Genomic DNA, 56,125 nt, shown 5'->3' with positions numbered 1-56,125 from the left:
CCAAGGACGAGGTCATGAGTCAGGACCCCTCGGGCGGCACGGCCTACAAGGGCGACACTGTCACGCTCACGGTCTCCGACGGTCGCGAGCCCATCGAGGTCCCCGGCGTGGTCGGCAAGAACGTCGATGACGCGCGGGCCATCCTGGAGGCCGCCGGCTTCGTGGTCGAGGTCGAGAAGGAGCGCATCCACTTCGGGAGCAACCTGGTCTCCCGGCAGTCGCCGGGCGGTGGCGACGAGGCTCCGCCCGGATCCACCATCATCCTCAGGATCGTTTGACCGGTCCATCGGTCGTCGTACCGTCCGGACGGTACGACCTAAGATGGTCGGCGTGCCGAACCCCTCCCCCTCTGCCCCCGTCACGCACGCCCGCAACCCTCTGGGGGCGCACATCGCCGTCGGAGCCGGGCTCGCCCGAGGTGCGTGGACGACCATGCGCGCCCTCGGGGCCGACACGCTCCAGGTCTTCGCCGGGAACCCGCGTGGATGGGCGGCGTCGGCGGGCAACCCGGGCCAGGACGCCGCGTTCCGCCAGCGGTGCGAGGACGAGGACGTGCCGGCGTTCGTCCACGCGCCGTACCTGGTGAACCTCGGCAGCCCGAACCCCACGACGTACGAGAGGTCGATCGCCGCGGTCGCGCACAACCTCGGACGCACCGCCGCCATCGGGGCGCAGGGTCTGGTCGTCCACACCGGGTCCTGCGTCGACGACGGGGCGTACGACACGGGCCTCAAGCAGGTGCGCGAAGGGCTTCTCCCGCTCCTCGACGCGCTCCCGGATGACGGCCCGCGGCTGCTCCTCGAGCCCACCGCCGGACAGGGACGATCGCTCTGCGCCCGGGTCGACGACCTCGAGCCCTATCTCGACATCCTCGAACACCACCCTCGCCTCGGCATCTGCCTCGACACGTGCCACGCCTTCGCGGCCGGCGAGCCGCTCGACGAGCCAGACGGGGTCGCCACAACCCTCGAACGCCTGGTGGAGATCGCCGGGCCGGGTCGGCTGGCGCTGGTCCATGCCAACGACTCGATGGACGTGCGGGGGAGCTTCAAGGATCGGCACGAGCGGATCGGGCAGGGGCACATCGGGACGGAGGCGTTCGCGGCGCTGCTCGCGCACCCGGTGACTGCGGGCGTGCCGTTCGTGCTCGAGACACCGGGGGGCGATGCCGCGACCGCCGAGGATCTCGTCCTGCTCGCCGGGCTGCGCGACCGCTAACATCCTCCGCCCGCGGGTCACCCTCTCGCAGTCGCGGGTCACCTTCTTCCGTCCGCGGGTCACCTTCTCGCAGTCGCGAGTCACCATCTCGCGCCCGCGGATCACAGTCGAACTCCGGGAACTGACCCACGAACACCAAAGACTGACCCGCTAGCGCAAGAAACTGACCCGCGGGCGGAAGGGGGTGACCCGCGGGCGGAAGGGACCGACCCGCGGGCGGAAGGGGGTGACCCGCGAGCGCCAGGGACCGACCCGCGGTCAGTCAGCGAAGGCGCTCGACCGCGAACTCCATCGGCGGGTCGGCGATGACATCCTGCGCGGCCACCACTTCCATCTCCCGCGCCCCGGTACGGCGGGTGTGCTCGAGGATGCCGAAGATCGACGAGGCGACCGTGCCCAGCGCATCGGGCACGTCCATCTCCGACTGCAGGAGGCGGCCGAGGAACATCGACGTCGTCGCGTCGCCGGATCCGGCGACCACGTTCATCTCCAGCTTCGGCGTGGTCACCACGTACGCCCCCGTGTCGTCGACGGCCACCATCGAGATCGTCTTCTCGCTGGGGTCGAACACCTCGACCGAGGTCACGAGCACGATGCGGGGTCCACGCGCGCGCAACGCGTCGACGGCCGCCAGCAGCGCATCGAGGGAGCCGACCTCGGCGCCGGTCAGCAGCTCGAGCTCGAACTGGTTGGGCGTGGTGATGTCGGCCGCGGGGACGATCCGGTCGCGCATCAGCTCCGCGATGCCCGGTCGCACGTAGACGCCGCGTCCGCGGTCGCCGATCACCGGGTCCGCGCAGTAGACGGCACGTGGGCTGGCCGCCTTGACCTGCGCGACGGCATCGAGGATGACCTCGGCGATCTCAGGCGCCCCCTGGTAGCCGGAGAGGACCGCGTCGAGGGAGGGGAACACTCCCCGCTCGGCGACACCGGTGATGACGTCGGCGACCTGGGACGCCTCGAAGACGGTGCCACGCCAGACGCCGTAGCCGGAGTGGTTGGAGAACGCGACCGTGTTGACCGGCCATGTATCGACGCCGAGGCGCTGGAGCGGGAAGACGGCCGAGCTGTTGCCTGCGTGGCCGTACGCGACGGAGGACTGGATCGAGAGCACCTGCACGAAGCACAGCGTACGACCTGTCGAGCCGACGGGCGGTGCCGACCGACTCTCCACCGACGAGGCCGGGCGGCCTGCGGCGTACGGACGTCAGCGTGCGCGCAGCATCTCCGCGACGAGGAACGCCAGCTCGAGGGACTGGGCACGGTTGAGTCGCGGGTCGCAGAGCGTCTCGTAACGGTGCGTGAGGTCTGCCGCGACGAGCTTGCCGCCACCACCGACGCACTCGGTCACGTCGTCACCGGTGAGCTCGACGTGGACGCCGCCCGGCCAGGTCCCGAGCGCCCGGTGCACCTCGAAGAAGCCGCGCACCTCGTCGATCACGTCGTCGAACTCGCGCGTCTTGTAGCCGTTGTCCGTGGCGAAGGTGTTGCCGTGCATCGGGTCGCTGATCCACGCGACCTGGACGCCGGCGGCGTGGACCTTCTCCACGAGCACGGGCAGCAGGTCGCGGATCCGGTCGGCACCGAAGCGGGTCACGAAGGTCAGCTTGCCGGGGATGTTCTCCGGGTTGAGCTTGTGCGCGTACGCGAGGGCGTCGTCGGGCGACGTCGTCGGGCCGAGCTTGATGCCGACCGGGTTGGCGATCCTGCTGAGGAGCTCGACGTGCGCCCCGTCGAGCTGGCGGGTCCGCTCGCCGATCCACAGGAAGTGCCCGGAGACGTCGTAGAGGTGACCGGTGCGCGAGTCGACGCGGGTGAGCGCCTGCTCGTACTCCAGGAGGAGCGCCTCGTGGGACGAGTAGAAGTCGACGGTGTGGAACTCGTCGGGGTCGACCCCGATCGCGTCCATGAAGGCGAGCGCCTTGTCGATCTCGTTGCCGATCGTCTCGTACTTGGTGCCCACCGGGCTGTTGCGGACGAAGTCGGAGTTCCAGGCGTGCATCTTGCGCAGGTCGGCGTAGCCGCCCTGGGTGAAGGCGCGGGCGAGGTTCAGGGTGGCGGCCGACGCGTGGTAGACCTCGAGCAGACGCTGCGGGTCGTGGGCCCGCGCCTCGGGCGTGAACTCGAAGCCGTTGACCGCGTCGCCGCGGTAGGCCGGCAGCGTCACACCGTCGCGGGTCTCGGTGTCGCTCGAGCGCGGCTTGGCGTACTGCCCGGCGATCCTCCCGATCTTGACGACCGGCACGCTCGCGGCATAAGTGAGCACGACGGCCATCGACAGCAGGACGCGCAGCTTGTTGCGGATGTTGTCGGCGTTGACGCCGTCGAAGGTCTCGGCGCAGTCACCACCCTGCAGCACGAACGCCTCACCGCGCGCCACGGCGCCCAGCTTGTCGCGCAGCTGGTCGGCCTCGCCGGCGAACACCAGCGGCGGCATCCCCCGCAGTCGCTGCACCGCGGCGTCACGGGCCGCGGGGTCAGCGTACGTCGGCTGCTGCGCGGGGCCCATGGCGCGCAGGGCTTCGAGGCTCGGGATGCTCACGATCCCAGGGTACGACGCCCCGCGCACGGGGCTCTCCCGGTCCCGGTCGGCGGACGAGCCGTCAGCCGAGCAGCGCCGCCACCTCGGCATACCGCTCGGGCGACACGGTCTTGAGCTGCCCCACCGCGTCGGCCAGCGGAACCCGGGTGATGTCGTCACCCCGCAGGGCGACCATCGAGCCCCATGCCCCGTCGACGACCGCCTCGACGGCGTGAAGTCCGTAACGGGTCCCGAGGCTGCGGTCGTACGCCGTCGGCGTGCCGCCGCGCTGCACGTGCCCGAGCACCGCGGCCCGGGTGCTGGGGTCTTGCGCCCGCGCGAACTCGGCGGCCAGCCAGTCACCGATGCCACCGAGCTGGGTGTGTCCGAACGCATCGGTGCCGGCGTTGGCGAGCACCTCGGCACCATCCTCGGGGACCGCGCCCTCAGCGACGACGACGATGGGAGCACGTCCCCTCGCGACGACGCGGGCGCACCGCTCGAGGACATCGTCGACCACGACCGGCTGCTCCGGGATCAGGATGTCGTCGGCGCCACCGGCGAGACCGGCGCGCAGCGCGATCCAGCCCGCGTGCCGTCCCATCACCTCGAGGACGATCGGACGGTGGTGGGACTCGGCGGTGGTGCGAAGCCGGTCCACGGCCTCGGTCGCGATCACGACGGCGGTGTCATGACCGAGCGTGATGTCGGTCGCGGAGAGGTCGTTGTCGATCGTCTTGGGCACTCCGACGACGGCGACGCCCTCGTCGGCGAGGGCGTGCGCCACCCCCAGGGTGTCCTCGCCCCCGATCGCGATGAGCGCGTCGCAGCCGGCGGAGTCGAGTCCTGCGCGCACCCTCGCGATCCCGTCGTCCATGGCGACCGGGTTCGTGCGCGAGGATCCGAGCATCGTGCCGCCGCGGTCGAGCAGGTCGGCGACGTCGTCCCAGCCGAGCGGGCGGGTGTCGACCTCGATCGGCCCCCGCCAGCCGTCACGGAAGCCGACGATCTCCATCGACGACTCCGACCGGGCACGGCCGACGATCGCTCTGAGGGCCGCGTTGAGACCGGGGCAGTCTCCGCCACCGGTCAGCACTCCGACTCGCATGTGACTCCCCTTCCAGCGTCAGCGGCGGTGTGGTGGCTACTCGTCGAGCCCGCGCTCGATCGCGTAGCGGACCAGCTCGACCCGGTTGTGCAGCTGGAGCTTGCGCAAGGTGTTCTGGACGTGGTTCTGGACCGTACGGTGGCTCAGCACCAGGCGTTCGGCGATCTGCTTGTAGGTCAGACCCTTGGCGACGAGGCGCAGCACCTCGGTCTCCCGCTCGGTCAGGCGGGGCGCGTCCGGCTCGTCGGTCGGGGGTGCCTCCGACAGCCGGCGGTACTCGCCGAGCACGAGGCCCGCGAGCCCGGGCGTGAAGACCGACTCTCCACGAGCCACCGCCTGGACCGCGTCCAGCAGCGCCTCGCGTGACGCCGACTTGACGAGGTAGCCGCTCGCACCGGCCTTCACGGCGTCGAGGACGTCCTGCTGCTCGCCGGAGGCGCTCAGGACGAGGACCTTGGTGTCGAGCCCGCGCTGGGTCAGCGTCGCGGTCACCTCGACGCCGTCGGGAGCGGGGATGTTGAGGTCGAGCAGGAGGACCTCCGGCCGCGTGGCGAGCACCCGGTTGATCGCGTCGACGCCGTTGGCCGCGGTCGCGACCACGTCGAGGCCGGCCTCGGTCAGATCACGCGCGACGCCCTCCCGCCACAACGGGTGGTCGTCCACGACCATCACTCGCACCATGGGCCGCACCCTATCGTGCGCCTGTGGGCCACGACACACGCGTCAGGGGTACGGAGAGCTCCCACTCGCACCCCTGTCCGCCGGTGTCGACGAGGTCAGCGCTCCCGCCCAGGTCACGCAGACGTCCCTTGATCGACGTGGCGACACCCATCCGGCCCTCGGCCTCCGCCTCCTCCAGCCGTCCTGACGGGATCCCGGGTCCGTCGTCGCGCACGCTCACGACCACCCGGTCGCCGACGGTCTCGAGCAGGATCCACGTGGACGGCTCCGGCCCGCCGTGGAGCGTGGTGTTGGCGCGGCACGCCCGGATGGCAGCGACCAGCTCCTCGACGACCTCCGCCGGAAGCATGACCGGACGGCTCGGCGTCGCGACGCTCACCCGCGGCTCCGCCAGCGTGTCGAGGGCCCGGCCCAGGTCGATCATCTGACCGTCGGTCGTCGGCTCGTCGCGTCCCCGGGACTGGATGAGACTCCGCAGCGCCAGCTCCTGCTCCCCCGCCAGACGCCCCAGCTCGGCGGCCTCGCCTCCGATCTCGTTGCCGCGTCGCTGGACCAGCGCGAGGATCTGGAGAACGCCGTCGTGCACCGCGCGACCGAGCCGCTCGCGCTCGCTGGCCATCGCCGCCGCACGCTCGGCCTCGACCCTGCGCACCGCCGAGACCCTCAGGGCGTGGGCGCAGAAGCCGACGAGCATGGAGGCGAGGACCATCAGGAAGATGTTGCCGACGGTGGACGAGTTGACCGTCGGACGCATGGTGACGTCGACGGTCTGCACGATGGCGGTGGCGAGCAGCCCTCCCGTGACCCCCCAGCGCACCGCCCAGCACACGACGACGGTGGTCACCCAGTAGGTGGTGAGGGTGAACGTGTGCTCGGCGAGCATCTCGGGCGTGTGGACGTACTGCGTCGAACGCAGGAGCGCCAGGGTGACCACCATGTCGACGATGAAGACCCACGTCGCGCGGTGGCGGGGCTCGTACAGCCACGTGACCACGCCCGACCAGATGACCATCACGCCGATGAGCAACCACGCTGCGACAGGATGCTCGAAGTCGCGCCAACGGGCGGCGTTGACGCCGACGGCGTAGACCAGCGTCACGGCCCGCAGGACGGTGAGGACACGGTAGAACTGGTCGTCGACCTGCTGCGCGGCGCGCGTCACGCGGTCCATGCTCGCGGCCTACGACGCCTTCGGGAGCTCGCGGGGCGGAGCGTCCGAGAGCGACTCGGGCCCGGGCCTGCGAGAGCGGGATGCGTACGTGTCGACGTACTCCTGGCCCGAGAGCCGCATGATCTCGTACATGATCTCGTCGGTGACCGCCCGAAGGATGTAGCGGTCGTCGGCCATGCCCTCGTAGCGGCTGAAGTCGAGCGGCTCGCCGAACCGTACGGTCGGCCGCGTGTAGCGGCCGAAGACCTTGCCGGGGGGTGCGACGACGTTGGTGCCCCGCACTGCCACCGGGACGACGGTCACCCCGGACTCGAGCGCCAGCCGGGCGACGCCGGTGCGCCCGCGGTAGAGGCGGCCGTCGGGCGACCTGGTGCCCTCGGGATAGATCCCGCACACCTCGCCCTTGCGCAGCAGACGGAGCTGGGTGCGCAGAGCGCCCTCGGACGCACGTCCGCCGGTCCGGTCGATGGGGACCTGACCGGTGGACGAGAAGAACGTCTTCTGGAACCACCCCTTGATGCCGGGGGTGGTGAAGTATTCCGCCTTGGCGACGAAGGTGACACGCCGCGGGACGACGAGCGGCATGAACAGCCAGTCGCTGTAGGAGAGGTGGTTGCTCGCGATGATCACCGGGCCCTCAGCGGGGACGTTCTCGGCCCCGGAGGCCTCAGGCCGGAACACGAGCCGCAGCAGCGGACCGAGGAACACGAACTTGAGTAGCCAGTAGGTCACATCATCCCCTCCTTGATCAGCGAAAGCGTACAGCGCCTGACACCCTCTGCTGTACGGACGGGCGGCACTGGGCGAAGATGGGCTCATGGCCGACTCCCCTGCGCTGCACCCCCTCGCGCACCCGCTCGTCGCCGACGGAGGACCGACGGGCGTGCTGCTGCTCCACGGCTTCACCGGCTCGCCGGCGTCGATGGCTCCCTGGGGACGCCACCTTGCCGACCGGGGCTTCACCGTGCGGGTCCCCCGTCTTCCCGGCCACGGCACCACCTGGCAGGAGCTGAACCGCACCCGCTGGGACGACTGGTACGCAGAGGCCGACCGGACCCTGTCGGAGCTGCGTGGACGCTGCGAGCACGTTGCGGTCGCCGGGCTGTCGATGGGCGGCGCCCTCGCGCTTCGGCTCGCCGAGCAGCGACCCGACGACCTGGACGCCGTCGTGCTGGTCAACCCGGCCGTCACCATCGCCGACCGCCGGCTCGCCGCGCTCCCGGTGGTGCGTCACCTGGTGCCGTCGCTGGCCGGCATCGGCAACGACATCAAGAAGAGCGGCGTCGAGGAGTCCGGGTACGACCGGACCCCGCTCCACGCGCTGTGGTCGCAGACGCGGCTGTGGGCCGACGTCCGCGCCAACCTCCACAAGGTCTCGCAGCCGCTGCTGATGTTCCGGTCGGCCGAGGACCACGTCGTGGACCCGTCGTCGGGTCGCCTCATCCTCGCGGGGGTCTCCTCTGCGGTGGCGGTCGAGGTCGTCCTCACCGACAGCTACCACGTCGCCACGCTCGACAACGACGCCGAGCGCATCTGGTCGGAGTCGGCCGACTTCATCGCCCGGCACACCGCCGGCACAACGCTGGAGGGTGACCCGGCCCTGTGAGCGGCGCGACCTCCGACGACGAGGAGTTCGAGCGGATCGTCGCAGGCCTCGAACTCTCGATGCCCGACCTCGACCCGCCTGCCGAGGATCGTCCGACGTCCGATCCACATGACGCAACAGGCACCTCCGATCCCCGCGACGTCCTCGAACCCCAGGGCGTCTTCCAGCCGCGCTGGTCCGACCCGGTCCCCGACGAGGACGACGACGCGTGGGACGAGGAGGAGTTCGTCCCACCCGAGCCCGAGCCGATGCCGCGAGGTGACCTGTGGACCAGGGTGGCGTGGGGCGGCCTGGTCGGAGGGCCGTTGCTGCTCTTCGCCCTCGCCGTGATCGGCGCGCCGGTGCCGGGCATCATCCCCGGCGTCGCGGTGGTCGCCTTCGTGGTGGCTCTGGTGTTCCTGCTCGTCCGCCGAGGAGACCACGACCGGGGAGACGACCCCGACCACGGCGCGGTCCTCTGAGAGGTCAGTGCTCGACCGTGAACGCGTCGCGGAAGCGCTCGAGCGCGAGGTCGGAGTCAACCGAGGCCCACGCCTCCAGGGCGACGACCCCGTCGTACCCGGCCGCCGCGAGCTCACGGGCGACGTAGGACCACCGGATCTCGCCGGTGCCGGGCTCGCATCGTCCCGGAACGTCGGCGACCTGCACCTCACCGAGGTACGGGATCGATCGCCGTACGAGATCGACGAGGTTCCCCTCGCCGATCTGGGCGTGGTAGAGATCCAGGTTCATCCGGAGGTGCGGGCTGCCCACCTCCCGGACGAGCGCAAGGGTGTCGGTGGCGCGTGCGAACGGCGTCCCCGGGTGATCGACCTCGGTGTTGAGGTTCTCGAGGACGTAGGTCACGCCCTCCCCCTCGGCCAGCGCAGCGAGCCGCTCGAGGGTCCGCCGGGCGGCGAGCCACATGCCGCCCGTGACGTGCTCGACCGGCCGGACCGGGAGGCCACCGTCGCCCAGGCCGGTGCCATGGACGTTGAGGGTGGGGCAGCCGATCTCGTGCGCGAACCGGATCGACGCTGCCGCGGTCCGAAGGAGGGCGTCGGCTCCCTCGGGCGTGGTCAGGTCGCCGTGCAGGTAGCCGGTCATCGAGGTGAACCGTGCGCCGGTGGCGGCGAGCGTCGCGGCGTCCTTGTCGGTCCAGCCCCAGATCTCGACGGCGAAGCCGGCGTCGTGGATCCTCCTCACGCGTTCGAGGTGCGGCAGGTCGAGATGGACCATCTCGGCGCAGGCCGCCAGGGTGAACGTCACGCCAGGACTCCTGGGTCAACCTCGGCCCGGCCTCCGGAGCGGATCGAGGCGATGCATGCCTCGGCGATCGCGAGCGCGGCGCGGGCGTCCGCGCCGGTGACCTCGGGGGCCCGGCGCTCCTGGACGGCGGCGACCAGCTCGGCGAGCTCGGCGGCGTAGGCGTCACCCAGCAGCGCGACGTCGCTGCGGGCGGTGGCAGCGCGTCGCCCCGACGCATCGTGCAGCCGCATGGACGAGGCCGCCGCGTCGCCGGCGGTCACCATCCCCGCGGAGCCCAGGACCTCCGCCCGTACGTCATAGCCGTAGGCCGCAGCAAAGCTGGCCTCCGCAGTGCCGATGGCGCCGTTGTCGTAGCGGATGACCACGACCGCCGAGTCCAGCAGCCCGGACGACTTCAGCCGCGGCGCGACGAGGGCGTCGGCGGTGGCGAGGACATCGACCGCACGAGCGCCCGGATTGAGCCAGTTGAGCATGTCGAAGTCATGGATCAACGTCTGGGTGAAGATCGTCCACGGAGGCACGGCAGCAGGGTCGGGCGGTCCTTCCCCGGCGTCGCGGGTCAGCGAGCGGAGCATCCGCACCTGGCCGATGGCGCCGTCGACGACCGCGTCGTGAGCCGCGCGGAAGTCCCGGGCGAAGCGCCGGTTGAAACCGACCTGGAACACCACGCCTGCAGCCGAGGCCGCCGCCACACCGGCGTCGATCTCGGCGATCGTCATGCCCGCCGGCTTCTCGCAGAACACGTGCTTGCCCGCCTCTGCCGCCGCGACCACCAGTGCCGAGTGCGCAGTCGAAGAGGCGGTGATGACGACCGCGTCGATGTCGTCGGCGGCTGTCACCGCCTCAGCGGTGGTCTCCCCGCGGGCTCCCAGCGGTTGCGCGAGCGCCGCCGCGGCACCCGGTCGCGGGTCGGCCACGGCGACGAGATCGGCTCCGTGCACCCTCCGGACCAACGTCTCGGCGTGGGCAGCACCGATACGACCCGCGCCGATCAGCCCGATGCGCACCCCGTTCATCAGTCAGCCCGCCGGGGGTAGAGGTCAGGACGCGGGACCGGCGTGACGGCCTGCCGCACGCCGCTCGTCAACGCGGTGACGCCGGCCTCGGCGACGAGGTTCGCGAGGTAGCCGTCCCAGGCGGTCGGCCCGTCGACGCCGCCGGCTCGCGCGGCTCGGGTCCACGCTGACAGCTCGACCCGGTAGGCGTCGGCGAAGTGGACGACGAAGTCGCTCGCGACCACGATCCCTTCGACCCCGGCGATCCTGGTGCTGACGTCGGCGCCGCGCGTCAGCGCCGCGGTGCCGCTCGTGCCGACGACCTCGCACCGCACGTCGTAGCCGTAGCCGGCGTTGACGAACACCTCGACCGTCGCGAGTGCCCCTCCGGCCATCTCCAGCGTCGCCAGCTGGGGGTCGGGCAGGCCGTCCTTGACCGGCGACTCGACCCGGATGCCGACGACCTCGTCGTCGAGCAACCACGGGACGGTGTCGAGCTCGTGGATCATCGACCCGGTGACGATGCCCGGTCCGGTGGCGCTCGTGGCGCTGGAGGCGTTGCGGTGCACGTTGTGGACCACCCTCACCTCACCCAGCGCACCCGAGGACACGGTCGCCTTGAGGCGGTTGTAGCCGGGGTCGTACCGACGCATGAACCCCACCTGGACCAGCCGGCGTCCGGCCGACACCTCGGCCTCGACGACGCCGAGCGCCTCCTCGGAGGTGACCGCGAGCGGCTTCTCGCACAGCACCGGCTTGCCCGCGGCGATGCAGGCCAGGACCAGATCGGCGTGGGTCGCATCCGGGGAGGCGACCACCACGGCGTCCACCTCGTCGGAGGCGATCAGGTCCTCGGCGGACCGCGCCGCGACACCCCCGGCCGCCGCGGCGACCTGCTCGGCACGGTCGGTGTCGCGGTCGTAGACCTGGGTGACGGCAACGCCCGGGACCGTCGTGGTGAGGGTACGGACGTGGTCGGCACCCATCGCCCCCGCACCCACCACGCCGACCCGCAGCATGCCCGTCACAGCGCCACCCACCGTCGCTCGACGATCGAGGCACGCATCGCCTCGACGATCTCGGCAGCGACGACCGCATCGTCGATCGTCGCGCCACGCGGCGTGCCGGTGGCGATCGACTCGACGAGCCGGAGGGCCTCGATGACCTTCAGGTCGTCGTACCCCATCGCGATCCCCGCCCCGGGCTGGAACGCGGACGCGACGCCGTCCTCCGGTCCGACGAACACCGTCGCGTACGAGGCGTCCTGGTAGTCCTGGTCGAGGCAGACGCGCAGCTCGCCCATCCGGCGGAAGTCCCACGCCAGCGCACCACGCTCGCCGTGCACCTCGATCCCGTACGAGCACTGCTCGCCGACGGAGGTCCTCCCCGCCTCGAGCACGCCCCGCGACCCGTCGGCGAAGCGCAGCAGCGCGGAGACGTAGTCCTCGTTCTCGACCTCCTGCAGCGGTCCCTGACCACCGCGGGAGAAGTGCGACGCAGCACCGGCAGCCGCCGGACGCCGAGGGATGAAGCGACCGTCGTCGGCGACCAGCTCGCCGATCTCCCCGACCACGTGACGGGCGAGGTCGACCGCATGGCTCACAAGGTCACCGAGCACACCGCTGCCGGCCAGGTCCTGGCGGAACCGCCAGGTCAGCGCCCCGGCGGGGTGCGCGGCGTAGTCGGAGAGGAACCGGACCGTCGTGTGGGTCACCGCGCCGATCCGGCCCGAGGCCACCAGCTCCCGTGCGCGCTGGACAGCGGGCGCGTTGCGGTAGTTGAACCCGACGGTCGCCTGGACGCCCGCCTCTCGGGCTGCGGCAGCGATCTCGCGCGTCTCGACCGCGGTCCGCCCGGCCGGCTTCTCCACCCACAGGTGCTTGCCGGCCCGAGCCGCCGCGACGGCGACATCTCGGTGGACGTGGTTGGGTCCGGTCACCGAGACGACGTCCACGTCGTCGCGGGCGACCAGGTCGTGCCAGTCCTCCACGAGCACCTCGGCACCGTAAGCCCTGGCGGCCCGCCCGAGCCGGTCGTCGGGGGCAGGATCGGCTGCGGCGACCACCCGGACGCGCCGCGGTAGGTCGGCGAAGTGGTGGGCCAGGCGGCTGACGGCTCGCGCGTGGACCTCGCCCATCCAGCCGAACCCGACGATCCCGAGCCGGAGCTCGTCGGTCATGGGCGCGGGGACGTGCCGTGTCCGGGGGACGTCTCGGTCGTCGCGCCGTGCGACGTCTCGACCGCTGCCTCGACACCGGCGGCGTCTGCGCTCATCTCCTGCGCGATGGGGGAGTCGGCACCCAGGTCGCGGCTCAGCTCGTGGCTGAGCGCCTCCAGCTCGGTGCCACCGGCCATCATCGCGGTGAGCTCGTCGAGCGTCATCTCGGACTTGGGAAAGTCGCCCATGCTGCGTCCGCGGCGCAGCAGCACGAAGCGGTCACCCACGGGGTAGGCGTGGTGCGGGTTGTGCGTGATGAAGACGACGCCGAGGCCCCTCTCGCGAGCCTTGGCGATGTATTTCAGGACGACGCCGGACTGCTTCACCCCGAGCGCGGCGGTGGGCTCGTCGAGGATCAGTACGCGGGCCCCGAAGTGCACCGCGCGGGCGATCGCGACGCACTGCCGCTCTCCGCCTGACAGCGTGCCGATCGGCTGGTCGACGTCACGCAGGTCGATCCCCATGTCGCCGAGCTCGCTCTTGGTGATCCGCTTCATGGCGGGGATGTCGAGCCGCTTGAGCGGACCACGGCCCTTCGTCGGCTCCGAGCCCAGGAAGAAGTTGCGCCACACCGGCATCAGCGGCACGACCGCGAGGTCCTGGTAGACGGTGGCGATGCCGAGGTTGAGAGCCGCGCGAGGGCTGGAGAACTGCCGCGCGATGCCGTCGACGAGCAGCGTCCCCTCGCTGTGCTCGTGGGCGCCGGCGAGGATCTTGATGAACGTCGACTTGCCCGCGCCGTTGTCGCCGAGGACGCAGGTCACCTCACCGGCCTTCACCGTGGTCGAGACGTCGCTGAGCGCGATGATGTTGCCGTAGCGCTTGCCGATGTCACGGACCTCGACGATCGTCGTCCCGCGAGGCGGCGGAGCGCTGGTGCTGACGTCGTCGCTGGTGGCCTCGTCCCTGCTCGCTGTGCTCATCGCGCGTTCTCCGCCCTCTTGCGAACCCAGTTGTTGATCAGGCAGGCCCCCAGGAGCATCACGCCGAGGACTGCCTTGAGCCAGTTGCTGTCCCACCCCGAGTACGGGATGCCCTGGTTCACCATCCCGTAGATCAGCGCGCCGAGGGCGGCGCCGATCGCCGAGCCGTACCCGCCGGTCAGCAGACACCCGCCGACGACCGCGCAGATGATGTAGATGAACTCCTGGCCGATGCCGGTGTTGCTCTGGACCGTCGAGGTACGGAACAGCACGAGCATCCCGACCAGCCACCCTGCGAAGGCCGTGGTCATGAAGAGACCGATCTTGGTCCGGAAGACGGGCACGCCGACCTGTCGCGAGGCGGTCTGCGCACCGCCCACGGCAAAGATCCAGTTGCCCGCGCGGGTCCTCATCAGCACCCACGAGGCGATGATCGTGACGGCGATCCACCAGAAGACCGAGACGTGGATGGTGGCGCCGCCGACAGTGACGGTCGATCCGAAGATCTTGTGAGGCTGGTCGTAGAAGGGGACGTTGGACATCCCCTGGATTGCGACCTGGCCGATGATGAGCTTGACGAGGGCGAGGTCGATGCCCTGGAGCACGAAGAACGTGCCGAGCGTGACGATGAAGCTCGGCAGGCCCGTCTTCATCACCATGAAGCCGTTGAGCGCGCCGACCGCGAGCGCGAGGGCCAACGCGACCAGGATCGCGACCCAGATGTTGAGGCCCCAGTGCGTGGTGAGAACCCCGACCGTCAGTCCGGTGAAGCCGGTCATGACGCCGGCGGAGAGGTCGAACTCGCCGCCGATCATGAGCAGCGCGACGGCTACCGCCATGATCCCGATCGTCGAGGAGGTCTGGAGCCACGTGCTGGCCCCGGCGGGAGTGGCGAACGTCTCCGTGGTGAGGGCGAAGAAGAGGAACACCGCGAGCGCGGCGATCAGTGCGCCGATCTCCGGGCGCTTGAGGAGTCGCGCGACCGGTCCCGTCGCTGCGACCCGCTCGTCTGGTTGTGCGGTAGCCGTTGCCATCGTCGTTCTCCTGTCACGGTGGCTGAGAGGGGTGGTGGGGCCTCGTTTTCACGAGGCCCCACCAGGCGTTGTCAGCGCGTGCCGTTCTTCGCGAACTGGAGCACGTCGTCGGCATTCTCCTGCGTGACGAACGCAGGTCCCGAGTTGACCGGCTGGCCACCACCGAGGTCGTTGCCGTTGAGGTCCTTGAGGTACAGGGTGGTCACCCCGAGGTAGCCCTGGACGTACGGCTGCTGGTCGACGGCGAAGAGGATCTTGCCGTCCTGGATGTTGGTGATGACGTCCTCGGACAGGTCGAACGTCGCGACCTTCGCGCCACTGCCTGACTGCTCGACCGCTGCGACCGCGTCGATCGCGTACTGCCCACCGAGGGTCAGCATACCGTCGACGGCGGAGTCCGCCTGGAGCTTGGAGGTGATGCTCGCCTGGACGGCCGCGTCGTCGGTGCCGTCGACCTGGAGGTTCTCGACCTTGCCGCCGAGCGTCTCGTTGACGGCCTTGCACCGCTCCTCGAGACCGACGTTGCCGGCCTCCTGGATCACGCACACGACGTTCTTGAGGCCCTCGGACTTGAGCCGCTCCCCCACGGCCTTGCCGGCGATGGCCTCGCTCTGACCGATGTGGGTGATCGCGCCGAACTCCTGGAACCGGTCGACGCCGGAGTTGATCGTGACGACCGGGATACCGGCGCTGACGGCTCCCTTGATGGCCGTCTCCAGGCCGTCGGGGTTGGCCATGGAGACGACGATGCCGTCGACCTTGTCGGCGACCGCGCCGTCGATCTTCTGCGCCTGGCCGGCCGGGTCGGGATCGCTCTCGTAGCGGACGGTGACTCCGTAGTCGTCCGCGGCCTGCTCGCCCCCGGACTTCACCCGGTCCCAGAAAGCGTCGCCCGAGCTGGAGTGCGTGATGACGGCGTAGGTGAAGTCCTTCTTGTTGTCTGACGCGCCGTCGTCCTGGCCCGTACCGCTGCACGCGGTCAGCGTCAGCGCTGACGCCGCGACGACTCCGAGGAGCCTGAGTTTGTTCATGACTGGCGATCTCCTTGCTGTTCTGTGATGGTCCCGAGATGGTGGCGCTGGGCCGCCTTGTGCTGCTCGTACGTGGTTCGGGCGGCCCGGGTCGTGTCGAGGGTCGACACCTCCGAGACGGGGACGTCCCACCAGGCCGGACTGTCCGGCGCCGGGACGAGCGGATCGGTCTCGACGTGGATCACGGTCGTACGCTCCGACGCCTTCGCGCTGCGCAGCGCCGCCCTGAGGTCGTCGAGGCCCTTGGCCACGATCACGTCGGCCCCCAGCGACGCGGCGTTGGCGGCCAGGTCGACCGGAAGACGTTCGCCGTCGAGGCCGGTAGGCGTCCGATAGCGGTACCGCGTGCCGAAGCGCTGCGAGCCGAGCGACTCCGACAGCGCACCGATCGAGGCGAAGCCGTGGTTCTGTACGAGCACGACGATGATCTTGACATCCTCCGCGACCGCAGTGACCAGCTCGGTCCCCATCATGAGGTACGAGCCGTCCCCGACCATCACCACCACGTCGCGCGGATCACCGGTGTCGTCGGCCGCCAGCTTCACCCCGAGACCGCCCGCGATCTCGTATCCCATGCACGAGAAGCCGTACTCCACGTGGTAGCCCTTGCGGTCGCGCGTACGCCACAGCTTGTGGAGGTCACCCGGCATGGACCCCGCCGCGCACACCACCACGTCGCGCGGGTCGGTGCCGTCGTTGACAGCGCCGATCACGGCCGACTGCGCGAGCAACGGCTCGTTCTCGACCGCGTACGCCGCCTCGACGACGGCATCCCAAGCGCGGGCGCGCTCCGTCGCCTCGCTGGTGTGCTCCGCCGGCGCCCGCCACCCCTCCAGCGCGACCCCGAGCGCCTCCAGACCGGCGCGGGCATCGGCGACGAGCGCGAGCCCGGACTGCTTGTGAGCGTCGACGCTCGCCACGTTGAGGTTCACGAAGCGCACCTCGGGACGCGCGAACACCGTCCGGGAGGCCGTGGTGAAGTCGCTCCACCGGGTGCCGACCCCGATGACGACGTCGGCCTCGTTGGCGAGAGCGTCGGCGGCATCGCTCCCGGTCGCACCGATCGCCCCGACGGCCTGCGGGTGGTCGTACGGCAGGGACCCCTTGCCCGCCTGGGTCTCGGCGACCGGGATGCCGGTGGCCTCCGCGAAGCGGCGGAGCGCACCGTCGGCACCGGAGTAGATGACGCCGCCGCCGGCGACGAGCAGCGGTCGCCGCGCCGACCGGACGAGGGCGGCGGCCCGCTCGACGGCCGCGGCCTCCGGCACCGGCCGGGCGACATGCCACACCCGCCGGTCGAACAGCGCCTCGGGCCAGTCGTACGCCTCGGCCTGGACGTCCTGGGGCAGGCAGAGCGTGACCGCTCCGGTGTCGGCGGGGTCGGTGAGGACCCGCATCGCGGCCAGCAGCGCGGACGGGAGCTGCTCCGGGCGCTCGATGCGGTCCCAGTAGCGCGAGACCGGGCGGAGTGCGTCGTTGACCGACGCCGTCATGCTGGCCGGGTCCTCGAGCTCCTGGAGGACGGGGTTGGCGACCCGGGTCGCGAACACGTCGCCCGGGAGCAGCAGCACCGGCAGTCGGTTGATCGTGGCGAGCGCCGCACCGGTGACCATGTTCGTCGAGCCCGGCCCGACCGACGCCGTCACCGCGAACGCGGCCAGCCGGTCGCGCTGGCGGGCGTAGGCGACGCTCGCGTGGACCATCGCCTGCTCGTTGCGGCCCTGGAGGTAGCGCAACCGTCCCGGGTCGTCCGACAGCTCCCGCTCGAGCAGCGCCTCCCCGATGCCGGCGACGTTGCCGTGCCCGAAGATGCCCCAGCACCCTGCGAAGAAGGCGTTCTCGGCACCGTCGCGTTCGACGTGCTGCACCTCCAGGAAACGGACGACGGCCTGGGCGACGGTCAGTCGGGTCGTGGTCATCGGGGTCCTCCCATCGGGAGCCGGGGATCGACCGGCTGCGTCGTCCACGTGTCGCGCACCCAGGCGTGCTGGGGATCATCGCTGATGAGCCACGCCCGCTCGTGACCGGGGCCTGCCATCACGTTGAGGTAGTAGAGGTCGTAGCCGGGTGCCGCCATCGACGGGCCGTGCCAGCCGTACGGGATGAGGACCGCGTCGCCCGAGCGCACCTCGGCGAGGACGTCGATGTCCGCACCGTCGTGCCCGTACACGCGCTGGTAGCCGAAACCCGCCCCGTGCGGGCCGTCGGCGACCTCGAAGTAGTAGATCTCCTCCAGCGCACTCTCACCGTCCCCGTCCTCGTCGTGCTTGTGCGGCGGGTAGGACGACCAGTTGCCTCCTGGAGTGAGCACCTCGCACACGATCAGCCTGTCGGCCTCGAAGGTGCCCGGCAGGCAGAGGTTGTGGACCTGCCGGCTGGCGTGGCCCGCGCCGCGCAGCTCGAGGGGCACGTCGACCACCGGTTGGTGCCGGAACGCGAGAGTACGGTCGCACCGCGCCGAGGCCAGCGCGAACCGGCCGCCCTCCTCGCTCACGACCTCGAAGTCCGCCCCCCGAGGCACGTACACGAAGTCGCTCGGTCCGGTGAAGACGTCGGGCCGTCCGGCGACGACGTGCACCTGGTCCCCGCAACGGACCCGGCAGGAGCCCGACAGCGACAGCACGAGGACCTCGGTGTCGTCGGTGGCGGCGCCGTACGACTCGCCTGCGGCCAGCCGCAGCACCCGCAGCCCGCTGAACTCCCACCCCGCCACCTCCGGCGTGACCTCGAGGGCGGTCGAGCCTTCGGCAGCGCTGTGCAGCACATGACGGCTCATCGGGCGATCATCTCCACCGTCGCGTCCACGGCGGCCTCCACGTCGCCGTCGGGGGGATAGAGGAGCGAGCGACCCACGACCATCCCGCGCACCTGCGGGCTGGTCAGAGCCTTGGACCAGGCTGCGAACTGAGCCCCCTGGTCGGCCGACACCTCGCCGCCGAGGAGCACCACCGGCAGCGTGGTCGCGGCGAGGACCGACTCCATGTCGTCGACGACCGGGAGCTTCAGCCACGTCCGCGCGGAGGTCCCGCCGAGACCCGCGGCGACCGAGGCCGCGCGCACCACAGCCTCGGTCGTGAGGTCGTTGCGGACCCGGCCCCGGTCGTCTCGGTGGGAGATGAACGGCTCGACCATCGCCGCGAGCCCGTGGGCGGCGAGGTCGTCGACCGCACGTGCGCAGGCTTCCATCGTCCGCACGGTAGCGGGGTCCGTCGGGTCGATGCGCAGCAGCATCTTGCCACCCTGGAGACCTGCCCGGTCGATCGCCGCAGCCTCGTACCCGGTGAAGCGGTCGTCGATCTCGAAGCTCGTGCCGGCGAGACCGCCGCGGTTCATCGACCCGAGCACCACCTTGCCCTCGAGAGCGCCCAGGAGGAGCAGGTCGTCGACGAGGTCGGCGGTGCCGAGGAATCCGTCCACACCAGGACGGTCGAGCGCCCTCACGATCCGGTCCAGCAGGCGGGCCCGGTCCCCCATGGCCAGCGGCTCGTCTCCGGCGCGCAGTGCACCGCGGGCAGGGTGGTCGGCAGCGACGAGCAGGAGCCGCCCGGTCTGGCCGGTCAAGCCCTCCGGTCGCCTCCGGCCGCGGGCGAGCCGCGCGATCCGGTCGGGGTCGCGGACCCGCGCGTCGACGAGGTCGGCGACGGCGGCGTCGGTCACGCGCGCGATCACGCGGCTCGTCCGAGCATCGTCGTCACCTGGTCGACGTCCGGCATCGCATCGGCACACGCGAGCTGACCGGCGACGTACGCGCCGGCGGCGTTGGCGAACTCCAGCGTCCGGCGCAGGTCCCAGCCCGCCAGCAACCCGTGGCAGAGGGCGCCACCGAAGGCGTCACCGGCCCCCAGTCCGTTGACGACGTCCACGGCGACCGGCGGCACCACCACGTGCTCGCGCCGGTCCGACCCGAGCACGCCGGCCGGGCCCTGCTTGACGACGGCCAGGTCCACCCCGGCGTCGCGCAGAGCCTTCGCCGCGGACTCGGGGTCGGACTCGCCGACCGCGACCTGACACTCCTCGCGGTTGCCGACGGCCACCGTGACGTACGGCAGCGCTCGCGCCACCTGCGCGGTCGCCTCCGCGGCCGACGACCAGAACATCGACCGGTAGTCCAGGTCGAGGACGGTGACGCCGCGCCTGCCTCGTGCCTCGAGCGCGGCCAGGGTCGCTTCCCGGCTCGGCTCCTCGGCGAGACCGGTGCCGGTGACCCAGAAGACATCAGCCGCACGCACCGCGTCCAGGTCGAGCTCGTCGGCGCGGATCTGCAGGTCGGGCGCGGTGGGGAGGCGGTAGAAGTAGAGCGGGAAGTCGTCCGGCGGGAAGATCTCGCAGAACGTGACCGGGGTCTGCAGGCCCGCCACGGCCGTCACGAACCGGTCGTCGACGCCGAAGCCGTCGAGCGCGCGGTGGACGAACCGGCCGAAGGGGTCCTCGCCGGTGCGGGTGATCACCGCCGCCCGGCGCCCGAGCCGGGATGCAGCGACGGCGACGTTGGTCGGGCTTCCGCCGAGGAACTTGGCGAACGACGTCACCTCGTCGAGACCGACCCCGATCTGCTCCGGATAGACGTCGACACCGACCCGGCCCATCGTGAGCACCTCGAAGCCGGTCACGAGGCGAGCCCTTCGAGGTAGGCAAGGCTCGTGCGCACGTCCTCGAGGGGTCCGTCCCCCGTCGGGTCACCGTCGAGCATCACGTCCTGCTCGAGGACGTACCAGCCGTCGTAGCCGCGCTCCTCGAGCGTGGTGACGAGCCCGACGACGTCGACGTCGCCGCGACCGAGCGGGCGGAAGAGACCACCGCGGACGGCCTCGCTGAAGGAGACGGAGCCTTCGTGGACCTCGGTCGCGAGCCGCGCGTCGACGTCCTTGAGGTGCACGTGCCTCACCCGCTCGGCGTGCACCTTGGCCAGCGGCAGCGGGTCGACACCGGCCGCCATCAGGTGACCGGTGTCGAGGCACAGCGCCACCCGTGACCGGGCCATGACCGTCCCCACGTCCTCAGCCCTCTCGACCACCGTGCCCACGTGCGGGTGGAGCGCGAGGCTCAGACCGCGCGCCCGGACACGGTCGTCGAGAACATCGAGGTTCACGCAGAGCGTGCGCCACTGCTCGTCGGTCAGCTCCGGGCGCGCGTCGTACCCGGTCACGCCCGTGGCGGCGGCAAGGACGACGACCATCGCGCCGGCAGCGACGCAGGCGTCGGCGAAGGCGTCGAGCTCGGGCGCCGGGTCGTGACCGGCGTCGTGGAGCACCACCGGAAGGAATCCGCCGACCGCCGTCAGCCCGTGCTCACCCAGCGTCCGTGCCCTGGTCGCCGGCTCCCGTGGCAGCCAGCCCTCGGGGCCGAACTCGGTCGCCGTCAGGCCCAGCCGGCTCATCTCCTCGAGCACCCGCTCCACCGGCAGCTGGAACCCCCACCCGTCGACCTCGCTCACACCCCACGAGATCGGGGCACCCGCGATGCGGCCACGCTCCATCGTCACCCGCCTCCGTCGATGCTTCACCTGATCCGTCAGTGTGACGTGGAGCACAATCGACTGTCAACGATTTGTCCGGACATATAGACCTAGTGGCCGCACCCGCCCCTATAGTGCTCGCATGGGTGCGCGGCCGGAGATCTCGCTGGACCGCTCGAGCCCGGTCCCTCTTTACTTCCAGATGGCCGAGCAGCTCGAGGGCGCGATCGTCAGCGGCACGCTCGCACCCGGTGACAAGCTGGACAACGAGCTCGTCCTCGCCGACCGGCTCGGACTCTCGCGCCCCACGGTCCGCCAGGCGATCCAGGTGCTCGTCGACAAGGGCATGCTCGTCCGCAAGCGAGGCGTCGGGACGCAGGTGGTGCACGGCAGGGTCAGCCGTTCGGTCGAGCTCACCAGCCTGCACGACGACCTGACCGCGGCCGGGCAGGCCCCCCGTACGGAGGTGCTGAGCCTCGCTCGCCTCGAGGCGAGCGAGGAGAGTGCGCGCGCCCTCCAGCTGGAGCCGGGCAGCCCGGTCTGGTCGCTCGAGCGGGTCCGCTACATCGGCGACGAGCCACTCGCGCTCATGCAGAACCTGCTCCCCGCCTCGCTGCTCGACCTCGCCGCGGTCGACCTGGCCGACAACGGCCTGTACGCGGCACTGCGCCGCGCCGGGATCTGGATGCGGGTCGCCAAGCAACGGATCGGCGCCCGTCGCGCCGACGCGCGGGAGTCGCGGCTCCTCGGCGAGCGCAGGGGGGCGCCCCTCCTCACGATGCAGCGCACGGCGTACGACGACGCCGGGCGTGCGGTCGAGTACGGCGAGCACGCCTACCGCCCCGACCTCTATGCGTTCGAGCTCACCCTCGTCGACCGCTGAGCCGCACCAGCGAGCCCTCGGCGCGAGGTCGGCGACGCCGCCCCCGCCGTGCACGACGACGCACCGAGCGGGCCATGTCGGCCGCGCCGATCATCCCCGCGTCGTTGCCGAGGTGGGCGCGCACGATCAACGCCTCCGGGCGGAAGCCTCGACCGGTGAGCGTCCTCCGGAACGACTCGCGCGCAGGCTCGAGCAACAGCTCGTCGGCGTCGGAGACTCCCCCGCCGATCACGAACAACGCCGGGTCGAACGCAGCCGCCAGGTTGGCGATGCCGATCCCGAGCCACGCGCCGACGTCCTCCAAGCACCGCAGAGCGTCTTCGTCCCCGTCACGCGCCAGCTCCGACACCACCAGCCCGCTCACCTGGTCCGGGTCACCGTCGAGGCGCTCCAGCAGCCGCTTGCCGTAGTCGTCGCCGCGATCCATCGCCTCGCGTGCGTCCCGGATCAGCGCATTGCCGCTCGCGTACTGCTCGAGGCAGCCGTGGTTGCCGCACTCGCACGCCCGGCCGTCCGGCACGACGATCATGTGCCCGAACTCCCCCGCGATGCCGTACCGGCCGCGGTGTGGGCGCCCGTCGATCACCAGCGCCCCGCCGATGCCGGTGCCGAGGGTGAGACAGACCATGTACTCCTCGTTCTGGGCGGCACCGAACCGCCACTCCGCCCAGCCGGCGGCGTTGGCGTCGTTGTCCACCAGGACCGACAGCCCTGTACGCCGCTGCACCGCGTCCCGCAGCGGCTCGTGCCGCCACGCCAGGTGCGGGGAGAAGAGCACGGTGGACTGCGTCGCGTCGACGAAGCCCGCCGCGCCGATGCCGACGGAGGTGACGTAGTGGTGCCGTCGTAGCGTCGCCACGATGTCCGCGATCGCGTCGAGGACCGCCATCGGGCTGGTCGTCGGCGTGTCCCGGCTCAGACGTGCCAGGACGTGACCGTCGAGGTCCACCACACCGGCCTTGACCCGAGTGCCACCGATGTCGATCCCGATCGAGAGCCGCTCAGCCATCGTGCCTCGTCACCGCGCGCGAGCGAGGTCGGCGGCACCGATCATGCCGGCGTCGTTGCCCAGGCTCGCGGGCCGCAGCGTCGCCTGCGGACGATAGACCGGGGCCGAGAGCGTACGGAGGAACGACGCGTGCGCGGGCTCGAGCAACAACGCCCCTGCCTTGGCGACACCACCCCCGATTGCGACCACGCTCGGGTCGATGACCGCCGCCAACGACGCGATGCCCTCTCCGAGCCACCGGCCGACGTCGGCGATGAGCTCGATGGCCAGAGGGTCGCCCTTCTGGGCCTGCTCGGTCACCATCTGCCCCGTGATCCGCGTGACGTCACCGTCGATCAGCGCGGCCAGGGGCTGCGCCTGCGCCATCCCCGCACTGATCCGGTCGCGGGTCTCGCGCACCAGCGCGCGGCCTGAGGCGTACTGCTCCCAGCACCCGTACTGGCCGCAGCCGCACCGGATCCCGGCGGGGACCATCCGCAGGTGACCGATCTCACCGGCGACGCCGAACGCGCCCCGGTCCAGGCGTCCACCCTGGATGATCCCGCCACCGATGCCGGTGCCGACCGTGACGAGGAGCATGTCGTCGACGTCGGCCCCCGCCCCGAACCGGAACTCGCCCCACGCCGCGGCGTTGGCGTCGTTCTCGATCACCACGGGAAGGTCGATGAGGTCTTCGAGGCGGTCGGCGAGCGGTTCGTCGATCCACTTGATGTTGGGGGCGAACAGCACGGAGCGCCGCGCGGCGTCGACGAACCCGGCGGCGCCCACACCGACGGCCTCCACCTGGTGGTCTCGCTTGAGGGCGTTGACGGACCGGCCGACGGCGTCCCCGATGAGGGTGGGGTCCGTCGCCGGCGTCTCCAGCTGGTCGTGAGCGATAACGGTGCCGTCCACGTCGACGACGCCCACAGCGATCTTGGTGCCGCCGATGTCGACGCCGACCGTCAGCCCCATGGCTCGTCCTCCCCGTCCCTGTCCGCCGGCCCGTCGGCGGCCGCCCGCCCGGACGCGTGCGGCGGACGCGTCTGCGCCCACGCGTCCACCACACCACGCGCGGCGAGGGTGAGCGAGGCCAGGGCCGACGTCAGGTGGTCGGCCACCTCGGGGCGCGCGTGACGCACGACTGTCATGAGCTGGCACAGGGGGCAGGAGTCGCAGGTCTCGGGACGATGCTCGGCCGACGAGGTGTCGTCGGCTCCTCGCCGGCCCTGCGACGCCTGGTCGGCGAGCACGCGAGCGAGCTTGAGGGCCTCCTGCGCGAGGGTGCCGACATGGTCGTCGCCGGTGTGTTCGGTCATGCCTCTCCTCGTGCAGAGAACCTGGGGACGTGCGAGCGCGGTCGTCAGATCCTATCGAGACGCGCGCCTCGCCACGTCGTCCCGGTCACACCTCGGATGACTCGACGCGCTTCTTGAGGCCCTTGAGAGCTGTCTCGATGATGACCTTCTCCGCCTTGCGACGGAGCATCCCCAGCAGCGGGATGGAGACCTCGACAGCGAGACGGTAGGTGACGCGGGTCCGCCCGTCCTCGAGGGGTTCGAGGACGTAGGCCCCGTCCATGCCCGTGACCATGGACCCCGGCTCGGTGACTCGCCAGTCGACCTCACGGTCGCCGTCCCAGGTGTAGCCGAGGGTGTAGGTGTCGCGGATCGGCGTGGCGTCGAGGACGAACTGCACCTCGGTGGGGCGTGCCCGGAACTCGTCGAGCTCCACGACCCGCGCCTCTTTCACCCCCGTCGCCCACGAGGGGTACGACGCGAAGTCGGCGATGACCGCCATGATGACGCCGGGATCGGCGTCGACCACGATGTCGCTGGTCGTCTGGTCAGTCATCCAGAGCCCTCCTGGTCGTCGGTGCTGCGGCCGACCCTATCGCGCATCCCGGACGTCCTCGGTCGGGGCAGCCCCGCGCTGCGCTGTGGCGGGCGGCTCCCCGACGGGCCGTCCGACGTCGAGAGTGTCCCGGACCTGGGTCACCCATCGCTTCAAGCGCTCCCGTACGTCGCGCTCCATCCGCCGGGCGCCCTGCGTCGACATCCCCGGCGCGCTCGGGTCCGCCTGCAGGAACAGGTGCACGATCGTCCCCTCGGGCGCCTGCTCCAGCCACACCTCGGCCGTCCCGTCGAGCGTGCCGCTCACGCTCCACCGCTTGCCGCGGTCGCCCCGGTCCTCGAAGCACCGCAGCTCCAGGCCGGGCAGCACCTCGGACCAGCCGGACTCCGCGCAGAGAACCTCGCGCAACTGGCGCTGCGGCACGGGCGCGTACGTCTGGTCGATCACGTCCACCGCCGGCATCGAGGTCTCCTTCGCAGGTGCTCCGAGTGGTGAATGTAACCTGCCCCAGGGGGAGTACGTCGTGTCGGCGTACCCAGATCACTCGATCGGAGGCAGAGTGCGTACCTACGCGACCCCAGCCACGTACCAGGTCCCAGAGACGGGCAGCATCACCAACGACATCCTGGTGCGGGTTGACGAGGACCCTGACCGGGTCGCCTTCCAGCGCAGGGTCTCCGGCGCCTGGACCGACGTCACCATCGCGCAGTTCCGCGACGAGGTCGTCTCCCTCGCCAAGGGGTTCGTCGCCGCCGGAGTCGCGCCGGGAGATCGTGTCGGTCTCCTTTCCCGCACGCGCTACGAGTGGACGCAGGTCGACTACGCGCTGTGGTGGATCGGTGCCGTCTCCGTCCCCATCTACGAGTCCTCGTCGGTCGAGCAGATCTCGTGGATCCTGTCCGACTCCGCCGCGGTGGGCTGCGTCGTGGAGAACGAGGAGCACGCGGAGCGGGTCGCGGCGTCCGGCACCGATCTCACCGACCTCAAGAACGTGTGGGTCATCGACTCCGGTCTGGACACTCTCGCCGCGTCGGGTGCCGTCATCTCCGACGCCGACCTTGCCGCCCGTCGTGACGCCGTGGCTCCGTCGGACCTCGCCACGATCATCTACACCTCCGGCACGACCGGACGCCCCAAGGGCGCAGAGATCACGCACGCCAACTTCATGTTCGAGCTCGGCGACGTCATCGACGTGCTTCCTGAGCTGTTCCACGACAACTCCGTGACGCTGCTCTTCCTGCCGCTGGCGCACGTCTTCGCCCGCATCGTCGAGGTCGGCTCCATCCGGGCAGGCGCGAAGCTCTCGCACTCCCCGGACGTCAAGAACCTCCTCCCCGAGCTGGCGGAGATCAAGCCGACGTTCCTCCTGGCCGTCCCACGCGTGTTCGAGAAGATCTACAACGGCGCCAGCCAGAACGCCCACGCGTCCGGCAAGGGCAAGATCTTCGACGTCGCGACCTCGACGGCGATCGCCTACAGCCGGGCGCGCGAGAGCGGCAAGCGCATCGGCCCGGTCCTCAAGGCGAAGCACACGCTGTTCGACCGGCTGGTCTACGCCAAGCTTCGCGACGCCATGGGCGGGCACGTCGAGCACGCGATCTCCGGCGGCGCTCCGCTGGGCGAGCGGCTCGCGCACTTCTTCTCGGGCATCGGCATCCCGGTGATCGAGGGGTACGGCCTCACCGAGACCACGGCCGCGCTCGCGGCGAACCTCGCCGGCGACTCCAAGATCGGCACCGTCGGGCGCCCTCTGCCGGGCACCGAGGTCCGGGTCGCCGATGACGGCGAGCTGCTGTTCCGCGGCGGACAGGTGTTCCGGGGTTACTGGAACGCGCCGGAGGCGACGGCGGCCGCGTTCGACGAGGACGGCTGGTTCCACACCGGTGACATCGGTGAGATCGACTCCGACGGCTTCATCTCCATCACGGGCCGCAAGAAGGAGATCATCGTCACCGCCGGCGGCAAGAACGTCGTGCCCGCGGTCCTCGAGGACCGCATCCGGGCGCACGTCCTGGTGAGCCAGGCGGTGGTCGTGGGCGAAGGCAAGCCCTTCGTCGGCGCACTCATCACGCTCGACCAGGAGTCGATCGGCTCGTGGCTCGAGAACCACGGCAAGCCGGCTGATACGCCGATCGAGCAGCTCGCTGACGATCCCGACGTGCTGGCGGCCGTGCAGACCGCGGTGGACGAGGCCAACTCCCACGTGTCCCGAGCGGAGGCGATCCGCAAGTTCCGGGTCCTCGCCAAGGACTGGACCGAGGAGGGCGGCCAGATCACACCGACCCTCAAGCTCAAGCGCAACGTCGTGATGCGTGAGCACCGCGACGACGTCGAGGCCCTGTACGGCTAGGCCCCAACCCCACGCAGACAGCAGCCCCCGGCGCACACGCGCTGGGGGCTGCTGTCGTCCGTGAGGGTTCGGAGCTGCTGCCCAGGGGTGGCCGCACGTCGTACGCAGAAGAGCCACGACCCGAGACGGGTCGTGGCTCTTCGTACGGAGCGGAGGCGGTCAGCCGACGCGACGCACTCCGCTGACCGGCATGACGTCCACCGAGACGATCTCGACGCTGCGCCCGGGACGCGGGGCGTGGATCAGCTTGCCGTTGCCGATGTAGATGCCGACGTGGCTGACCGGGCTGTAGTAGAACACCAGGTCGCCCGGGCTCATCGACGACCGCGACACCGAGGAGCCCATCCCGGACTGCGCGGAGGACGAATGCGGGAGCGACACGCCGGCCGCGCCGAACGCCTTCATCGTCAGGCCCGAGCAGTCCCAGCTGCCGGGGCCCGCAGAACCGTAGGAGTAGGGCTCGCCCAGCTGCGCCATCGCGAAGTCGATCGCCTTCTTGGCCCGCCCGGACGCGTTCACCTTCGGGGCGCTGGTCGACGGACGGTCTTCGCTGCGGCTCGGACCACCGTGGTCGTTGTCGTAGACCTCTTCGCGCTCAGCAGGAGTCAGGCTCGCGACGAGAGCCTCGGCCTTGGTGACGCGATCGTCGAGCTTGGCCTTCTGCTTGGTCATCTCCTTCTGCGACTCCGAGATGATCTCGAGCTTGGAGGAGAGCTGCTCACGGCGGACCTTGAGCTCTCCGGCCTCGCGCTCGAAGGCGGCCAGCCGGTCGGCCTGGGTGCTGTTGTAGGACTGGAGCGCCGTCAGGCCCTCCAGGAACTCGTCGACATCGTCGCTCGCGAGCAGCTGGGTGGTCGGGCCCATCGGGGAGCTCGACAACCGCTCGGTGACGGTCTTGGCGAGGGCGTTGCGGACGTCCTCGACCTCAGCCTGCTGCGCCTTGACGTCGGTCCGGAGCTTCTTGATCTGCTTCTTGGCTCCGTCGACCTCGGTCCGGAGCTCGAGGAAGCGCTCGTTGGCCTGCTCGGCCTCGTGGCTGAGCTCGGCGACCTTGCGCTGGGCCTCGGACAGGCTCGGCGTCTGGGGGTCTGCTGCGCTGGGGGACGCGGTGAGCGTGGCAGCGAGGACCAACCCGGACCCGGCGGCGACTGCTGCCCTCATCGACAGCTTTCGGCCGTTCCGCACTCGGCGGCTCCTTCACGTTCTCGACGCCTACCGGGTGAGCTGACGGGTTCGGGCCAAGAACGTGCCCTACCGTCCGAGCGGACGGATTCACCCCAGGAACGTGGGTCCCCGGCTCCAGCGTCGATCGGGGGATCTCGGCCGAACTAGGCGGCGTGCCTGCGCCCTCCGGGGTAGAGAACTCCTCAGACACGCGAGCCTCACCCTATGCGCCAACGGGGTGGGGAATCAACGTGAAGCAGTGGGAAAGTCAGATCTCTCTCGCGGGCGGCGGTGGTTGGGTGAGAAAGCTCACACGTCGTCGATGGTCTCGCTGTCGGTCTGGGTCACGAGGCGGAGCGGAGACACGAGGCCGGCGGCGCTCAGCGCCTGGAGCGCGGCACCCTCGTCGGCGTCGATGCTGACGCCCTCGTCGGGGGCACCGAGCAGCGCGGTCACCACGCAGTCGCCGCATGCCTGGGGCCGGGCGAGGCAGCGACCGCAGTCGATGGTCAGAAGCTCGCCGTGACCCGTCGCCGGGCCCGGCTGCTGATGGAGCACGCGGGATTCGTCCATGCCCTGGACGCTACGCAGCCGCTCTGACACAAACCCGTCGTGCGACACGCCGTACGCCCCGACGGCCGGACATGTCAGCGGACGCACCTACCGTCGTTCCCATGACCCTCGCCCCCGAAACCGCTCCCCCGCCGACCGTCCCGGTTCCCGCGGTCGAGGGCACCGCGGTCGAGGGCACCGCGGTCCAAGGGACTCTCGACGAGCTGGGTCGAGACCTGTCGGGCATCACGTTCTGCGTCGTCGACCTCGAGACGACGGGCGGCTCGGCGGCCGCCGGCTCCATGATCACCGAGATCGGTGCGGTCAAGGTCCGCGGCGGAGAGGTCCTGGGTGAGTTCCAGACCCTCGTCGACCCCGAGGGTCCGATCCCGACGTTCATCACGGTCCTCACCGGCATCACCGACGCGATGGTCGTGGCCGCCCCGAGGATCGGCGAGGCGCTGCCGTCGTTCCTGGAGTTCGCCCGGGGCACCGTGCTCGTCGCGCACAACGCTCCCTTCGACGTCGGCTTCCTCAAGCACTTCACCCAGCACCTCGGGCTGGCCTGGCCCGGCTTCGAGACGCTCGACACCGCCCGCATCGCCCGTCGCGTCCTGCTGCGCGACGAGGTCCCCAACTGCAAGCTGAGCACGCTCGCGCGCCACTTCCACGCCGCCACCACCCCCAACCACCGCGCCCTCGCCGACGCCCGCGCGACGGTCGACGTCCTCCACGCGCTCCTCGAGCGCCTGGGCACCATGGGGGTGTCGACGATGGAGGAGCTCGCCACCTTCAGCTCCCGGGTCAGTCCCGCCCAGCGCAAGAAGAGCCGGCTCGCCGACCACCTCCCCCACCTCCCCGGCGTCTACCTCTTCCGCGACCGTCACGAGAACGTCCTGTACGTCGGGACCTCCAAGGACCTCCGTGCGCGGGTCCGCTCCTACTTCACCTCCAGCGAGACCCGCACGCGGATGGGCGAGATGGTGGCGCTGGCGACCCGCGTCGAGGGCATCACGTGTGCGACGGCCCTGGAGGCGCAGGTGCGCGAGCTGCGGTTGATCGCACACCACAAGCCGCCCTACAACCGCAGGTCCCGACACCCCGAGCGTGCGACCTGGATCAAGCTCACCCGAGAGCCGTGGCCCCGCCTCTCGTTCGTCCGCAAGACCGACGACGACGCCGACTACCTCGGTCCCTTCACGCGCCGCTCGTCCGCCGAGCGTGTCGCGGCGACGCTCTACGAGGCGTTCCGCATCCGCCAGTGCTCCGGACGGCTCCCGCGCCGTCCGTCACGCAGCGCGTGCGCCCTCGCCGAGATGGGCAGCTGCCTCGCACCCTGCGACGGCACCGCCACCCCCGAGACGTACGCGGCCGAGGTCGACCGCGTCCGGACGGCTCTCACGCTCGACCCCACCGTGGTGGTCGATGCCTCGACCGACCGCATGCGCACGCTCTCGGGGCAGGGACGCTTCGAGGACGCCGCCCATGAGCGAGACCGGCTCGTCGCGCTCGTCCGTGCCACCCACCGCAGCCAGCGGCTCGCCGCGCTGCTCTCGTGCGCCGAGGTGGTCGCAGCACGCCCCCTCGACCCGCAGTGGCGGGAGTGGGAGGTCCACGTCGTACGCCACGGACGTCTGGTCGCCTCCGGGGTGATGCCGGCCTCGACGCCGTCCGGTCCGTGGGTGGAGGCGCTCCGGTCGACCGCCGAGACGATCGTGCCCGACGAGACACCGGCTGCCACCGCGGCCGAGTCCGAGCTGGTCCTGCGCTGGCTGGAGTCCGACGGGGTCCGCCTCGTCGACCTCGACGGCGAGTGGGCCAGCCCGGTACGCGGCGCCGGTCGGCACCTGCCCATCGTCGAGGCTGCCGAGCGATCACGTGCGGCCGCTGCGCCCTTCGACGAGGCGCGAGGCGAGGGCTGGCGGACCGAGCACCGCCCACGCCGCTGACGAGTAGGCTGCAGCCCGTACGCCGACTCGTCCGCAGGAGGACCCGTGATCACCGCGATCGTGTTCATCAACGCCGAGGTCGACCGCATCCCGGAGGTCGCCGAGGAGGTCGCCGCGCTCGACGGCGTGAGCGAGGTCTACTCCGTCACCGGACACATCGACCTGATCGCGCTCGTCCGGGTGCGGCGCACCGAGGAGATCGCCGACGTGGTCGCCGACCGCGTCAACAAGGTCCCGGGAGTGCGGTCGACCGAGACGCACATCGCGTTCCGCACCTACTCCCAGCACGACCTCGAGGCAGCCTTCAGCATCGGTGGCGACTTCGAGTGATCGTGCGCCGCTGACCGCGCCCCGCGTCGGTCAGCTCTCGCGCTGCGACGCGTCGGCCCACACCGCGAGCGCCTCGCGGGCCGCCCCGGAGTCGAGCGCCTCACGGGCGCGAGCGACGTTGCGCTCCATCCGGGTCACGAGGTCGTCCTCGCCTCCCTCGTACGCCGCCAGCCCCGCGGCGGCGTTGAGCACGACCGCGTCGCGGACGGGCCCCTGCTCGCCCGCGACCACACGTCGGAAGACGTCGGCGTTGAAGGCCGGGTCGCCTCCGCGCAGCGCCTCGGGGGGAGACGGCGCGATCCCGACCTCGGTGGGGTCGAAGGTGTGCTCCGCCACGGACTTCTGACCGTCCGGACCCGACACGACCCACACCCGCGAGGTCGTCGTCGTCGTGATCTCGTCGAGGCCGTCGTCGCCACGGAAAACGAGCGCATCGAGCCCGCGCCGCGCGAAGACGCCGGCGACGACGCTCGCCATCCTCGCGTCGGCGACACCCACCGCCATCGCGGCGGGCTTCGAGGGGTTGGTGAGCGGCCCGAGGAAGTTGAAGGCGGTCGGGATGCCGAGCTCCTTCCGCGGCGCCGCGGTGAAGCGGAACGACGAGTGGAAGACGGGGGCGAAGCAGAAGGTGATCCCCACCTCACCCGCGAGCGACGCCACGCGCTGGGGTGTGAGGTCCAGCCGGACCCCGAGCTCCTCGAGGACGTCGGCCGCCCCGCTGGCGCTCGACGCAGCGCGGTTGCCGTGCTTGACCACCAACGCACCGGCACCGCGCATGGTCACCGCCGACATCGTCGAGATGTTGACGGTCTTGGCGCGGTCACCTCCGGTCCCGACGATGTCGACGGTCCGGCCCTCGACCTCGATCAGCCTCGCGTGGTCGAGCATGGTCGCCGCGAGTCCCTCGACCTCGGCGACGGTCTCACCCTTCGCCCTCAGCGCCACGGCGAAGCCGGCGATCTGCGCGGCCGTGGCGTTGCCGGAGAGGATCTCCTCCATCGCCCACGCCGTCTGCCCTGCCGTGAGGTCCTCGCCTGCCACGAGCCCGCCGAGGACCTCCGGCCAGCGGGTCGCGACCGTCATGCGGAGGCCGTGGTCGCCGCGGGGGCGATGAGGCCGAGGACGGCGTTCGCGAGCTTGAGCGGGTCGATCGGGTGGCTCGCGATGCCGTCGGCGCGCGACCAGGTCGCGAGCCAGACGTCCTGGTCCCGCGCGGTCAGCACCAGGAGCGGCGGGCACTGGAAGATCTCGTCCTTCAGCTGGCGCGCGACGCCCATGCCACCCGCCGGCGTCGCCTCGCCGTCGAGGATCGCCAGGGCGATGCCACCGGCGTCCATGTGCTGGAGCACCACCGGGAGCGTCGCGCACTCGACGTACTCGACGGGCGGCAGGTCGGGGTGGATCCGACGGCCGAGGGCGGTCGTCACCTGCGTGCGGGTGTCACCGTCGTCGGAGTAGACGAGGACGCGCAACGGGAGTTGACGTTCGGATGCGACATCAGTGCTGGGATCGGTCACAGCGCGATCGTAGCGACTCGCGAGGGCGTGAGGCAGGGGCCGGGGATGCCTCGCACAGGTCGGGGGTTAATAATGACACCCGTGGCGACGACATCTGTGATCCCAGCATCCCGCCTGCACGGGCAACCCAACCGACCCTCGCAAGTGACGGTCGGGACCGTGGTCTGGCTGTCGAGCGAGCTGATGTTCTTCGCGGCCCTCTTCGCCGCGTACTTCACCATCCGTGCGGTGAGCCCGGAGCTGTGGGCGGCGGAGACGGCCAAGCTCAACGTCCCGTTCGCCACGGTCAACACGACCATCCTCGTGCTGTCCTCGGTCACCTGCCAGTGGGGCGTCTTCGCCGCCGAGAAGGGCAAGGTCGGCCGCAGCGGACGCATCTGGCAGATCGGCCAGTGGGGTCTGCGCGAGTGGTTCGCCCTCACCTACGTGATGGGCGCCGTCTTCGTCGCCGGCCAGGCCACCGAGTACGTCGAGCTGATCCACGAGAACGTCACGCTCTCGTCGTCGGGCTACGGCTCGGTCTTCTACCTCGCCACCGGCTTCCACGGTCTGCACGTCATCGGCGGTCTCATCGCCTTCCTCCTCGTGATCGGCCGTACCTTCATGGCGCGTCGATTCACCCACGAGCAGGCGATCTCCGCAATCGTCGTGTCCTACTACTGGCACTTCGTCGACATCGTGTGGGTCGGGCTCTTCCTGACCATCTACGCCCTGCAGTAGGGCCCCCGTCCTCGACCCGTCCTCGACGGCTCCGGCGACGAATTCTCTACCAGAAGATCTGAATCAAGGTTTAATCGAAGGAGACGCCCCTGCCGGGGGCGTCCCTGGCAAGGGGAACGAGGTTCACTCCGTGCGGTTCTTGTCCACCCACCGAAGGCACCCTCTCGCGGGTTACGCGGTGCTGCTCTTCGGACTGCTCGTCGCGGGAGCGCTGTACGCCTCCCTCGCTCCGGGGAAGGCCGACGCCGACACGGCGAGTGACACCGCCAAGGTGGAGCAGGGCCGCGAGCTGTTCCTCGTCGGCTGCGCCAGCTGCCACGGCATGAACGCCGAGGGCGTCATGACCAAGAGCGGCGGCAACTTCGGCCCCTCGCTGATCGGTGTCGGCGCGGCGTCGGTCGACTTCCAGGTGTCCACCGGTCGTATGCCGCTGGCTCAGACCGCGCCCCAGGCACCCCGCAAGGATCCTGTCTACGACGAGGAGGAGACCGACGCGCTCGCCGCATACGTCGCCAGCCTCGCCCCCGGCCCTGCGGTCCCTGACGAGGAATACACCGACGTCTCCGACCTCTCTGAGGAGGAGCTGACCCGCGGCGGTGAGTTCTTCCGTACGAACTGCACCGCGTGCCACAACTCCGTCGGCGCCGGCGGCGCCCTGCCCAGCGGCCGCTACGCCCCCTCCCTGCGGGGCGTGAGCGCGAAGCACATCTACGAGGCCATGCAGACCGGCCCGCAGCAGATGCCGGTGTTCAGCGACGACGTCGTCACGCCTGAGGACAAGCGCGCCATCATCGGCTACATCAAGTCCGTCGAGTCGCAGCCCCAGGGCGGCTTCGGTGGCGGTGGCCTCGGCCCCGTCGTGGACGGCATGTTCGCCTGGATCATCGGAATCGGCGGTCTCGTCGCCGTCAGCGTCTGGCTGGCAGCGCACGGCGCCCGGGTGAAGAAGAAGAGGTCATGAGCCCCGAATCGCACGACGAGCAGCCGACTGACGACGTCGCCGTCCCGGCGCGCAACGACATCGAGCCTGCCGAGCCGATCGAGAACCCGGGGCTGCCCGAGCATCTCCCGCGTCCCACCGACGTGGATCCCAAGCTGGCCAGGCGCGCCGAGCGTCAGGTCGCCGGGATGTTCACCGCCGCCATCGTGCTCGCCCTGGCCTTCTGCGTCGCCTACTTCACGATCCCCAGGGACGCGGAGGTCTTCGGCTGGTTCTCGCTGAACCTCGCCCTCGGGCTCACCCTCGGCCTGGCGCTGTTCCTCATCGGCATCGGGGCCATCCAGTGGGCCAAGAAGCTGATGTTCGACCAGGAGATCATCGAGATGCGCCACCCGGCGCGCTCGTCGGACGAGGACCGCGAGGCGGCGCTCGTCGCCGTCGGCCAGGGCGTGTCCGAGTCGGGCTTCGGTCGCCGGCCGCTGATCCGCAACTCCCTCATCGGCGCCGTGGCCTTCCTCGGTCTGCCGGCCATCATCATGCTGCGCGACCTCGGCCCACTGCCGGGCGACAAGCTGTTCAAGACGGTCTGGCGACGCGGCATGCGGGTCGTCAACGACGTCTCGGGCATCCCGCTGCGTCCGGGTGACATCGAGGTCGGCCAGCTCGTCAACGCCCAGCCCGCGATCCTGTTCGAGACCGACAGCCACGGCCACGCGCTGTTCCACGGCACGGACCTCCTGCAGGCCAAGGCCAAGGCGTCCGTGATCGCGGTCCGGATCCGGCCCGACGACATCAAGCCGCGCAAGGGCCAGGCCAACTGGGACGTGGACGGCATCATGGTCTACTCCAAGATCTGCACGCACGTCGGCTGCCCGATCTCCCTCTGGGAGCAGCAGACCCACCACCTGCTCTGCCCGTGCCACCAGACCACCTACGACCTCGCTGACGGCGGCAAGGTCATCTTCGGCCCCGGACACCGCCCGCTCCCCCAGCTCCCGCTCGCGGTGGACCAGGACGGTTATCTGATCGCGACCAGCGACTTCCACGAGCCGGTCGGCCCGAGCTTCCCAGAGGTGGAGCAGAACCGTGACTGACACCATGAGCACTCCCACGACGCCGCTCCAGGACACCAAGTTCGGCAAGAAGTCCGCCGGACCCGTCGGGTGGCTCGACGAGCGCGTCGGCCTCGCCGGCCTCGTGCGCAAGAACATCCGCAAGGTGTTCCCGGACCACTGGTCGTTCCTGCTGGGCGAGATCGCTCTCTGGAGCTTCGTCGTCCTGCTGCTGACCGGGACGTTCCTGACCTTCTGGTTCCAGCCGAGCATGACCGAGATCGTCTACGACGGCCCGTACGAGCCGATGCGTGGCCTCGAGATGTCGCAGGCCTACGCCTCGACCCTCGACATCTCGTTCGACATCCGCGGCGGTCTGCTGGTCCGGCAGATCCACCACTGGTCTGCTGCGCTGTTCATGGCGGCGATCATCGCCCACATGCTCCGTGTGTTCTTCACCGGCGCGTACCGCAAGCCGCGTGAGCTCAACTGGATCATCGGTATCGGCCTGTTCGCGATCGGCTTGATCGAGGGCTTCGCCGGTTACTCGCTGCCGGACGACCTGCTGTCGGGCACCGGGCTGCGCTTCGTCGACGGACTGATCCGGTCGATCCCGGTCGTCGGGTCCTACCTCGAGTTCTTCGTCTTCGCCGGGGAGTTCCCGGGTGACCTGATCATCCCGCGGCTCTACATGGCGCACATCTTCTTGCTGCCGGGCCTCCTCCTCGGCCTGATCGCCGCCCACATGGTGCTTCTCGTCTACCACAAGCACACGCAGTGGCCTGGCCCCGGACGCACCGAGAAGAACGTCGTCGGGTTCCCCATGCTCCCCGTCTACGCGGCGAAGGCGGGCGGCTTCTTCTTCGTGGTCTTCGGCTTCACGACGCTGATGGCGGCGGTCATCCAGATCAACCCGATCTGGGCGTACGGCCCCTACAACCCGTCCGAGGTGACCGCGGGCTCGCAGCCCGACTGGTACATGGGCTGGGTCGAGGGCGCGGTCCGCATCATGCCCAACTGGGAGTTCACCGTCGGTCCGGAGCAGTACTCGCAGACGTTCTCGCTCAACGTCTTCATCCCGGCCGTCCTCCTGATGGGCCTGCTCTTCACGGTGCTCGCGATCTGGCCGTTCTTCGAGTCGTGGGTCACCGGCGACAAGGAGGAGCACCACCTCCTCCAGCGTCCGCGCAACGCCCCGACCCGCACCGCGTTCGGCGTCGCCGGCATGACGTTCTACGGCGTCTGCTGGATCGCCGGCGGCAACGACATCATCGCGTTGAAGTTCAACCTGGACATCTTCACGATCACGTGGATCTGTCGTATCGGGGTGTTCCTCGGGCCGGTGATCGCGTTCATCATCACGCGGCGGATCTGCATCAGCCTGCAGCGCAAGGACAACGACGCTCTGCTCCACGGCTACGAGACGGGCATCATCGTCCGCTCCGCCGAGGGGTCGTACGCCGAGGCCCACGCGCCGCTGCCGCGGGACGTCGCGTACGCGCTCACCGCGCGTCCTCGGGTTCCCGAGCTCACCGCAGCGGTCGACGAGGACGGCAACGGGGTCCGCAACCCGCAGGGTCGCAAGGCAAGGCTGCGGGCGTGGGCGAAGCGGTTCTTCTTCGCGCACGACGTGGACAAGCCGACTCAGGCCGACGTCGATGCCGCGGCACACCACTTCCACGACGAGGTGTACCCGCCGCACGACCTCCCGGACGACTTCAGCGGAGTCAGCGAGACGGGCGTGCCCAAGCAGCACTGAGGTCCAGCCTCACGAGAAGGCCCCGCTCCCCCATCCGGGGGGCGGGGCCTTCTCCTTCCCCCTACCCCGGCCGGCGGGTCACTGTCTGCCGCTCGCGGGTCACTCTCGGCCGCTGGCGGGTCACTCTCGGCCGCTCGCGGGTCACTCTCGGCCGCCGGCGGGCCACTGCCTGCCGCCCGCGGGTCATCTTCTGCCGCTCGCGGGTCACTGTCTGCCGCCCGCGGGGTCACTGCCTTCCGCCCGCGGGTCATCTTCTGCCGCCCGCGGGTCACTGCCTGCCGCCGACGGGTCACTGCCTGCGCCGACGGGTCACGAACAGTGACCCGGCGGTCCACGAACACTGACCCGCGGGCCGAAGACAGTGACCCGTGAGGCGACGACAGTGACCCGCGAGGCGAAAACAGTGACCCGCGAGGCGGAGGGGTCAGGAGAGGGCCGAGCCCTTCGCGAACTGGGCGTACGAGACGTTCCAGTCCGTCCAGCCGTTCTGCGGCTCGAGAACCTTGCGGTCGGAGCGGATGAACTTCACCGGGTCCCCGATGTGGGAGATCCCGTAGAACCACGAGGCGTTGCTCGTGCTCAAGCCGGTGCACCCGTGGCTCACGTTCGCCGAGCCTTGTGAGCCCACGGACCACGGCGCGGCGTGGATGAACTCACCGGAGTTGGTCACTCGCATCGCATACCGGACGTTCTCGATGTTGTAGTACTCCGACGAGCCTTCGGCGATGCCCGTCGTCGCGGCGTCCATCCGCTTGACGGGATACTTCTCCATGATCACCTTGGTGCCGTTGCGGGTCTGGAAGCCGGGCTTGCCGGTGGTCGCCGGGATCACCCGCGCGACCTTGCCGTTGATCCTGACCGTCGCCTTGTGCCGCGCCACGTCCACCACCGTCGTCACCGCACGCTTGGTGACCGAGAAGCTGGTGTCGCGGTCCTCCTGGCCCCACACGCCCTTGGCCGTACGGACGCCGTTGATGCCTGCGTGGACCTTGACCGTGGTGCCTGCCGGCCAGTATCTCTTCGGACGGAAGTGGACCTCGGAGTCGCTGATCCAGCTCCAGGTGCCCTCCACCTTCGGTGTAGACGTCACTGCGAGGCGCTTCTCGACCTCGGCCCGCCGCGACACCGGGAGGTCGAATCGGACGATGATCGGCATCGCCACCCCGACGGTGGCGCCGCTCCTCGGCGAGATGGAGGCGTACGCCTGCTGGTCGAGCGTCAGAGACTGGGTCCGGAAGGTACGGGTCGTCGTGTCGACGTTGCCGTCCTCGTCACGGGTGCTGACGGCGACCGTGTAGCGCTTGCCGGGCTCGAGGAGACCCTTGGCCGTCCAGGCACTCCCGTCGGCCGTCAGATCGCCGGCAACAGAGGACTTCTTGGTCGCGCGCTTGCCGAAGTAGGCCGACACCGCCGTGATCGTGCCGTTGGTCGCTCCCACGGTGATCGCGGTGTCCACCGGGACGGCGCGGGCACCCTCCTCGACGTTCATGGTCACCTCGGTCGCCGGCGTAGGCGACGGCGACGACGAGGCGTTGGAGTCGCCAGCGTTATCGGCTTCCGCGTCTTCGGCGCCTGCCCCCTCGGAGCTGCCGCCGACGGCGCTGCACCCCGCCATGAGAGCACCCGCAACGAGGACGCCGAGCCATCGGCGTCCACCGTGCAGCGCGCGCTGACCGGTTTGTCTCTTCATGATCCCCCTACGAAACAGACATACGGCCTCTCAGGGTAGCAATCGCTACCTTGAGAGGCCGTACGAAGTCTGACCGGCGCGTGGATCAGTGCGCGTAGAGCCCGCGGTAGTACTCGTAGATCCAGCCGACCAGGGCGATGACTCCGAACGGGAGCGCCATCACGACGAGCCACCAGCCGAAGATCAGGCCGAGGATGATGGCCAGCATCGCCAGGGCCGCCCACAGCGGCCACCAGCTCCACGGAGGGTAGAAGCCGTACTCGCCCGCGCCCTCAGCGATCTCACCGTCGTCGCGGTCCTCGAGGCGCGCCGGGATCTGCTTGGCGACCACACCCAGGAAGAAGGTGAGCAGGAGACCCAACAGCGCGGCCATGACCAGGGCTGTCGTCCCGGTCGGGTCGCCTGAGGCGATCCAGTAGATCGGTGACACGATCACCAGGAAGACGGAGATCGATGCGATGATCCAGGCCTCGGCCTTCACCGGCTGCCACCATCCTCACGCTTGTTGTCGGCCTGTTCGCGCATCGCCTCCTCGTGCCCCGAGAGGTTCGGGGCGTCGGCGAGCGGGCTGTCGAAGTCGTTCTCGGCATGCTCGAGCATCGACAGCTCAGGGTGATGCAGGTCGAATGCAGGGCTCTCCGACCGGATCCGCGGCAGCGACGTGAAGTTGTGCCGCGGCGGCGGGGAGGAGGTCGCCCACTCGAGCGAGCGGCCCCAGCCCCACGGGTCGTCGACGCCGACCTTGGGGTTGTGACGCGAGACCCACACGTTGTAGAAGAACGGCAGAGTCGAGATCGCGAGGACCGCCGCACCGATCGTGGACACCTGGTTGAGCATCGTGAAGCCGTCGGACGGCGAGTAGTCGGCGTATCGACGCGGCATGCCTTCGACACCGAGCCAGTGCTGCACCAGGAACGTCATGTGGAAGCCGATGAACAGCAACCAGAAGTGGATCTTGCCGAGTCGCTCGTTGAGCATGTGCCCGGTCCACTTCGGCCACCAGTAGTAGAACCCGGCGAACATCGCGAAGACGACGGTACCGAACACGACGTAGTGGAAGTGCGCGACGACGAAGTAGGTGTCGGACAGCTGGAAGTCCAGCGCCGGCGACGCCAGGATGATGCCGGTCAGGCCACCGAAGAGGAAGGTGGCGAGGAACCCGAGCGAGAACACCAGCGGCGTGTCGAAGCTGATGGATCCGCCCCATAGCGTGCCGATCCAGTTGAAGAACTTCACGCCTGTCGGTACGGCGATCAGGAACGTCATGAACGAGAAGAACGCGAGGTCGACCGACCCGGTCACGAACATGTGGTGGGCCCACACCGCGACCGACAGTGCCGCGATCGCCAGCGTCGCCGCGACCAGACCGATGTAGCCGAAGATCGGCTTGCGGCTGAAGACGGGGAGGATCTCACTGACGATGCCGAAGAACGGCAACGCGATGATGTAGACCTCCGGATGCCCGAAGAACCAGAACAAGTGTTGCCAGAGAACCGGCCCCCCTGTCGCTGGGTCGAACACGTGGGTGCCGAGCTGCCGGTCGGCGAAGAGCGCGAGCAGCGCGGCGGCGAGGATCGGGAACGCGATCAGAACCAGGAGGCTGGTGACCAGCACGTTCCAGGTGAAGATCGGCATCCGGAACATCGTCATGCCGGGGGCGCGCATCGTGAAGATGGTGGTGACGAAGTTGACCGCGCCGAGGATGGTGCCCAGGCCGGACATGTACAGGCCAAGGGTCCACATGTCTCCGCCGATGCCCGGTGAGTTGACCGAGTCGGACAGCGGCGTGTAGGCGAACCAGCCGAAGCTGGCCGCGCCGCCAGGCACGAAGAAGCCGCCGACCGCGACCGAGCTGCCGAACAGGAACAGCCAGAAGCTGAACATGTTGAGCCGCGGGAACGCGACGTCGGGCGAACCGATCTGGAGCGGCATGATCCAGTTGGCGAAGCCGACGAACAACGGCGTCGCGAACATGAGGAGCATGATCGTGCCGTGCATCGTGAAGAGCTGGTTGTAGGTCTCTTCGTCGACGACCTGCGTGCCGGGGACAGCAAGCTCGGCACGGATGAGCAGCGCGAGGATGCCGCCGATCAGGAAGAACGCGAACGACGCGACGAGGTACATCGTGCCGATCTGCTTGTGATCGGTGGTCGTCAGCATGGCGACGACGCGCTTGCCCAACGGCTTCGGCGGGGTGACCTCTTCAGGCGTCGCCCCGGCCTGGGGTTCTGCGACTGCAGTCACTCCTACTCTCCTGTCTCTAGGTTCTGCACCTCGGCGAGCCCGGCGATCCGGCTGGCTTCGGCACCGCCCTCGGGCTGACCGATCTGCCCGGCCGCCTGAAGCTGCTGCAGGTGGGCGTCGTACTCGTCACGCGAGACCACGTGAACCTTGAAGATCATGCGGGTGTGGTAGAGCCCGCAGAACTCGGCGCACCGACCGGTGAAGACACCCTCACGCGTCGGGGTGACGTCGAAGGAGTTCTCCTTGCCGGGGATGACGTCCATCTTGAAGTAGAACTCGGGGATCCAGAACGAGTGGATGACGTCCGGTGAGACGAGGTTGAACTGGACCGACTCGTCCACGGGCAGCCACAGCTCGGTGGGGTTGGAGGTGTCGCCGTAGTCGAAGACATCTTGACCGGCGGTCGCCTCCTCACCGAGGTAGTTGAACGTGAACTGCCACTTGCTGCCGACGACCGTGATCGTGTGGTCCGGCTCCTCGACCCGCTCCAGCATCTTGTTCTGGGCGGTGACGGTCTCGGCGAAGAAGATCGCCACGACGATCACCGGTGCCACCGTGTAGAGGACCTCCAGCGGGAGGTGGTAGCGGAGCTGCGAGGGCACCTCGTTGCCCGGCCGGCGACGGTAACGGACCATCACCCACAGGATCAGCCCCAGGACGAGCACGAGCACGACCGCGGAGGCGATCCAGGCGCCGACCCACAGGACGAACATGGCGTCGACACGATCACTGGCTCCGATCGGGAGCGCCAAGCGGCCCCACGCACTCGGATCGTCTGGCGAACAGCCACTGAGCAGCACGATCGCAGCAGCGACGAAGCCGAGCCCGAGCGTCTTCGACCTGACCGGTCGACGACGTTCGCCTTGTGCCCGCTTGCCGCGCGCGAAGAGTTCCTGACCCACCAGGCGCCTTTCTGGCTCGATTCGAATCACACCGTGGTGCGCGTCCTCGTCGCCGCTGACGCAACGCCTGAGGTCCGTACCACGAACATCAGCACCCTACTCCAGAGCCGTCGGACTGACCTTCAGAGGTCCCCTCGGAACCGGGGCAGACGGTCGACTACGATGCTGGCCGCCGCGTCGCCGTACTGCGTCCGCAGACGGCCCATCAGGCTGTCGCGATCAAGGCGGTACTCCTGCGTGCCGGTGGTCTCCACGACGCTCGCGGCCAGGGCGCAACCCAGCTGCGCGCACTGCTCGTGCGGGAGGTCGACGCCGAGCCCGGCGAGGAAGCCGGCCCGGAAGGCGTCACCGACTCCGGTGGGGTCGACGGGCGTGACCCCCGCGATGGCGGGGACGTCGATGACCGAGCCGTCGGCCTCGTAGACGCTGACCCCGTCTGCGCCGCGGGTCACCACGCGGGTCCCGACCCGCTGCTGGATCTCGCCGGCGCTCCACCCGGTCTTCTTCTCCGTGAGCGCGGCCTCGTACTCGTTGCTGAAGAGGTAGGCGGCACCGTCGATCAGCGACCGGATCAGGGCGCCGTCGGCGAAGGCGAGCTGCTGCGACGGGTCGGCGGCGAAGCGGTAGCCACGGGCACGGCTCTCCTCGGTGTGGCGGACCATGCCCTCGGGGTCGTCGGGACCGATGAGGACGATGTCCCAGCCGCCCACGCGGTCATGGATCGGCTTGAGCTCGATCTCTCTGGCCTCGCCCATCGCCCCGGCGTAGAACGTGGCGATCTGGGCCTGCGCGGCGTCGGTGGTGCAGACGAACCGTGCCGTGTGCTTGGTCTCGGACACGTGGACACCGGAGCAGTCCACACCGTGACGCTCCAGCCACGAGCGGTAGTCGTCGAAGTCCTCTCCCACGGCCCCGATCAGGACCGGCTCCTCGCCGAGCGCCGCGAGACCGAAGGCGATGTTGGCCCCGCACCCTCCCCGGCGTACGTCGAGGTCCTCGACGAGGAAGGACAGCGAGATCTTGTCGAGCTGGTCGACGACGAGCGAGTCGGAGAAGCGCCCCCTGAAGGTCATCAGGTGGTCGTTCGCGATGGAACCGGATACGGCGATCTTCAACGGAGCTCCTCGAATCGGGACGCGTGCGCGCCCACGATAGTCGCGAAGCCTCGCCCAGGGCGAGGCATGGTCACCGTGGGCGCGTGGTCCGGAGCGTCCGGACCGGCCCAGTGAGGTAGCCGTTGCGGGCGGTGATCCGGACCTGCGCCCTGATCGCACGGCGCGGGACGCCCAGCTTCGCGCGGTGGCCGGCGCGAGACGCCTTGCGCCACGTCGACCACGAGCCGGCAGCCGCGCGGGTGCGGTATGCCAGCGAGTAGGTGTCCGACACGACGGCCTCACGCCAGCGCACCCGCAGTGAGGCGCGTCGCCAGGAGGCCGACGCTCCGCGGACCCTGTGCGGGACCCTCCCGGTGGCGCGCACCCGGATAGGCACCGACCACGCGCCGATCATCGCGCCGCGCCGCGGTTGCACCTGGACCTCGTAGGTCCCCCCGGCGCTCAGTGCTGTCACCGATCGAGTCTGGCCGGACGCCCACGAGGTCGTCACCCAGGCGCCGAGCCGCGGCGCGACCAGGCGGTGCCGCAGTCGGTTCGACCAACCGTCGATCGTGGTGCTGTCCCACGAGAGGTGGATCCGCCGGTCAGTCCCTCGCCCGCTCACGACGAACCTCGCCGGCCACGAGACCGCCGCATCGATCGCTGGACGCCGAGAGAGGGCGCCGATCCCGACAAGCCCGTCGGCCACGCGCTGGGCGAGCCGCGTCTGCCCCGTCGGCGTCGGGTGGATGCCGTCCCAGGTGTGCACCCGAGGGTCCCAGCCCTGCGCTGTCTGGGCGACCGTCACGCGAGAGTCCGGGGTGTTCAGCCCGGACACCAGACCGGCGACGAGCGCGTTGAACGTCTCGGTCTCACGTACGCGGTCTCGGGCGCCGGTCGAGAGGTTCATGCCGGTCATGACCTGGCCGATCACCAGGTCCACCGCAGGGTCGACGGCACGCACCCGCTCGACGTAGGCCCGGATGTTCGCCGCGGCGGTCGCTGGCGTACGGATCCGCAGGTCGTTGAAGCCGATGAGCAGGACGACGACATCAGGTCGGTGTGTCGCAACCTCCTCGGTGACCCCACCGAGGAGGGAAGCCGTCGTCGCGCCCTCCATCGCGGCGTGGTCCTGGTCGAAGCCGGACACGAGATAGCTCGTCTTGTCGTACGCCAGGGTCCGGCGTGGGCCGACGAGGTCGATCGTGGATCCGACCGACCGAAGACCGCGCCAGAGCCAGTATCGGTAGGTGTAGTCACCTGCGCGGCCCTGTGTGATGGAGTCACCGGCAACCATGACGCGCGTCGGCCCAGGAGGGCGTTCGGAGGAATCCGTCGGTGCGTCGACGGCGTTTGCGGGCATGGCCGCCCCGAGCAACACACCCAGAAGAGCGACGACCGCTGACCGATTTATGAGAGATGTCCCATTTCGCACCAACTGACCGTACACCTGCGCACGACGACGGCCGCCCGAAGAAACTCGGACGGCCGTCGTGACGTCAGTGCCCCGGAGGGCCGGCTCAGAGACTCAGTGGAACGAGTCTCCGCACGCGCAGGAGCCCGTCGCGTTGGGGTTGTCGATGGTGAAGCCCTGCTTCTCGATGGTGTCGACGAAGTCGATCGTCGCGCCGTGGAGGTAGGGGACGCTCATCCGGTCGACGACCAACGAGACACCGTCGAACTCACGGGTCTCGTCGCCGTCGAGCGTGCGCTCGTCGAAGAAGAGCTGGTAGCGCAGACCCGAGCACCCGCCCGGCTGCACCGCGATCCGGAGTGCAAGATCGTTGCGCCCCTCCTGCTCGAGGAGGCTCTTCACCTTGGCGGCGGCGCCGTCGGAAAGATTGACACCGGTCAGGGTCTCGCTGGTGTCGGTGCTCTGCACGGTCATGTGTTCTCCCGAAGTCTCTGGTGCGGGTCCGCCCGGATGGAGCGCGCTGTCCACGTCGAACGCAGGGTCCCGCCGTCTCATTCCACCGTACGTCACCTCGACACTCGGATCACGCCGCAGTGCCGCAAGGCTCGTCCTACCCTACGTCGCGGGTCCGACAAGGCCACCTGACCGTTCAGCGGTCGGACCAGGTCCGCGCCACCCGCTCGGCAAGCCGACGCAGCGACTCCGCCGGCCGGCCGAGGGAGTCGACCTCCCCCACGACGTCGACCATCGCGTACGCCGCCTCGATCCCCATCGCGCGGCGTTCGCGCGCTCCCACCTCGACCCGGCCGGCGAGGACGACGCACGGCCGCAGCGCGCCGCCGGCGATCTCCGCGACCCCGTAGACGACCTTGCCCTCGCGCGACGTGACGTCGAAGGCGCCCTCTCCCGTCAGCACCAGGTCGCTCTCGCGCGCGCGGTCGGCGAGGCCCACCGCCTGCGCGACCATGCCGATGCCCGGCTCGACGGTGGCGCCGAGCAGCTGCAGGGCGAACCCGAGTCCGCCTGCCGCACCGGCGCCCGGCCGATCGGCCACGCGACGCTGCGCCGGGCCTGGACCGCACACCGCGACCACGAAAGCGTCGAGGATCCCGTCGACCCTGATGACGGCGGCGTCGTCGAGCCCTTTCTGCGGCCCGAACGTCCGCGCCGCGCCCAGGAGGCCCAGCAGCGGGTTGCGTACGTCGGTGGCGGCGACGAGCTCCACGTCTCCGAGCCGCTCGCTCGCCCCGGTGACGTCCACCTGGCCGACCCCGGTCAGACCACGGGGACCGGCGTCCAGCGGGACGTCGGCCCGTGCGCCGAGGGCCGCGAGCATCCCCGCGCCGCCGTCGGTGGTCGCGCTCCCACCGAGTCCGACCACGACGCGGGCGGCCCCGGCGTCGACGGCCGCGGTGACCAGCTGGCCCACGCCGTACGTCGACGCGTCCTCGGGGCTGCGCCGGGGGTCGGCCTCGAGACCGCACGCGGTCGCCGACTCCACGTAGGCGGTCGACCGGCCGTCGAGGCCGTCCACGAGGAGCAGCGGCGCCTCCACGAGCGCCCCGAGCGGCCCGCGTACTCCGGAGACGAGGAGGCGCTCACCGCCGAGGGAGGCGTGGAGGACGTCGACGAACCCGGGGCCTCCGTCCGACATCGGCACGAGCGTCATCACGTCGTCGGGCGCGGTACGGAGCCAGCCCTCGGCGATGGCCTCCGCGGCTTCCGGTGCAGTCAGCGTGCCCGCGAACGCATCGGGGGCGACCAGCACACGCACCGGTCAGGCCAGCGCCTTCTCGGCCGCCGCGAGCAGCACGCACGTCGCGAGGCCCTCCATGGCCAGGCGCAGGTCGTCGAGCGACGGGTACGTCGGCGCGATCCGGATGTTGCGGTCGCGCGGGTCGCGCCCGTACGGGAACGAGGCACCGGCCGGCGTCAGGGCGATCCCGGCGCCCTTGGCGAGCTCGACCACCCGGGCGGCGGTGCCGTCGACGACGTCGAGACTCACGAAGTAGCCGCCGCGCGGATGCGTCCAGGTGGCGACGTCGTACGGAGCGAGCCGGGACGAGAGCACCTCCTCGACGACCGCGAACTTGGGCGAGATGAGGTCGCGGTGCCGGCGCATCAGGGAGCGGACCCCGTCGGCGTCGCGGAGGAACCGCACGTGGCGCAGCTGGTTGACCTTGTCGGGCCCGATCGACGCGAACTTGAGGTGGCTCTTGAACCAGGCGACGTTCCTCGGCGAGCTGCCGAAGAACGAGACTCCCGACCCGGCGAAGGTGATCTTGGAGGTGGAGGCGAAGACGAGGACCCGCTCGGGGTGTCCACCGGCAGCCGCCAGCGCGAGCGCGTCGGCCGACTTCAGCTCGTCGTCGCTCAGGTGGTGCACGGCGTAGGCGTTGTCCCAGAAGATCCGGAAGTCGGGGGCCGCGGCCGGCATCGCCGTGAGGCGCGCGGCGACCTCCGGCGAGGTCACCCCGCCCGTCGGGTTGGCGTAGGTCGGGACGAGCCACATGCCCTTGATGGTCGGGTCGTCGGCCACCAGCGACGCGATCGCGTCCGCGTCAGGGCCCTCGTCGGTCATGTCGACCGGCACCATCTCGATCCCGAGGGACTCCAGCAGTGCGTAGTGGCGGTCGTACCCGGGCACCGGGCACAGGAAGCGGACGGTCTCCTCGGCCCCCCACGGCCGTGGAGAGTCGGTAAATCCGTGCAGCATGGCCCAGGCGACGGTCTGGTACATCAGGGTCAGGCTCGAGCTGCCCTGCGCGAGCAGCTGCGGGACGGGGATCCCGAGGAGCTCGGCGAAGATCTCGCGAAGCTCCGGGAGGCCCTCCAGACCACCGTAGTTGCGGGTGTCGGTGCCGTCGGCGGCCCGGAAGTCGTCCTTGCCGGGCAGGTCGAGGAGCCCGTTGGAGAGGTCGAGCTGCTCGCTGGACGGTTTGCCCCGTGTCAGGTCGAGCGTGAGCCCGCGCGCACGCAGGTCCTCGTAGGCGGCGCGCTGCTCGGACAGCAGCGAGCCGAGCGCGTCACGATCCAGGGTGTCGATGCTCATGGGGATCCTCGCGAGACGGGGTTCGACGGTGCGTCGCGGCAGGCGGACGCTCCGGGGTGGAATCTATCGAGTGCCGCCGCCGAGCCCGGGAGCGCCCCAGATCGCGAGCCAGCGGCCCAGGTCCTTCTCGATCGGGAGGTCGTCGGTGACGATGCCCCGCACCTGGAGCTCGAGGGTGTTGTCACGGCGCGGCTCGGCGGCCGGGGCGAACGGGTAGAAGGTCCCGCGCTTGTAGAGGTAGACGAGCCCGAGCGCCCTGTCGTCGGCAGTGACGAAGTCGACCACCGAGCAGAGCAGCTGCGGTCCGAACCCGTTGTCGACGAGGGTGCTGTTGACGGCGTGGAGGTCGGTCACCAGCCCGCCGACGTCCTCGGGGTCGTGCTGGACGACGAGCCACGTGAAGCCGTACTGGTCCATCGTGCGCTCGACCTTCGGCCCTCCGTCGGCGTCGAGGAGCTCCTGCACGTCGGCCTGCATCGTGGTGAACGCGGCACCCTCGGTCTGCCGGTAGCACACCGACCCGATGCCGGTCGGCTTGATCGACGCGGCGGCGTCGAGCGTGATCGCTGCCGAGGGCAGCGCGAACAGAGCATCGAGGTCGGCCTGCGCCGGCTTCGATCGGCCCATCAGGGCATCCCAGAGTCCCATCGCCGGCTCAGAGGGGTCGGCCGAGATCGGCGGAGATGTGGGCGAGCTGCTCGAGGCGCTTCTCCACCGGCGGGTGGGAGCTCATCAGGCCGGCGAGCGAGTCGCGAGAGAACGCCGGGGTGGCGAAGAAGAACGCGCTCATGTTCTCGACCTGGCGAAGGTCCTTGCTGGGGATACGTCCCATGTCTCCGGTGATCTTGGTGAGTGCGGAGGCCAGGGCCGAGGGCTTGCCGGTGAGGTACGCACCCGACCGGTCGGCACTCAGCTCGCGGTAGCGCGACAGCGCCCGGGTCAGCAGGAAGCTGATGAAGTAGGCGATCAGGCTCGCGAGCCACACGACCAGGAACATCAGGGCCGCGTTGTTGTTGCGGTCGCGACCGCCACCCATGAACGGGAACCACCGGATGAGGAAGCCGGCGAGCAGGCCGAGCGACGAGGCCACCGTCATGACCGACACGTCACGGTTCGCGACGTGGGCGAGCTCGTGGCTGAGCACACCCTCCAGCTCCTCGCCGTCGAGCCGACGCAGGATGCCGGTCGTGACGCAGACCGCGGAGTGGCTCGGCGAACGCCCGGTGGCGAAGGCGTTGGGGAGGTCGGTGTCGGCGACGGCGACGGCCGGCTTGGGCATGTCCGCCAGTGCGCAGAGGCGATCGATCATGCCGTGCAGCTCGGGCGCCTGCTCCGGCGTGACCACTCGGGCGCCCATCGACGCCAGCGCGAGCTTGTCGGAGAAGTACCACTGAGCCCAGGCCAGCGCGACGACCACGACCGCGGCCAATGCCGCGTTGGGCATGACCGTGATCAGGACGGCGCCGAACGCCAGGTAGAGCACCACCAGCCCCAGGCTGACCGCGCCCATCCGGCGGGTCAGACCCGCGTCGCTGCGAAATCGGGTCTTCGACATGTTTCCTCTCTCGGCATGACTCATGCCCCCTGTCGATCTCAACGCCGACAGGGGCTCGGTCGTTCCCGCCTCGATCGGCGGGAACGACCGTCGTACGCGTGGGGGTCAGCCGGGGATGAAGCCGTCGGTGCCGAGCAGCTCCTCGACCTCGCCGAGCGAGGCGTCGGAGGGGGGCAGCACGAGGTCGGACTGGACGAGCTCCTCGGCCGGCACCTCCTTGCCGATCTCGCGGACGAGGTCGAGCAGACGGTTGAGGGCGTCGCCGAACGCTTCCTCGTCGTGGGCCGCCACCGCGCTCTCCACGACGTCGTCGAGGGAGTTGAGCTGATCGAGGGCGTCGTCGGCGACGTCGAACTGGCCCTCGGACATGATCCGGACGATCACGCCTGCCCCTCCTGCTTCTTCTCCTCGGCCCCTGCCTGCGGGGCGTCGCCGCTGCCGAGGGCCGGCTTGTCCGCCCCGGTCCCCAGCTGCCGCTTCATCGCCTCGAGCTCGGAGTCGACGCTGGAGGTCGACGCCAACGCGTCGAGCTCGCGGGTGATGTCGTCGTTGGGCCCCGCGGTGACGTCCTCGAGCGCACCCGACGCGAGGAGCTCGTCCACCGCTCCCGCACGGGCCTGCATCTGCGCGGTCTTGTCCTCGGCGCGCTGGACGGCCATGCCCACGTCGCCCATCTCCTCGGAGATGCCGGAGAAGGCCTCGTTGATCCGTGTCTGCGCCTCGGCGGCGGTGTAGGTCGCCTTGATCGTCTCCTTGCGGGTCCGGAAGGACTCGACCTTGGCCTGGAGGCGCTTCGACGCGAGCGTGAGCTTCTCCTCCTCCGCCTGGAGCGAGGCGTGCTGCGTGCCGAGGTCGGCGATCTGCTGGTCCAGGCCGGACCGGCGGGTCAGCGCCTCGCGCGCCAGGTCCTCACGGTTGGCGGCGAGCGCCTTCTTGGCCTGGTCCTGGAGCTTGGTCGACTGCTGCTGGAGCTGGTTCATCTGCAGCTCGACCCGCTTGCGGCTGGTCGCGACGTCGGCCACTCCACGACGGACCTTCTGAAGCAGCTCGAGCTGCTTCTGGTAGCTGTAGTCCAGCGTCTCGCGCGGGTCTTCTGCCCGGTCGAGCGCTGAGTTGGCCTTGCTGCGGAAGATCGTGCTCATCCGCTTCATGATGCCCATCGTGGAGTCTGTCCCCTTCACAAGTCCGCTGTTCCACCCAACCTTACGGGCACCGACGGCTTCGCGGGAGCGGCTCGGCGCCAGGTAGGCTCGTATCATCGCCGACGCCGCACCGCCCCCGCCGTCCAGCAGGCCCGCGGCACCGACCCCGAAGACCGAGGCACCCGTGTTCCGACGCAGCAACCAGACCGATGCTCCCGCCGAGCCGACCACCGTCGAGCCCAAGCCGTACGGCAAGGGCCGGCCGACCCCGACACGCAAGGAGGCGGAGGCGGCACGCAAGGCGGCTCTCAAGTCCCCGAGCTCGCGGCGTGACCTGGCCCGGGCCGACAAGACCCGCCGCGCGGCGGAGCGGATCAAGGTGCGCGAGGCGATGAGCAGCGGGGACGACCGCTACCTGCCCCGGCGCGACAAGGGTCCGGTCCGCCGACTGGTCCGCAACGTCGTCGACTCGCGCCGCAACGTCGGCGAGTACCTGATGCCGGTGCTGGTGGTCATCCTGCTGGTGAGCCTCATCCGCGCCCCGTGGGCCGTCACGGCGATCTACGCCTTGTGGCTGGTCACGATCTTCGGCACGATCATCGACTCCTTCGTGCTGGTCCGCCGGGTCAAGCGCGAGGTGCGCGCGGCGTTCCCGGACGCGAGCACCCGCGGTCTCACGGGCTACGCGATCCTGCGGAGCACCCAGATCCGCCGGCTGCGGCTGCCGAAGCCGCAGGTCGGGCACGGCGAGTCCTACTGAGGGGCGCGCGCCTCAGGCGTGCAGGGACATCGGGCCGAACACCGCTCGACCGTCTTCCAGCAGCGTGACCTGGTCGACCCCCTGGTCGGCCAGGTCGCCGTAGAACTCCCCCACCCACGACTCCGCGTCTCCGCGGCTCGCGAACGTGCCGCCGTCGTCCTCGGGCGACACCGGAGTCCCGTCCTTCGTCTCGAACTGCCACGTCCACGCCATGGGCGGAAGCCTAGAGTGCCGCGGCTCAGCGCGTCGACGACGGCACGAACGGCGGCGCCGTCACGACGAACGCCTCCGTACGACCGCGGACGTCGACGGTGACCTCGTCGCCGAGTCCCACCGCGCGGTCGAGCAGCGCGAGCGCGACGCCCTTGCGCAGCGTGGGTGAGAACGTGCCGGAGGTGACCCTTCCGACCTCCGACCCGTCGGCGGCGACGGCCATGCCCGGTCGCGGGATCCCGCGACCGGAGGCGACCAGTCCTCGGAGCAGGGGGGAGTCCTTGGCGGCCTTCTGCGCCAGCAGCGCATCGCGGCCCCAGAACTCCGGCTTGTCCCACCCGACGGCCCACCCGAGGCGGGCCATGACCGGGGTGATCTCACGCGAGAGGTCCTGACCGTGGAGCGGGTAGCCCATCTCCGTCCGAAGCGTGTCGCGGGCGCCGAGACCGCAGGCCCGGATCGCGTACGGCTCGCCGGCCGCCATGATCGCGTCCCACGCGGCGACCGCGGCGGTGGCAGGGAGGACGATCTCGTACCCGCGCTCGCCGGTGTAGCCGGTCCGGCACACGGTGATCGCCCCGCCGCCGAGCTCGGCCTGCGCGTACGACATGTAGTCGTGCGCGACCGGCAGGCCCATCGCCTGGAGGGTCTCGTCGCTGCGCGGACCCTGGACCGCGAGCACGGCCAGGTCGTGGTGGCGGTCGGTGATCGTCACGCCGTCGGGAGCGCGTTCGACGAGCCGGCGGACCACCTCGGCGGTGTTGGCCGCGTTGGGGACGAGAAGGACGTCGTCGTCGGCGCGGAGATAGGCGATGAGGTCATCGATGACGCCTCCGTCGTCGTCGCAGCACAGCGTGTACTGCGCCTGACCGGGACCGATCCGGTCGAACGCGTTGGTGAGGCAGCGGTCCAGGTACGCCGCCGCCCCCGGGCCCTCGACCGTCGCCTTGCCGAGGTGGCTGACGTCGAAGACCCCCACCGCCTCGCGGACCGCCTTGTGCTCGGCGAGCACGCCGCCCCCGGCGTACTCCAACGGCATCTCCCATCCTCCGAACTCGGCCATCTTGGCGCCGAGCTGCAGGTGGCGGTCGTGCAACGGGGAGTGCGCAAGCGTCATGCATCAGAACCTATCCCCACCCGTCGGTAGGCTGGCCGCCATGGCCCCGAAGAACCCAGAGCCCACCCTGTCCCTCAGCTCAGCCGCCCCGACGACCACGCGAGCAGACGTCGTCGTCGTCGGTGTCGGGCCTGATCTCAAGCCGGCGGCTCCCGCCGACGAGGTCGGCAAGGCCTTCGGCAGGTCGTTCGGACCGACCCTGACTGCGCTCGGATTCAAGGGCAAGAAGGGCGACGTCGCCGTTGTCCCGACCTCCGGCGCGATCAAGGCCGGCATCGTCATCGCCGTCGGTCTCGGCGAGGAGCCGACCAGCTCCGACCTGCGCAAGGCTGCCGCCCGCGCGATCAAGGCCGTCCACAACGCCTCCACCGTCGCCGTGGCGCTCCCGACGGCTGACCCGGACGCGGTTCGCGCGGTCGCCGAGGGCGTCCTGCTGGGCGGCTACCGCTTCGACCGCTACCGCACCGGGAGCGACGCGAAGGATGCCGCCGCCGACCGGCCCAGCGCTGTCCTGGTCCTGACGCGACTGTCCCGCGACGCTGAGGCGCTCGCGTCCCTCGAGGCGGCGAAGGCGGTCGCCACCGCCGTCAACCGGACGCGCGACTGGGTCAACACAGGCCCGGGCGACCTGACCCCGGCGGCGTTCGCCGACGCGGTCACCGAAGCTGCCAAGGCCGACGGCACGGCTGGAGTGAAGGTCGCCGTGTGGGACGAGGTCCGCCTCGCCAAGGAGAGCTGCGGCGGCATCCTCGGCGTCGGTCAGGGCTCGAGCAACCCCCCGCGGCTGGTGCAGGTCACCTACAGGCCCAAGAAGCCGGTCGCGCACCTGGCGCTGGTCGGCAAGGGGATCACGTTCGACTCCGGAGGCCTCAGCCTCAAGCCGGGCGCCAGCATGATGACGATGAAGTGCGACATGGCCGGCGCCGCGTCGGTGCTGGCGGCGACGTTCGCGATCGCCTCCCTGGGTCTGCCGGTCCAGGTCACCTGCATCGCCTCCATGGCCGAGAACATGCCGAGCGGTACGGCGATGCGTCCAGGAGACGTGATCGCGATCCGTGGCGGCACCACCGTCGAGGTGCTCAACACCGACGCCGAAGGCAGGCTCGTGCTCGCCGACGGACTGGTCGTTGCGACGGAGGCCAAGCCGGACGTGCTCGTCGACGTGGCGACTCTCACCGGTGCCGCCATGGTCGCGCTCGGGCAGCAGACCGCCGCGGTGATGAGCAACGACGACGCGTTGCGCGACCAGGTCCTCGACGTCGCCGACTCCGTGGGCGAGGCCTTCTGGGCGCTGCCGATCACCGATGAGGTCACCACGCGGGTCACGAGCTCCGACGTGGCAGACCTGCGCCAGCACAACCCGAAGCCAGCGGGCGGCGCCCTCTTCGCCGCGGCGTTCCTCCAGGAGTTCGTCGGCGAGACGAGGTGGGCGCACCTGGACATCGCCGGCCCGGCCTACAACGACGGCGGTGCGTACGACGAGGTGCCCAAGGGCGGCACCGGGATGAGTGTGCGGACGCTCGTCGGGCTCGCGGAGCGCCTGGCCCGCAGCGTCGACTGACGGCGGGCGACCGGGAGGTCAGTCCCCCGCCGACTCCTCCCGGTCGCGGCGCTTGCGCTCGGCCGCGACGCGCCGGTTGTATTCACGCATGCGCTGCGGGTAGCCGACCACCGCGGCGTCGTACGTCGGCACGCGATGCTTGTTGCCGAAGTCGTGGGCCCACGACGCCGAGGGAACCCGCCGACGCGTCCACTCGCCGTCCTTGGCGACCAGCAGCAGGGTGACCTGCGAGACCGCGGTCGGTGGCTCGACGAAACCCTCGACACCCGCCCGTGACTCGATGAACTTCTCCAGGTGGGCCCGGTCGGCGGTGTCCGAGGCGCGGTCGGAGACCACGGCGCCACCGCCGGTGCGGTTGCGCTTCTTGCGTCGGAAGAGCCCCATCGGGTGTGCTCCTGAGGGTCGTGAGCGGGGCGGTCCCTGCTGCTGTCTGGGTCCAGTCTGCCGTACTCACGGGTAGCGCCCCCACGTGTGCACCGTGGTGCCCGCAGTGACAGGATGAGGGGCGGCAGCAGGCGGCGAAGATCTCGTCGCCCACACCGTCTGGAGGCAATTCGTGACCCGTTCCGCCCCCCCTGACCACGATGTCGTGGTGCTCGGCGGCGGAAGCGGCGGGTACGCCACCGCACTCCGGGCCCGGCAGCTCGGGCTGAGCGTCGCCCTCGTCGAGGAGGCCAAGCTCGGCGGTACCTGCCTCCATCTGGGGTGCATCCCGACCAAGGCCATGCTGCACGCGGCCGAGGTCGCCGACGCCGCCAGGGACGCCTCCGCGTTCGGCGTCCGCGCGACCTACGACGGGGTGGACCTCGCCGCGGTCGGGGCCTACCGGGCCGGTGTCGTCGAGCGTCTCTACCGAGGTCTCCAAGGGCTCGTCCGCGGCGCCGGCATCGACGTCGTCGAAGGCACGGGACGCCTGGTCGGACCGCGGTCGGTCGCCGTCGGCGACACCGTGGTCACCGGACGCACCCTGGTCCTCGCCACCGGGTCGTACGCTCGGACGCTGCCGGGGGTCGAGATCACCGGCCGCGTCGTGACCTCCGACGGCGCGCTCGCCCTCGAGGAGCTCCCGCGTCGCGTCGTCGTCGTGGGAGGGAGCGTGATCGGCGTCGAGCTGGCATCGGTCTGGCGCTCGTTCGGTTCCGAGGTCACCGTCGTCGAGGCGCTGCCGCACCTCGTGCCGCTGGAGGACGAGACCCTCTCGGTCCACCTCGAGCGCGCGTTCCGCAAGCGAGGGATCGCGTTCCGGACCGGGACGCCGATCACCGGCGTCAAGCAGGACGACACCACCGCGTACGTGACGCTCGACGGCGGGGAGACCCTCGAGGCCGACCTCGTCCTCGTGGCCGTCGGGCGCGGCCCTCGTACGGACGGGCTCGGCCTCGCCGAGCACGGGATCACCGTCGACCGCGGCTTCGTGGTCACCGACGAGCGGCTCCGGACGTCGGTCGACGGGGTCTATGCCGTCGGTGACGTCGTCCGAGGGCTGCAGCTCGCCCACCGCGGGTTCGCCCACGGGATCTTCGTCGCCGAAGACGTCGCGGGTCGCGGACCCCGGCCGGTCGTCGACAGCGGGATCCCCCGAGTGACCTACTGCGACCCCGAGATCGCCTCGGTCGGTCTGACCGAGGCACAGGCCCGTGCCGCCCACGGAGACGACCGGGTCACGACGTACGAGTACAACCTCGCCGGCAACGGCAAGACCCAGATCCTCCGCTCGTCCGGCCTCGTCAAGGTCGTCCGCGAGGTGGACGGCCCGGTCCTCGGGGTCCACATGATCGGCGCTCGGATGGGCGAGCAGGTCGGCGAGGCATCCTTGTGGGTGAACTGGGACGCATTTCCCGAGGACGTCGCCGCTTTCGTCCACGCCCACCCCACCCAGAACGAAGCTCTCGGCGAGGCCGCGCTGGCTCTCGCCGGATCACCACTCCACGCACACGCCTGAGATCAGACAGGGGTTCTACCCATGGCAACGCCCGTCACGCTTCCAGAGCTCGGAGAGAGCGTCACCGAAGGCACCGTCACCCGGTGGCTGAAGCAGGTCGGCGACGAGGTCGCCGTCGACGAGCCGCTCCTCGAGGTCTCCACCGACAAGGTCGACACCGAGATCCCCTCCC

Annotated in this window: 59 protein-coding genes and 1 riboswitch (1 of these 60 cut by a window edge); of the genes, 16 read left to right on the top strand and 43 right to left on the bottom strand. The window is 70.3% G+C overall.

Features of this window, described 5'->3' with window-relative positions:
• Both pknB and KV102_RS17425 read left to right on the top strand, forming a co-directional pair.
• On the top strand, positions 1–278 hold the 3' portion of the coding sequence (gene pknB, locus KV102_RS17430; protein ID WP_308290361.1) for a Stk1 family PASTA domain-containing Ser/Thr kinase. 1,747 nt of this gene lie to the left of the window's left edge; the window shows 278 of its 2,025 coding nt (coding positions 1,748–2,025); its start codon lies beyond the left edge, outside the window; its stop codon occupies positions 276–278.
• A 52-nt stretch (positions 279–330) separates the two neighbouring features.
• Entirely contained in the window at positions 331–1,218 is an 888-nt protein-coding gene (locus KV102_RS17425; RefSeq protein ID WP_308290360.1) for a deoxyribonuclease IV, read from the top strand.
• 262 nt (positions 1,219–1,480) lie between these two features.
• On the opposite strand, the gene pdxY is transcribed toward KV102_RS17425, so the two are convergent.
• The 6 genes from pdxY to KV102_RS17395 all read right to left on the bottom strand — a co-directional run bounded on the left by pdxY (position 1,481) and on the right by KV102_RS17395 (position 7,431).
• Entirely contained in the window at positions 1,481–2,338 is an 858-nt protein-coding gene (gene pdxY / locus KV102_RS17420) for a pyridoxal kinase PdxY (RefSeq protein WP_220347040.1), read from the bottom strand.
• Between the two features lie 87 nt (positions 2,339–2,425).
• A complete protein-coding gene (locus KV102_RS17415) occupies positions 2,426–3,763 on the bottom strand; it encodes a class II 3-deoxy-7-phosphoheptulonate synthase (RefSeq protein ID WP_220344737.1) in 1,338 nt (445 codons plus the stop codon).
• Positions 3,764–3,821: 58 nt separating this feature from the next.
• A complete protein-coding gene (locus KV102_RS17410; protein ID WP_220347038.1) occupies positions 3,822–4,847 on the bottom strand; it encodes an ATP-dependent 6-phosphofructokinase in 1,026 nt (341 codons plus the stop codon).
• Positions 4,848–4,883: 36 nt separating this feature from the next.
• Positions 4,884–5,528 carry a response regulator transcription factor gene (locus KV102_RS17405; RefSeq protein ID WP_220344367.1) on the bottom strand — a complete coding sequence of 215 codons (645 nt, stop codon included), beginning with the start codon at positions 5,526–5,528 and terminating at the stop codon, positions 4,884–4,886.
• 10 nt (positions 5,529–5,538) lie between these two features.
• A complete protein-coding gene (gene macS, locus KV102_RS17400; RefSeq protein ID WP_220347037.1) occupies positions 5,539–6,699 on the bottom strand; it encodes a MacS family sensor histidine kinase in 1,161 nt (386 codons plus the stop codon).
• 9 nt (positions 6,700–6,708) lie between these two features.
• Positions 6,709–7,431 (bottom strand): 1-acyl-sn-glycerol-3-phosphate acyltransferase, encoded by a 723-nt coding sequence (locus KV102_RS17395; RefSeq protein ID WP_220344365.1) that lies wholly within the window; start codon positions 7,429–7,431, stop codon positions 6,709–6,711.
• A gap of 85 nt (positions 7,432–7,516) precedes the next feature.
• Here KV102_RS17395 and KV102_RS17390 point away from each other — a divergent pair, with 85 nt between their 5' ends.
• Positions 7,517–8,305 carry a carboxylesterase gene (locus tag KV102_RS17390; protein ID WP_220344364.1) on the top strand — a complete coding sequence of 263 codons (789 nt, stop codon included), beginning with the start codon at positions 7,517–7,519 and terminating at the stop codon, positions 8,303–8,305.
• A complete protein-coding gene (locus tag KV102_RS17385; protein ID WP_220347036.1) occupies positions 8,302–8,766 on the top strand; it encodes a hypothetical protein in 465 nt (154 codons plus the stop codon). Before KV102_RS17390 ends, KV102_RS17385 begins: the two co-directional genes overlap by 4 nt.
• A gap of 4 nt (positions 8,767–8,770) precedes the next feature.
• Here the strand turns inward: KV102_RS17385 and KV102_RS17380 are convergent, their stop codons facing one another.
• The 12 genes from KV102_RS17380 to KV102_RS17325 all read right to left on the bottom strand — a co-directional run bounded on the left by KV102_RS17380 (position 8,771) and on the right by KV102_RS17325 (position 21,230).
• Entirely contained in the window at positions 8,771–9,553 is a 783-nt protein-coding gene (locus KV102_RS17380) for a TIM barrel protein (RefSeq protein ID WP_301021716.1), read from the bottom strand.
• A complete protein-coding gene (locus KV102_RS17375; RefSeq protein WP_220347035.1) occupies positions 9,550–10,569 on the bottom strand; it encodes a Gfo/Idh/MocA family oxidoreductase in 1,020 nt (339 codons plus the stop codon). The genes KV102_RS17380 and KV102_RS17375 overlap by 4 nt, the downstream gene beginning before the upstream one ends.
• Complete coding sequence (locus KV102_RS17370; protein ID WP_255561225.1) at positions 10,569–11,567, bottom strand: Gfo/Idh/MocA family oxidoreductase; 999 nt, start codon at positions 11,565–11,567, stop codon at positions 10,569–10,571. The genes KV102_RS17375 and KV102_RS17370 overlap by 1 nt, the downstream gene beginning before the upstream one ends.
• A gap of 5 nt (positions 11,568–11,572) precedes the next feature.
• Positions 11,573–12,727 carry a Gfo/Idh/MocA family protein gene (locus tag KV102_RS17365; protein WP_220347033.1) on the bottom strand — a complete coding sequence of 385 codons (1,155 nt, stop codon included), beginning with the start codon at positions 12,725–12,727 and terminating at the stop codon, positions 11,573–11,575.
• Entirely contained in the window at positions 12,724–13,689 is a 966-nt protein-coding gene (locus KV102_RS17360; protein WP_220344359.1) for an ATP-binding cassette domain-containing protein, read from the bottom strand. Before KV102_RS17360 ends, KV102_RS17365 begins: the two co-directional genes overlap by 4 nt.
• The gene (locus KV102_RS17355; protein WP_220344358.1) at positions 13,686–14,723 is read right to left on the bottom strand and encodes an ABC transporter permease; all 1,038 of its coding nucleotides are present in this window, start codon (positions 14,721–14,723) and stop codon (positions 13,686–13,688) included. The genes KV102_RS17360 and KV102_RS17355 overlap by 4 nt, the downstream gene beginning before the upstream one ends.
• 71 nt (positions 14,724–14,794) lie before the next feature.
• Entirely contained in the window at positions 14,795–15,754 is a 960-nt protein-coding gene (locus KV102_RS17350; RefSeq protein ID WP_220347032.1) for a sugar ABC transporter substrate-binding protein, read from the bottom strand.
• Complete coding sequence (iolD, locus tag KV102_RS17345) at positions 15,751–17,673, bottom strand: 3D-(3,5/4)-trihydroxycyclohexane-1,2-dione acylhydrolase (decyclizing) (protein WP_220347031.1); 1,923 nt, start codon at positions 17,671–17,673, stop codon at positions 15,751–15,753. Before iolD ends, KV102_RS17350 begins: the two co-directional genes overlap by 4 nt.
• Entirely contained in the window at positions 17,670–18,530 is an 861-nt protein-coding gene (gene iolB, locus KV102_RS17340) for a 5-deoxy-glucuronate isomerase (protein ID WP_220347030.1), read from the bottom strand. The genes iolD and iolB overlap by 4 nt, the downstream gene beginning before the upstream one ends.
• Positions 18,527–19,423 carry an aldolase gene (locus KV102_RS17335; protein ID WP_308290359.1) on the bottom strand — a complete coding sequence of 299 codons (897 nt, stop codon included), beginning with the start codon at positions 19,421–19,423 and terminating at the stop codon, positions 18,527–18,529. Before KV102_RS17335 ends, iolB begins: the two co-directional genes overlap by 4 nt.
• Positions 19,420–20,340, bottom strand: a complete 921-nt coding sequence (gene iolC / locus KV102_RS17330; RefSeq protein WP_220347193.1) for a 5-dehydro-2-deoxygluconokinase — start codon at positions 20,338–20,340, stop codon at positions 19,420–19,422. Before iolC ends, KV102_RS17335 begins: the two co-directional genes overlap by 4 nt.
• Positions 20,341–20,360: 20 nt before the next feature.
• Entirely contained in the window at positions 20,361–21,230 is an 870-nt protein-coding gene (locus tag KV102_RS17325) for a TIM barrel protein (protein ID WP_220344354.1), read from the bottom strand.
• A 121-nt stretch (positions 21,231–21,351) separates the two neighbouring features.
• Between KV102_RS17325 and KV102_RS17320 the strand changes: the two genes are divergently transcribed.
• Positions 21,352–22,092: a GntR family transcriptional regulator gene (locus tag KV102_RS17320; protein WP_220344353.1), complete on the top strand. Its 741-nt coding sequence runs from the start codon at positions 21,352–21,354 to the stop codon at positions 22,090–22,092.
• On the opposite strand, the gene KV102_RS17315 is transcribed toward KV102_RS17320, so the two are convergent.
• The 5 genes from KV102_RS17315 to KV102_RS17295 all read right to left on the bottom strand — a co-directional run bounded on the left by KV102_RS17315 (position 22,073) and on the right by KV102_RS17295 (position 25,396).
• Positions 22,073–23,101, bottom strand: coding sequence for an ROK family glucokinase (locus tag KV102_RS17315; RefSeq protein WP_220344352.1), 1,029 nt, complete (start codon positions 23,099–23,101; stop codon positions 22,073–22,075). The two genes, KV102_RS17320 and KV102_RS17315, sit on opposite strands and share 20 nt — an antisense overlap.
• Before the next feature lie 9 nt (positions 23,102–23,110).
• Positions 23,111–24,055, bottom strand: a complete 945-nt coding sequence (locus KV102_RS17310; protein ID WP_220344351.1) for an ROK family glucokinase — start codon at positions 24,053–24,055, stop codon at positions 23,111–23,113.
• A complete protein-coding gene (locus KV102_RS17305; RefSeq protein WP_220344350.1) occupies positions 24,046–24,399 on the bottom strand; it encodes a hypothetical protein in 354 nt (117 codons plus the stop codon). The genes KV102_RS17310 and KV102_RS17305 overlap by 10 nt, the downstream gene beginning before the upstream one ends.
• A gap of 85 nt (positions 24,400–24,484) precedes the next feature.
• A complete protein-coding gene (locus tag KV102_RS17300) occupies positions 24,485–24,934 on the bottom strand; it encodes an SRPBCC family protein (protein WP_220344349.1) in 450 nt (149 codons plus the stop codon).
• Positions 24,935–24,970: 36 nt separating this feature from the next.
• Entirely contained in the window at positions 24,971–25,396 is a 426-nt protein-coding gene (locus KV102_RS17295) for a hypothetical protein (RefSeq protein WP_220347029.1), read from the bottom strand.
• Positions 25,397–25,493: 97 nt separating this feature from the next.
• Between KV102_RS17295 and KV102_RS17290 the strand changes: the two genes are divergently transcribed.
• On the top strand, positions 25,494–27,284 hold the full coding sequence (locus KV102_RS17290) for a long-chain fatty acid--CoA ligase (RefSeq protein ID WP_220347028.1): 1,791 nt from the start codon (positions 25,494–25,496) through the stop codon (positions 27,282–27,284).
• A 159-nt stretch (positions 27,285–27,443) separates the two neighbouring features.
• Here KV102_RS17290 and KV102_RS19670 read toward each other — a convergent pair whose 3' ends face one another.
• Together KV102_RS19670 and KV102_RS17280 are read right to left on the bottom strand one after the other, a co-directional pair.
• Positions 27,444–28,469 carry an NlpC/P60 family protein gene (locus tag KV102_RS19670; protein WP_220344346.1) on the bottom strand — a complete coding sequence of 342 codons (1,026 nt, stop codon included), beginning with the start codon at positions 28,467–28,469 and terminating at the stop codon, positions 27,444–27,446.
• Positions 28,470–28,477: 8 nt separating this feature from the next.
• Positions 28,478–28,619, bottom strand: a riboswitch (cyclic di-AMP (ydaO/yuaA leader).
• A 138-nt stretch (positions 28,620–28,757) separates the two neighbouring features.
• The gene (locus KV102_RS17280; protein WP_255559404.1) at positions 28,758–29,021 is read right to left on the bottom strand and encodes a hypothetical protein; all 264 of its coding nucleotides are present in this window, start codon (positions 29,019–29,021) and stop codon (positions 28,758–28,760) included.
• A 101-nt stretch (positions 29,022–29,122) separates the two neighbouring features.
• Here KV102_RS17280 and KV102_RS17275 point away from each other — a divergent pair, with 101 nt between their 5' ends.
• Both KV102_RS17275 and KV102_RS17270 read left to right on the top strand, forming a co-directional pair.
• Entirely contained in the window at positions 29,123–30,949 is a 1,827-nt protein-coding gene (locus tag KV102_RS17275; protein WP_220347027.1) for a DEDD exonuclease domain-containing protein, read from the top strand.
• A 45-nt stretch (positions 30,950–30,994) separates the two neighbouring features.
• Positions 30,995–31,279 (top strand): Lrp/AsnC family transcriptional regulator, encoded by a 285-nt coding sequence (locus KV102_RS17270; RefSeq protein WP_220344344.1) that lies wholly within the window; start codon positions 30,995–30,997, stop codon positions 31,277–31,279.
• Positions 31,280–31,309: 30 nt separating this feature from the next.
• Here the strand turns inward: KV102_RS17270 and trpD are convergent, their stop codons facing one another.
• Both trpD and KV102_RS17260 read right to left on the bottom strand, forming a co-directional pair.
• Positions 31,310–32,362 carry an anthranilate phosphoribosyltransferase gene (gene trpD / locus KV102_RS17265; RefSeq protein WP_220344343.1) on the bottom strand — a complete coding sequence of 351 codons (1,053 nt, stop codon included), beginning with the start codon at positions 32,360–32,362 and terminating at the stop codon, positions 31,310–31,312.
• Positions 32,359–32,796, bottom strand: coding sequence for a hypothetical protein (locus KV102_RS17260; protein WP_220344342.1), 438 nt, complete (start codon positions 32,794–32,796; stop codon positions 32,359–32,361). The genes trpD and KV102_RS17260 overlap by 4 nt, the downstream gene beginning before the upstream one ends.
• A 72-nt stretch (positions 32,797–32,868) precedes the next feature.
• On the opposite strand from KV102_RS17260, the gene KV102_RS17255 reads away from it, so the two are divergent.
• The 4 genes from KV102_RS17255 to KV102_RS17240 all read left to right on the top strand — a co-directional run bounded on the left by KV102_RS17255 (position 32,869) and on the right by KV102_RS17240 (position 37,267).
• The gene (locus KV102_RS17255; protein ID WP_220344732.1) at positions 32,869–33,516 is read left to right on the top strand and encodes a heme-copper oxidase subunit III; all 648 of its coding nucleotides are present in this window, start codon (positions 32,869–32,871) and stop codon (positions 33,514–33,516) included.
• 130 nt (positions 33,517–33,646) lie between these two features.
• Positions 33,647–34,477, top strand: coding sequence for a c-type cytochrome (locus KV102_RS17250; protein WP_220344341.1), 831 nt, complete (start codon positions 33,647–33,649; stop codon positions 34,475–34,477).
• Positions 34,474–35,550 (top strand): ubiquinol-cytochrome c reductase iron-sulfur subunit, encoded by a 1,077-nt coding sequence (locus tag KV102_RS17245; RefSeq protein ID WP_220347026.1) that lies wholly within the window; start codon positions 34,474–34,476, stop codon positions 35,548–35,550. The genes KV102_RS17250 and KV102_RS17245 overlap by 4 nt, the downstream gene beginning before the upstream one ends.
• 4 nt (positions 35,551–35,554) lie before the next feature.
• Positions 35,555–37,267 (top strand): cytochrome bc complex cytochrome b subunit, encoded by a 1,713-nt coding sequence (locus tag KV102_RS17240; RefSeq protein ID WP_220347025.1) that lies wholly within the window; start codon positions 35,555–35,557, stop codon positions 37,265–37,267.
• Positions 37,268–37,691: 424 nt separating this feature from the next.
• Here the strand turns inward: KV102_RS17240 and KV102_RS17235 are convergent, their stop codons facing one another.
• The 13 genes from KV102_RS17235 to KV102_RS17175 form a co-directional block, all read right to left on the bottom strand.
• Entirely contained in the window at positions 37,692–38,957 is a 1,266-nt protein-coding gene (locus tag KV102_RS17235; RefSeq protein WP_220347024.1) for an Ig-like domain-containing protein, read from the bottom strand.
• A gap of 85 nt (positions 38,958–39,042) precedes the next feature.
• A complete protein-coding gene (locus tag KV102_RS17230) occupies positions 39,043–39,438 on the bottom strand; it encodes a cytochrome c oxidase subunit 4 (RefSeq protein ID WP_220344337.1) in 396 nt (131 codons plus the stop codon).
• Positions 39,435–41,117, bottom strand: coding sequence for a cytochrome c oxidase subunit I (gene ctaD / locus KV102_RS17225; RefSeq protein ID WP_220344731.1), 1,683 nt, complete (start codon positions 41,115–41,117; stop codon positions 39,435–39,437). Before ctaD ends, KV102_RS17230 begins: the two co-directional genes overlap by 4 nt.
• A gap of 86 nt (positions 41,118–41,203) precedes the next feature.
• A complete protein-coding gene (coxB, locus tag KV102_RS17220; RefSeq protein WP_301022359.1) occupies positions 41,204–42,103 on the bottom strand; it encodes a cytochrome c oxidase subunit II in 900 nt (299 codons plus the stop codon).
• Between the two features lie 122 nt (positions 42,104–42,225).
• Positions 42,226–43,176, bottom strand: coding sequence for a carbohydrate kinase family protein (locus KV102_RS17215; protein WP_255561206.1), 951 nt, complete (start codon positions 43,174–43,176; stop codon positions 42,226–42,228).
• A gap of 112 nt (positions 43,177–43,288) precedes the next feature.
• Complete coding sequence (locus tag KV102_RS17210) at positions 43,289–44,494, bottom strand: GDSL-type esterase/lipase family protein (RefSeq protein WP_220347023.1); 1,206 nt, start codon at positions 44,492–44,494, stop codon at positions 43,289–43,291.
• Positions 44,495–44,725: 231 nt separating this feature from the next.
• The gene (gene erpA / locus KV102_RS17205; RefSeq protein WP_220344334.1) at positions 44,726–45,085 is read right to left on the bottom strand and encodes an iron-sulfur cluster insertion protein ErpA; all 360 of its coding nucleotides are present in this window, start codon (positions 45,083–45,085) and stop codon (positions 44,726–44,728) included.
• Positions 45,086–45,260: 175 nt separating this feature from the next.
• On the bottom strand, positions 45,261–46,385 hold the full coding sequence (locus tag KV102_RS17200) for a glycerate kinase (protein WP_220347022.1): 1,125 nt from the start codon (positions 46,383–46,385) through the stop codon (positions 45,261–45,263).
• A gap of 3 nt (positions 46,386–46,388) precedes the next feature.
• Positions 46,389–47,663, bottom strand: a complete 1,275-nt coding sequence (locus KV102_RS17195; RefSeq protein WP_220347021.1) for an aminotransferase class I/II-fold pyridoxal phosphate-dependent enzyme — start codon at positions 47,661–47,663, stop codon at positions 46,389–46,391.
• Between the two features lie 63 nt (positions 47,664–47,726).
• Positions 47,727–48,311: a hypothetical protein gene (locus KV102_RS17190; RefSeq protein ID WP_220344331.1), complete on the bottom strand. Its 585-nt coding sequence runs from the start codon at positions 48,309–48,311 to the stop codon at positions 47,727–47,729.
• 7 nt (positions 48,312–48,318) lie between these two features.
• Positions 48,319–49,218, bottom strand: coding sequence for a zinc metalloprotease HtpX (gene htpX / locus KV102_RS17185; protein WP_220344330.1), 900 nt, complete (start codon positions 49,216–49,218; stop codon positions 48,319–48,321).
• Positions 49,219–49,323: 105 nt separating this feature from the next.
• Entirely contained in the window at positions 49,324–49,602 is a 279-nt protein-coding gene (locus KV102_RS17180) for a hypothetical protein (protein ID WP_220344329.1), read from the bottom strand.
• Positions 49,599–50,378 carry a PspA/IM30 family protein gene (locus KV102_RS17175; protein ID WP_220344328.1) on the bottom strand — a complete coding sequence of 260 codons (780 nt, stop codon included), beginning with the start codon at positions 50,376–50,378 and terminating at the stop codon, positions 49,599–49,601. Before KV102_RS17175 ends, KV102_RS17180 begins: the two co-directional genes overlap by 4 nt.
• Before the next feature lie 166 nt (positions 50,379–50,544).
• Here KV102_RS17175 and KV102_RS17170 point away from each other — a divergent pair, with 166 nt between their 5' ends.
• Positions 50,545–51,120: a DUF3043 domain-containing protein gene (locus tag KV102_RS17170; protein ID WP_220347020.1), complete on the top strand. Its 576-nt coding sequence runs from the start codon at positions 50,545–50,547 to the stop codon at positions 51,118–51,120.
• 12 nt (positions 51,121–51,132) lie between these two features.
• Here the strand turns inward: KV102_RS17170 and KV102_RS17165 are convergent, their stop codons facing one another.
• Positions 51,133–51,333, bottom strand: a complete 201-nt coding sequence (locus tag KV102_RS17165; RefSeq protein ID WP_220344326.1) for a hypothetical protein — start codon at positions 51,331–51,333, stop codon at positions 51,133–51,135.
• Positions 51,334–51,358: 25 nt separating this feature from the next.
• Positions 51,359–52,450 carry a glycine cleavage system aminomethyltransferase GcvT gene (gene gcvT / locus KV102_RS17160; RefSeq protein WP_220347019.1) on the bottom strand — a complete coding sequence of 364 codons (1,092 nt, stop codon included), beginning with the start codon at positions 52,448–52,450 and terminating at the stop codon, positions 51,359–51,361.
• 40 nt (positions 52,451–52,490) lie between these two features.
• On the opposite strand from gcvT, the gene KV102_RS17155 reads away from it, so the two are divergent.
• Positions 52,491–54,011, top strand: coding sequence for a leucyl aminopeptidase (locus KV102_RS17155; protein WP_220347018.1), 1,521 nt, complete (start codon positions 52,491–52,493; stop codon positions 54,009–54,011).
• Positions 54,012–54,029: 18 nt separating this feature from the next.
• Here the strand turns inward: KV102_RS17155 and KV102_RS17150 are convergent, their stop codons facing one another.
• A complete protein-coding gene (locus KV102_RS17150) occupies positions 54,030–54,395 on the bottom strand; it encodes a hypothetical protein (protein WP_220344323.1) in 366 nt (121 codons plus the stop codon).
• 172 nt (positions 54,396–54,567) lie between these two features.
• Here KV102_RS17150 and lpdA point away from each other — a divergent pair, with 172 nt between their 5' ends.
• Positions 54,568–55,953: a dihydrolipoyl dehydrogenase gene (lpdA, locus tag KV102_RS17145; RefSeq protein WP_220344322.1), complete on the top strand. Its 1,386-nt coding sequence runs from the start codon at positions 54,568–54,570 to the stop codon at positions 55,951–55,953.
• Positions 55,954–55,974: 21 nt separating this feature from the next.
• Positions 55,975–56,125 (top strand): biotin/lipoyl-containing protein (locus KV102_RS17140; protein ID WP_304610793.1); only part of this gene is annotated, 151 nt, incomplete at its 3' end.

The sequence above is a fragment of the Mumia sp. zg.B53 genome, assembly GCF_019550935.1.
In the GTDB taxonomy this organism is placed as follows: Bacteria; Actinomycetota; Actinomycetes; order Propionibacteriales; family Nocardioidaceae; genus Mumia.
This window is presented reverse-complemented; position numbering and strand designations above follow the sequence as displayed.

Bases quoted from the DNA above. Each gene is read 5' to 3' on its own strand.
- KV102_RS17410 (WP_220347038.1), bottom strand. From the start codon at position 4,847: ATGCGAGTCGGAGTGCTGACCGGTGGCGGAGACTGCCCCGGTCTCAAC.
- KV102_RS17405 (WP_220344367.1), bottom strand. From the start codon at position 5,528: ATGGTGCGAGTGATGGTCGTGGACGACCACCCGTTGTGGCGGGAGGGC.
- macS (WP_220347037.1), bottom strand. From the start codon at position 6,699: ATGGACCGCGTGACGCGCGCCGCGCAGCAGGTCGACGACCAGTTCTAC.
- KV102_RS17390 (WP_220344364.1), top strand. From the start codon at position 7,517: ATGGCCGACTCCCCTGCGCTGCACCCCCTCGCGCACCCGCTCGTCGCC.
- KV102_RS17375 (WP_220347035.1), bottom strand. From the start codon at position 10,569: ATGAACGGGGTGCGCATCGGGCTGATCGGCGCGGGTCGTATCGGTGCT.
- KV102_RS17370 (WP_255561225.1), bottom strand. From the start codon at position 11,567: ATGCTGCGGGTCGGCGTGGTGGGTGCGGGGGCGATGGGTGCCGACCAC.
- KV102_RS17365 (WP_220347033.1), bottom strand. From the start codon at position 12,727: ATGACCGACGAGCTCCGGCTCGGGATCGTCGGGTTCGGCTGGATGGGC.
- KV102_RS17360 (WP_220344359.1), bottom strand. From the start codon at position 13,689: ATGAGCACAGCGAGCAGGGACGAGGCCACCAGCGACGACGTCAGCACC.
- KV102_RS17355 (WP_220344358.1), bottom strand. From the start codon at position 14,723: ATGGCAACGGCTACCGCACAACCAGACGAGCGGGTCGCAGCGACGGGA.
- KV102_RS17350 (WP_220347032.1), bottom strand. From the start codon at position 15,754: ATGAACAAACTCAGGCTCCTCGGAGTCGTCGCGGCGTCAGCGCTGACG.
- iolD (WP_220347031.1), bottom strand. From the start codon at position 17,673: ATGACCACGACCCGACTGACCGTCGCCCAGGCCGTCGTCCGTTTCCTG.
- iolB (WP_220347030.1), bottom strand. From the start codon at position 18,530: ATGAGCCGTCATGTGCTGCACAGCGCTGCCGAAGGCTCGACCGCCCTC.
- iolC (WP_220347193.1), bottom strand. From the start codon at position 20,340: ATGGGCCGGGTCGGTGTCGACGTCTATCCGGAGCAGATCGGGGTCGGT.
- KV102_RS17325 (WP_220344354.1), bottom strand. From the start codon at position 21,230: ATGGAGCGTGGCCGCATCGCGGGTGCCCCGATCTCGTGGGGTGTGAGC.
- KV102_RS17320 (WP_220344353.1), top strand. From the start codon at position 21,352: ATGGGTGCGCGGCCGGAGATCTCGCTGGACCGCTCGAGCCCGGTCCCT.
- KV102_RS17315 (WP_220344352.1), bottom strand. From the start codon at position 23,101: ATGGCTGAGCGGCTCTCGATCGGGATCGACATCGGTGGCACTCGGGTC.
- KV102_RS17310 (WP_220344351.1), bottom strand. From the start codon at position 24,055: ATGGGGCTGACGGTCGGCGTCGACATCGGCGGCACCAAGATCGCTGTG.
- KV102_RS17305 (WP_220344350.1), bottom strand. From the start codon at position 24,399: ATGACCGAACACACCGGCGACGACCATGTCGGCACCCTCGCGCAGGAG.
- KV102_RS17300 (WP_220344349.1), bottom strand. From the start codon at position 24,934: ATGACTGACCAGACGACCAGCGACATCGTGGTCGACGCCGATCCCGGC.
- KV102_RS17295 (WP_220347029.1), bottom strand. From the start codon at position 25,396: ATGCCGGCGGTGGACGTGATCGACCAGACGTACGCGCCCGTGCCGCAG.
- KV102_RS17280 (WP_255559404.1), bottom strand. From the start codon at position 29,021: ATGGACGAATCCCGCGTGCTCCATCAGCAGCCGGGCCCGGCGACGGGT.
- KV102_RS17275 (WP_220347027.1), top strand. From the start codon at position 29,123: ATGACCCTCGCCCCCGAAACCGCTCCCCCGCCGACCGTCCCGGTTCCC.
- trpD (WP_220344343.1), bottom strand. From the start codon at position 32,362: ATGACGGTCGCGACCCGCTGGCCGGAGGTCCTCGGCGGGCTCGTGGCA.
- KV102_RS17255 (WP_220344732.1), top strand. From the start codon at position 32,869: ATGACACCCGTGGCGACGACATCTGTGATCCCAGCATCCCGCCTGCAC.
- KV102_RS17245 (WP_220347026.1), top strand. From the start codon at position 34,474: ATGAGCCCCGAATCGCACGACGAGCAGCCGACTGACGACGTCGCCGTC.
- KV102_RS17240 (WP_220347025.1), top strand. From the start codon at position 35,555: ATGAGCACTCCCACGACGCCGCTCCAGGACACCAAGTTCGGCAAGAAG.
- KV102_RS17235 (WP_220347024.1), bottom strand. From the start codon at position 38,957: ATGAAGAGACAAACCGGTCAGCGCGCGCTGCACGGTGGACGCCGATGG.
- ctaD (WP_220344731.1), bottom strand. From the start codon at position 41,117: ATGCTGACGACCACCGATCACAAGCAGATCGGCACGATGTACCTCGTC.
- KV102_RS17215 (WP_255561206.1), bottom strand. From the start codon at position 43,176: ATGACCTTCAGGGGGCGCTTCTCCGACTCGCTCGTCGTCGACCAGCTC.
- KV102_RS17210 (WP_220347023.1), bottom strand. From the start codon at position 44,494: ATGGTTGCCGGTGACTCCATCACACAGGGCCGCGCAGGTGACTACACC.
- erpA (WP_220344334.1), bottom strand. From the start codon at position 45,085: ATGACCGTGCAGAGCACCGACACCAGCGAGACCCTGACCGGTGTCAAT.
- KV102_RS17195 (WP_220347021.1), bottom strand. From the start codon at position 47,663: ATGAGCATCGACACCCTGGATCGTGACGCGCTCGGCTCGCTGCTGTCC.
- KV102_RS17190 (WP_220344331.1), bottom strand. From the start codon at position 48,311: ATGGGACTCTGGGATGCCCTGATGGGCCGATCGAAGCCGGCGCAGGCC.
- htpX (WP_220344330.1), bottom strand. From the start codon at position 49,218: ATGTCGAAGACCCGATTTCGCAGCGACGCGGGTCTGACCCGCCGGATG.
- KV102_RS17175 (WP_220344328.1), bottom strand. From the start codon at position 50,378: ATGGGCATCATGAAGCGGATGAGCACGATCTTCCGCAGCAAGGCCAAC.
- KV102_RS17165 (WP_220344326.1), bottom strand. From the start codon at position 51,333: ATGGCGTGGACGTGGCAGTTCGAGACGAAGGACGGGACTCCGGTGTCG.
- gcvT (WP_220347019.1), bottom strand. From the start codon at position 52,450: ATGACGCTTGCGCACTCCCCGTTGCACGACCGCCACCTGCAGCTCGGC.
- KV102_RS17155 (WP_220347018.1), top strand. From the start codon at position 52,491: ATGGCCCCGAAGAACCCAGAGCCCACCCTGTCCCTCAGCTCAGCCGCC.
- KV102_RS17150 (WP_220344323.1), bottom strand. From the start codon at position 54,395: ATGGGGCTCTTCCGACGCAAGAAGCGCAACCGCACCGGCGGTGGCGCC.